This is a genomic window from Actinoplanes sp. NPDC048967, from assembly GCF_040649415.1.
In the GTDB taxonomy this organism is placed as follows: Bacteria; Actinomycetota; Actinomycetes; order Mycobacteriales; family Micromonosporaceae; genus Actinoplanes.
The window spans coordinates 290585-348009 of sequence record NZ_JBEZFL010000008.1 but is presented as its reverse complement, the minus strand read 5'-3'; the positions used below and the strand labels follow the sequence as shown (position 1 = coordinate 348009).

The 57425-nt window shown below is 72.8% G+C and carries 47 protein-coding genes (2 of these 47 running past the window's edge); 20 read left to right on the top strand and 27 right to left on the bottom strand.

All coding sequences use genetic code 11. The features are described 5' to 3' along the window. From AB0C12_RS32385 to AB0C12_RS32360, 6 genes are all read right to left on the bottom strand, one after another. Positions 1-86 carry the start of a protein kinase gene (locus AB0C12_RS32385; protein ID WP_360553663.1) on the bottom strand. 1363 nt of this gene lie to the left of the window's left edge, so the window shows 86 of its 1449 coding nt (coding positions 1-86); the start codon lies at positions 84-86; the stop codon falls past the left edge of the window. A 399-nt stretch (positions 87-485) separates the two neighbouring features. Then, positions 486-857, bottom strand: a complete 372-nt coding sequence (locus tag AB0C12_RS32380; RefSeq protein ID WP_360553662.1) for a DUF805 domain-containing protein — start codon at positions 855-857, stop codon at positions 486-488. Between the two features lie 126 nt (positions 858-983). After that, entirely contained in the window at positions 984-1607 is a 624-nt protein-coding gene (locus tag AB0C12_RS32375; protein WP_360553661.1) for a hypothetical protein, read from the bottom strand. Positions 1608-1737: 130 nt separating this feature from the next. Further along, positions 1738-3852, bottom strand: coding sequence for an iron ABC transporter permease (locus tag AB0C12_RS32370; RefSeq protein WP_360553660.1), 2115 nt, complete (start codon positions 3850-3852; stop codon positions 1738-1740). Between the two features lie 11 nt (positions 3853-3863). Continuing rightward, the gene (locus AB0C12_RS32365) at positions 3864-4853 is read right to left on the bottom strand and encodes an iron-siderophore ABC transporter substrate-binding protein (RefSeq protein WP_360553659.1); all 990 of its coding nucleotides are present in this window, start codon (positions 4851-4853) and stop codon (positions 3864-3866) included. A gap of 32 nt (positions 4854-4885) precedes the next feature. Beyond that, positions 4886-5710, bottom strand: a complete 825-nt coding sequence (locus AB0C12_RS32360) for an ABC transporter ATP-binding protein (RefSeq protein ID WP_360553658.1) — start codon at positions 5708-5710, stop codon at positions 4886-4888. Between the two features lie 63 nt (positions 5711-5773). On the opposite strand from AB0C12_RS32360, the gene AB0C12_RS32355 reads away from it, so the two are divergent. Together AB0C12_RS32355 and AB0C12_RS32350 are read left to right on the top strand one after the other, a co-directional pair. Beyond that, a complete protein-coding gene (locus AB0C12_RS32355) occupies positions 5774-6553 on the top strand; it encodes a siderophore-interacting protein (protein WP_360553657.1) in 780 nt (259 codons plus the stop codon). Positions 6554-6654: 101 nt separating this feature from the next. Further along, positions 6655-8082 (top strand): amino acid permease, encoded by a 1428-nt coding sequence (locus AB0C12_RS32350; protein WP_360553656.1) that lies wholly within the window; start codon positions 6655-6657, stop codon positions 8080-8082. Here the strand turns inward: AB0C12_RS32350 and AB0C12_RS32345 are convergent. Next, entirely contained in the window at positions 8066-8548 is a 483-nt protein-coding gene (locus AB0C12_RS32345) for a GrpB family protein (protein ID WP_360553655.1), read from the bottom strand. The genes AB0C12_RS32350 and AB0C12_RS32345 overlap by 17 nt on opposite strands. 84 nt (positions 8549-8632) lie before the next feature. On the opposite strand from AB0C12_RS32345, the gene pepN reads away from it, so the two are divergent. Then, positions 8633-11083, top strand: coding sequence for an aminopeptidase N (gene pepN / locus AB0C12_RS32340; RefSeq protein ID WP_360553654.1), 2451 nt, complete (start codon positions 8633-8635; stop codon positions 11081-11083). A gap of 78 nt (positions 11084-11161) precedes the next feature. Here the strand turns inward: pepN and AB0C12_RS32335 are convergent, their stop codons facing one another. The 4 genes from AB0C12_RS32335 to AB0C12_RS32320 form a co-directional block, all read right to left on the bottom strand. Further along, positions 11162-11557, bottom strand: a complete 396-nt coding sequence (locus AB0C12_RS32335; protein ID WP_360553653.1) for a hypothetical protein — start codon at positions 11555-11557, stop codon at positions 11162-11164. 159 nt (positions 11558-11716) lie between these two features. Next, a complete protein-coding gene (locus AB0C12_RS32330; RefSeq protein WP_360553652.1) occupies positions 11717-12559 on the bottom strand; it encodes a PHP domain-containing protein in 843 nt (280 codons plus the stop codon). A gap of 188 nt (positions 12560-12747) precedes the next feature. Next, entirely contained in the window at positions 12748-15201 is a 2454-nt protein-coding gene (locus tag AB0C12_RS32325; protein WP_360553651.1) for a glycoside hydrolase family 3 N-terminal domain-containing protein, read from the bottom strand. 41 nt (positions 15202-15242) lie between these two features. Continuing rightward, on the bottom strand, positions 15243-17561 hold the full coding sequence (locus AB0C12_RS32320; protein ID WP_360553650.1) for a glycoside hydrolase family 9 protein: 2319 nt from the start codon (positions 17559-17561) through the stop codon (positions 15243-15245). Between the two features lie 205 nt (positions 17562-17766). Between AB0C12_RS32320 and AB0C12_RS32315 the strand changes: the two genes are divergently transcribed. From AB0C12_RS32315 to AB0C12_RS32305, 3 genes are all read left to right on the top strand, one after another. Next, positions 17767-20154 carry a PEP/pyruvate-binding domain-containing protein gene (locus AB0C12_RS32315; protein ID WP_360553649.1) on the top strand — a complete coding sequence of 796 codons (2388 nt, stop codon included), beginning with the start codon at positions 17767-17769 and terminating at the stop codon, positions 20152-20154. Between the two features lie 109 nt (positions 20155-20263). Beyond that, on the top strand, positions 20264-21538 hold the full coding sequence (locus AB0C12_RS32310; RefSeq protein ID WP_360553648.1) for a lipase: 1275 nt from the start codon (positions 20264-20266) through the stop codon (positions 21536-21538). 139 nt (positions 21539-21677) lie between these two features. Beyond that, the gene (locus AB0C12_RS32305) at positions 21678-22514 is read left to right on the top strand and encodes a rhamnogalacturonan acetylesterase (RefSeq protein ID WP_360553647.1); all 837 of its coding nucleotides are present in this window, start codon (positions 21678-21680) and stop codon (positions 22512-22514) included. 10 nt (positions 22515-22524) lie between these two features. On the opposite strand, the gene AB0C12_RS32300 is transcribed toward AB0C12_RS32305, so the two are convergent. Then, on the bottom strand, positions 22525-23601 hold the full coding sequence (locus AB0C12_RS32300) for a hypothetical protein (protein ID WP_360553646.1): 1077 nt from the start codon (positions 23599-23601) through the stop codon (positions 22525-22527). Positions 23602-23647: 46 nt separating this feature from the next. Continuing rightward, entirely contained in the window at positions 23648-26803 is a 3156-nt protein-coding gene (locus AB0C12_RS32295; protein ID WP_360553645.1) for a glycoside hydrolase, read from the bottom strand. 196 nt (positions 26804-26999) lie between these two features. Between AB0C12_RS32295 and AB0C12_RS32290 the strand changes: the two genes are divergently transcribed. The 4 genes from AB0C12_RS32290 to AB0C12_RS32275 are packed head-to-tail and all read left to right on the top strand — an operon-like array spanning position 27000 to position 31429. Further along, positions 27000-28397, top strand: a complete 1398-nt coding sequence (locus AB0C12_RS32290; protein WP_360553644.1) for an extracellular solute-binding protein — start codon at positions 27000-27002, stop codon at positions 28395-28397. Then, positions 28397-29398, top strand: coding sequence for a sugar ABC transporter permease (locus AB0C12_RS32285; RefSeq protein ID WP_360553643.1), 1002 nt, complete (start codon positions 28397-28399; stop codon positions 29396-29398). Before AB0C12_RS32290 ends, AB0C12_RS32285 begins: the two co-directional genes overlap by 1 nt. Continuing rightward, entirely contained in the window at positions 29398-30264 is an 867-nt protein-coding gene (locus AB0C12_RS32280; protein WP_360553642.1) for a carbohydrate ABC transporter permease, read from the top strand. Before AB0C12_RS32285 ends, AB0C12_RS32280 begins: the two co-directional genes overlap by 1 nt. A 55-nt stretch (positions 30265-30319) precedes the next feature. Beyond that, positions 30320-31429: an AI-2E family transporter gene (locus tag AB0C12_RS32275; RefSeq protein ID WP_360553641.1), complete on the top strand. Its 1110-nt coding sequence runs from the start codon at positions 30320-30322 to the stop codon at positions 31427-31429. 4 nt (positions 31430-31433) lie between these two features. Here AB0C12_RS32275 and AB0C12_RS32270 read toward each other — a convergent pair whose 3' ends face one another. Beyond that, on the bottom strand, positions 31434-32318 hold the full coding sequence (locus AB0C12_RS32270) for a hypothetical protein (protein WP_360553640.1): 885 nt from the start codon (positions 32316-32318) through the stop codon (positions 31434-31436). Then, on the bottom strand, positions 32315-32797 hold the full coding sequence (locus AB0C12_RS32265) for a sigma factor-like helix-turn-helix DNA-binding protein (RefSeq protein ID WP_360553639.1): 483 nt from the start codon (positions 32795-32797) through the stop codon (positions 32315-32317). Before AB0C12_RS32265 ends, AB0C12_RS32270 begins: the two co-directional genes overlap by 4 nt. A 178-nt stretch (positions 32798-32975) precedes the next feature. Here AB0C12_RS32265 and AB0C12_RS32260 point away from each other — a divergent pair, with 178 nt between their 5' ends. From AB0C12_RS32260 to AB0C12_RS32245, 4 genes are all read left to right on the top strand, one after another. Beyond that, on the top strand, positions 32976-34313 hold the full coding sequence (locus AB0C12_RS32260) for an MFS transporter (protein WP_360553638.1): 1338 nt from the start codon (positions 32976-32978) through the stop codon (positions 34311-34313). Continuing rightward, complete coding sequence (locus AB0C12_RS32255) at positions 34310-35077, top strand: S16 family serine protease (protein WP_360553637.1); 768 nt, start codon at positions 34310-34312, stop codon at positions 35075-35077. Before AB0C12_RS32260 ends, AB0C12_RS32255 begins: the two co-directional genes overlap by 4 nt. A 196-nt stretch (positions 35078-35273) precedes the next feature. After that, on the top strand, positions 35274-35729 hold the full coding sequence (locus AB0C12_RS32250) for a hypothetical protein (RefSeq protein WP_360553636.1): 456 nt from the start codon (positions 35274-35276) through the stop codon (positions 35727-35729). Positions 35730-36016: 287 nt separating this feature from the next. Then, positions 36017-36295, top strand: coding sequence for a hypothetical protein (locus tag AB0C12_RS32245; RefSeq protein WP_360553635.1), 279 nt, complete (start codon positions 36017-36019; stop codon positions 36293-36295). Positions 36296-36314: 19 nt separating this feature from the next. On the opposite strand, the gene AB0C12_RS32240 is transcribed toward AB0C12_RS32245, so the two are convergent. The 7 genes from AB0C12_RS32240 to AB0C12_RS32210 all read right to left on the bottom strand — a co-directional run bounded on the left by AB0C12_RS32240 (position 36315) and on the right by AB0C12_RS32210 (position 44351). After that, a complete protein-coding gene (locus AB0C12_RS32240; protein WP_360553634.1) occupies positions 36315-36521 on the bottom strand; it encodes a hypothetical protein in 207 nt (68 codons plus the stop codon). Between the two features lie 58 nt (positions 36522-36579). Beyond that, positions 36580-37587, bottom strand: a complete 1008-nt coding sequence (locus AB0C12_RS32235; protein ID WP_360553633.1) for a LacI family DNA-binding transcriptional regulator — start codon at positions 37585-37587, stop codon at positions 36580-36582. A 61-nt stretch (positions 37588-37648) separates the two neighbouring features. After that, positions 37649-39349, bottom strand: coding sequence for a CBM35 domain-containing protein (locus AB0C12_RS32230; RefSeq protein ID WP_360553632.1), 1701 nt, complete (start codon positions 39347-39349; stop codon positions 37649-37651). Positions 39350-39386: 37 nt separating this feature from the next. Beyond that, positions 39387-41315, bottom strand: a complete 1929-nt coding sequence (locus tag AB0C12_RS32225) for a beta-L-arabinofuranosidase domain-containing protein (protein ID WP_360553631.1) — start codon at positions 41313-41315, stop codon at positions 39387-39389. 11 nt (positions 41316-41326) lie between these two features. Continuing rightward, complete coding sequence (locus AB0C12_RS32220) at positions 41327-42136, bottom strand: carbohydrate ABC transporter permease (RefSeq protein WP_360553630.1); 810 nt, start codon at positions 42134-42136, stop codon at positions 41327-41329. Beyond that, positions 42133-43089 (bottom strand): sugar ABC transporter permease, encoded by a 957-nt coding sequence (locus AB0C12_RS32215; RefSeq protein WP_360553629.1) that lies wholly within the window; start codon positions 43087-43089, stop codon positions 42133-42135. The genes AB0C12_RS32220 and AB0C12_RS32215 overlap by 4 nt, the downstream gene beginning before the upstream one ends. 2 nt (positions 43090-43091) lie before the next feature. Next, on the bottom strand, positions 43092-44351 hold the full coding sequence (locus AB0C12_RS32210) for an extracellular solute-binding protein (RefSeq protein ID WP_360553628.1): 1260 nt from the start codon (positions 44349-44351) through the stop codon (positions 43092-43094). Between the two features lie 95 nt (positions 44352-44446). Between AB0C12_RS32210 and AB0C12_RS32205 the strand changes: the two genes are divergently transcribed. Further along, the gene (locus AB0C12_RS32205; RefSeq protein ID WP_360553627.1) at positions 44447-45502 is read left to right on the top strand and encodes a LacI family DNA-binding transcriptional regulator; all 1056 of its coding nucleotides are present in this window, start codon (positions 44447-44449) and stop codon (positions 45500-45502) included. Positions 45503-45521: 19 nt separating this feature from the next. Here AB0C12_RS32205 and AB0C12_RS32200 read toward each other — a convergent pair whose 3' ends face one another. Both AB0C12_RS32200 and AB0C12_RS32195 read right to left on the bottom strand, forming a co-directional pair. Further along, the gene (locus AB0C12_RS32200) at positions 45522-46184 is read right to left on the bottom strand and encodes a response regulator transcription factor (protein WP_360553626.1); all 663 of its coding nucleotides are present in this window, start codon (positions 46182-46184) and stop codon (positions 45522-45524) included. Further along, positions 46181-47290 carry a histidine kinase gene (locus AB0C12_RS32195; protein WP_360553625.1) on the bottom strand — a complete coding sequence of 370 codons (1110 nt, stop codon included), beginning with the start codon at positions 47288-47290 and terminating at the stop codon, positions 46181-46183. The genes AB0C12_RS32200 and AB0C12_RS32195 overlap by 4 nt, the downstream gene beginning before the upstream one ends. A gap of 214 nt (positions 47291-47504) precedes the next feature. Between AB0C12_RS32195 and AB0C12_RS32190 the strand changes: the two genes are divergently transcribed. From AB0C12_RS32190 to AB0C12_RS32175, 4 genes are read left to right on the top strand one after another with little or no spacing between them, the layout of a single operon-like run. Beyond that, on the top strand, positions 47505-49682 hold the full coding sequence (locus tag AB0C12_RS32190; protein WP_360553624.1) for an MMPL family transporter: 2178 nt from the start codon (positions 47505-47507) through the stop codon (positions 49680-49682). A 23-nt stretch (positions 49683-49705) separates the two neighbouring features. Further along, positions 49706-50140, top strand: a complete 435-nt coding sequence (locus AB0C12_RS32185) for a DUF6220 domain-containing protein (RefSeq protein WP_360553623.1) — start codon at positions 49706-49708, stop codon at positions 50138-50140. Then, positions 50137-51939: a multicopper oxidase family protein gene (locus AB0C12_RS32180; protein ID WP_360553622.1), complete on the top strand. Its 1803-nt coding sequence runs from the start codon at positions 50137-50139 to the stop codon at positions 51937-51939. Before AB0C12_RS32185 ends, AB0C12_RS32180 begins: the two co-directional genes overlap by 4 nt. Before the next feature lie 27 nt (positions 51940-51966). After that, positions 51967-53139: a cytochrome P450 gene (locus AB0C12_RS32175; RefSeq protein ID WP_360553621.1), complete on the top strand. Its 1173-nt coding sequence runs from the start codon at positions 51967-51969 to the stop codon at positions 53137-53139. Between the two features lie 49 nt (positions 53140-53188). Here AB0C12_RS32175 and AB0C12_RS32170 read toward each other — a convergent pair whose 3' ends face one another. From AB0C12_RS32170 to AB0C12_RS32160, 3 genes are all read right to left on the bottom strand, one after another. Next, the gene (locus tag AB0C12_RS32170; RefSeq protein WP_360553620.1) at positions 53189-54349 is read right to left on the bottom strand and encodes an alkaline phosphatase PhoX; all 1161 of its coding nucleotides are present in this window, start codon (positions 54347-54349) and stop codon (positions 53189-53191) included. Positions 54350-54447: 98 nt separating this feature from the next. Then, positions 54448-55200, bottom strand: coding sequence for an SDR family oxidoreductase (locus AB0C12_RS32165; protein ID WP_360553619.1), 753 nt, complete (start codon positions 55198-55200; stop codon positions 54448-54450). A gap of 153 nt (positions 55201-55353) precedes the next feature. Then, positions 55354-56832, bottom strand: coding sequence for a GGDEF domain-containing protein (locus tag AB0C12_RS32160; protein WP_360553618.1), 1479 nt, complete (start codon positions 56830-56832; stop codon positions 55354-55356). 173 nt (positions 56833-57005) lie between these two features. On the opposite strand from AB0C12_RS32160, the gene AB0C12_RS32155 reads away from it, so the two are divergent. Beyond that, positions 57006-57425 carry the beginning of a pyridoxal-dependent decarboxylase gene (locus AB0C12_RS32155; RefSeq protein WP_360553617.1) on the top strand. Its footprint extends 1026 nt past the window's final position, so the window shows 420 of its 1446 coding nt (coding positions 1-420); the start codon lies at positions 57006-57008; the stop codon falls past the right edge of the window.

Below are 57425 nucleotides of genomic sequence, written 5' to 3'. Positions count from 1 at the left end.
GTGGCACTGTCCACACCGGCCAGCACGGTGCCCGCCGCGCCGTCGCCCAGCGGCACCAGCTCGCCGTCGGCCGGGTCGGTCGTCATCGTTGTGTCCTCTTCGCCGCCGTCCGTTCCCGCCGCCCGGGGTGCCTGACCGCATCGTAGAGCGGTGCGGTCTCCCCGGCCGATCAGGTGCCGTCGCCGGAGTACAGGGAGAATCCCTGCGTACCGGTGCCTTGGTGGTTGCCGGAGTCGTTCTTGGCCGGTGCGACCTGGACGACCGCGCCGGCCGGGCCGGTCTGCTGCACGGTGACGGTGAGCCCGTAGGCCAGCGCGAGGTTCCCCGTGCCGGTGATCGTCGCGTGCAGATCGCGCCGTCCCGCAGTGGCGCACTGGTCGCGGCGCTCGACCCGGAAGGGGTGGGAGCCGGACCGGCATCGCCGGCGCAGGCCGACGAGGCGAGGAGGACGGCCGGGGCGAGCAGTGTCAGGGCGCGCCCCCGGATCACACCGGCACCGCGGACAGGCGCCGGCCGGCCGGGGCGGGTCCGTGGCGGTTCGGCCCGGGTTCGCCGGGCAGGGCCATGAAGACCAGCAGCACGAGGAAGCCGAAGGGCAGCAGGTTGATCAGTTGCAGCCAGCCGGAGTGGCCGACGTCGTGCAGGCGCCGCGCCACCAGGGCGGTCACGGGTACGACCGTGGCGAAGTAGTAGGCGATCAGGACGTACATGAGCCAGTCGGCGACGGCCACGCTCAGCGTCGCCAGCGCGACCACGATGACGGCGTGCACGAGCACGAACATCCAGTACTCGGTGCGGCGGGCCCGGCCCCGGTAGTCGGCGTACCGGCGCAGTGCCGAGAGGTAGTAGCGGTGCATGGCGGCCTCCCCGGACGTGCTTCCGCCCGCTCGGGCGGCACCGGGAACGCTAGGGCCGGGCCGGCCGCCACCGGGGCCGGTGGCCGCATCCGGCCACCGGCCCGGTCGCCGCGGCCGGCCTCAGGGTCAGCCGACGCCCTGCTGGGCGCCCTTCTCCACGTGGACACCGGCGCCGAAGTCGACCATGGCGTCCTGGCTCAGCCCGATGCCGTCCCAGAACTGGATCAGCAGGTACGTGCCCGAGGGCTGCTCCACCCACAGCGTCCGGCCGTCGGAGTTGTCCGGTCCCTTGACCAGCACACCCTTGTGGTCACCGACCTTGACGGCCTTGCCCGCCGGCGCTTCCTTCTGGTCCTTGGACTGGAGCATCACAGCGATCTTGCCGACGAAGCTGCGCGGGTCCTGCAGGGGGTTGGCCGACGGATCGACCTTCGGCCCGCCGGCCGCGCTGCGCGGCGCGAGCACGATGCTGGAGGCGTCGTCGGCCTGCACGAACCAGCCGTCCGGCACCTTGTCCAGGCTGAAACCCTTGGGCTGCCTGCCGGTGTAGGACACGAGCTGGGTGGCCGCGGCGGCGACGGCGGGCCGGTCGGCCGGCTGCTGCGCCTGCCCGGCGGCGCCCGGGCCGCCGGCGAAGGAGAACGCGGCCACGATCGCGGCGACGGCGAAGGCGGAACCGCCGACGGCCAGCGCGGTGCGGCGGTGGCGCGGGCCCGTACCGGCGGGGTCGGACTGGGGGTGCAGATCCATGGTGAGGTCACTCCTGGAGGGAACGGCTGCGTGGACCGGGGCTGGTCCGCACAGGCGATCGAGTCGCACCCCCCAGACGGATGCGCGCACGGCGGGGTTGCATGCGCGGGCGACCGGTTCGGTGCGGGTCTCAGCGACTCCGCCAGAGCAGCCAGACGAAATACGGCGCGCCGATCAGGGCGGTGACCAGACCGGCGGCCAGCTGCGCCGGGGCGATCACGGTACGGCCCAGTGTGTCGGCCACGCTCACCAGCAGCGCACCGATCAGCACAGCCACCGGCAGGACCCGGGAGTGCCGGGCCCCGACCAGCGCCCGGGCGGCATGCGGTGCGACGAGACCGACGAACGCCAGCGCCCCGACCGCGCACGCCGCGGCCGCGGTGAGGACGGCCGCGAGGGTCAGGTAGGCCGGCCGGGCCCGGCTCAGCGGGATGCCGAGCACTCGCGGCACGTCCTCGTCGAGCGCGACCAGGTCGAGCGTCCGGGCCCCGGACAGCGTCAGCGGCAGGGCCACCAGCAGCGCCAGGGCCGCCGGCAGGAGCTGGTCGGCGTCGCGGCCGTAGGTGGAGCCCGCGAGCCACATCAGGGCCAGGTTGACGTTCCAGGGTGACACCAGCACGACCACCAGCGTGGTGATCGCCGCGGCGCCCGCGCTCACCCCGACGCCGATCAGCACGATCCGGTCCGACGACGGCCCGCGCCCGGCCGCGAGCCGGTAGACCAGGGCGAACGTGGCCAGCGCGGCCACCGTCGCGGCGCCCATGATCGGCCAGACACCGATGCCGGGCAGCACCAGCACGACCACGACGGCGCCGACGCTCGCGCCCGGGGTGACGCCGAGCAGGCTCGGCTCGGCCAGTGGGTTGCGGCACACCGCCTGCACGACCGTGCCCGCCAGGGCCAGAGCCGCGCCGCCGAGCAGCGCCGCGCCGGCGCGCGGCCAGCGCTGGTCGAGCACGAAGGACACCTCGCGGCCCGCGGTGCCACGCCACCAGTTCAGGACGTCGCCGAGCAGCACCAGCCGGTCACCGAGCAGCAGCGCGCCGATGGCCGCGGCGACCAGCGCGACCCCGAGCACGGTGCTGACGCCGATGACCCAGCGCGGCGACCGCGCGGTGCCGTGGGCGCCGCGCGCCTGCGTGGCGGCCGGTCCGCCGTCGCGCAACCGCCGGGCCAGCCAGACCAGCAGCACCGCTCCGGCCAGCGTGGTCACCACGCCGGTCGGCACGGAGATCGCCACGTCGGCGGCGACGAACGCCCGGATGAGCACGTCGGCGGCCACGATGACCAGGGCACCGACCGTTGCCGCCAGCGGCAGCAGCAGCAGGTGCCGGCCGAGACCCGGCACCCGCCGGGCCACCAGGCGGGCGATCACCGGCGCGGACAGGCCGACGAAGCCGATCGGCCCGGTGACCGTCACGGCGATCGCCGCGAGCAGCACCGCCAGCAGGACCGCGAACAGCCGGGTACGGCGCACGTCGACGCCCAGCACCCGCGCCGAGTCGTCGCCGAGCCCGAGCACGTCGAGGCGATGCGCCAGCAGCAGCGTGCCCAGCACCCCGGCCGCCACGACGGGCGCGGCCGTGGTGACCTGGTGCGCGCCCGACTGCACGGTGGTGCCGCTGCCCCAGGCGAACAGGCCGACGGTGTTCTGCTGGAACAGCATGAGCAGGACGGAGGTGAGCGCGTTGAGGGCGAGCGCGATCGCGGATCCGGCCAGGACCAGCCGCGCGGGCCCGCCGGCCCCGCCGCGCGACACGAGCAGCACCAGCCCGGCCGCGGCGAGACCGCCGAGGAACGCGACCAGCCCGCTGACCACGAACGGCAGCGAGACGCCGAACGCCGCGACCGCCACGACTGACACGTACGCGCCCGCGTTGACGCCGAGCGTGTCCGGGGCCGCGAGCGTGTTGCGGGCGACCGACTGCAGCGTGGCGCCGGCCATCCCGACCGCCGCTCCCGCCAGCAGTGCCGCCAGCAGTCGCGGAATCCGGCTGGCGAGCAGCACCGCCACGGCCTCGCCGCGGGTGCCGTCCTCGTGTGCCCAGGGCAGCACGGCGCGCAGGAGCTCCCCGATGCTCAGCTCGGCAGTGCCCTGCGTGAGGTGCACAGTGGACAGCACGAGCAGCAGCGCGCCGGCGAGAGCGAAGACGCCGGCCGCGCGGAACGGGGAGCGGGCGGGCGCGCCGCCCTCCGGTGCGGTGGTGACCGTGGGGGAGGGCGGCGCGTGCGTCGTGTCGGTCACGGCGTAACCGGTCAGGCGCCGGTCAGCGCGGTGATGAGCGCGTCGATGTAGGCCTGGGCGGACGGCGGCCCGCCGAACATCCAGATGCCGTCCGGGAGACGGTGCAGGTTGCTCTCCTTGACGAAGGGCAGCTGCTTCCATACGGCGTTGCCGGTGAGCGCGGCGACGAACTCGTCACCGCCGTCGGCCTTGTTGGCCACGTACACGAAGGAGGTGGCCGGGTCCTTGATCTTCGTCAGGCCCTCGATGTCGGTCTGCGCGAGACCGTAGTCCTTGTCACCGCCGGTGGTCCACTGGTTCTTCAGCCCGAGCTCGGCGGCGACCCCGCCGAAGAAGGACGTCGGCGTGAACAGTCGCAGGGAGACGGTGCCGGAGTCGATCCAGCCGTCGGCCATGGTGAACGGCGCACCGGCCTTGCCGGCCTGCGCGAGCTTCGCCTTGCCGGCGGCGACGTACGTGTCGAACTCCCGCAACAGCTGCGCGCCACGGCCCTGGGTGCCGGTGGCCTGGGCCAGCACGGTCACGGTACGCCGCATGTAGCCGATCGGGTCGGTGCCGTCGGAGCCGCGCAGGGTGAGCACGGGTGCCTGCTCGGCGATCTGCGCGATGACGTTCTCCGGCAGGTCGGTCGTGGTGACCACCAGGTCCGGGCGCAGCGCGGCGATGGCGTCGAGGCTCGGCTCACCGCGGGTGCCGACGTCGGGCGTCGACGCGTCGATCGGCGCGACGGTGTTGTAGTTGTTGTAGCCCTTGACGTCGGCCTGGCCGATCGGCTTGACGCCCAGGGCGACGAGGTTCTCCGACAGGCCCCACTCCAGCGACACGATGCTGCGGGCGGGCGCGTCGAGGTGCACCGGCCCGCGTTCGTCGGTGAGGTCCACCGGGCCGGACGAGATGGCCGGGCCGGGGCTGCCGGCGGCGTCGGCGGCGTCCTCCGTGGTGCCGCAGGCGGCGAGGAAAAGGGCGGTCATCGCGACAGCGAGTGCGCGGATGGCGGGCATGGTCGGTCCTTCTGATCGGGTGGGACGGTCGGTCAGTTCGGGCGGGCGGGGCGGTGGGTGTGCCGGCCGACGGGCTGGGTGCGGACCCGTCCGGCCGCGTCGACGTGCACGTCGACGCGCAGGCCGTAGACGTCGGTCAGCAGTTCCGTGGTGAGCACCTCGGCCGGGCGGCCCGCGGCCCGCACCACGCCGCCGTGCAGCAGCACGACGTGGTCGGCGACGGCGGCGGCCTGGTCGAGGTCGTGCAGCACGACACCGACGGCGACGCCGTGGTCGTCGGCGAGCTCGCGGACGATGTCGAGGATCTCCACCTGGTAGCGCAGGTCGAGGAACGTGGTGGGCTCGTCGAGCAGGACCACCCCGGTGTCCTGGGCCAGGCAGGTGGCCAGCCAGACCCGCTGCAGCTCGCCGCCGGACAGCTCGTCCACCGGGCGGTCCGCCATGGCCGCGACGCCGGTCAGGGCCATGGCCCGCGCGACGACGTCCGGCCCGTCGGCGTCCCCGGCACCGAAGCGACCCCGGTACGGGTGCCGCCCGTAGGCGACCACATCGCGCACCAGGACGCCGCCGGGAGTCGGGTGGGACTGGGTGAGCAGCGTGACGCGGCGGGCGAAGTCGCGGGGCCGCAGCGCGAGGGCGTCCTGCTCGGCGTCGAGCCGGACCGTGCCGCGGTCGGGCTTGTGCAGGCGGGCCAGGCAGCGCAGCAGCGTCGACTTGCCGGAGCCGTTCGGCCCGACCAGCGCGACCACCGTGCCGGCGCGCAGCTCGAGGCCCGCGTCGTGCACCACCGTCCGGCCGTCGTAGGCGAGGGTGAGCGCGGCGCCGGCCAGCACGGCGGACGGTGGGGAGCTCGTCATAAGGTTAGGCTAGCCTAACCGTGATCTTGAAGGAAAGCCGGACCCCCTGACGAAAGGCTGCTCATGCCCGCTGTCCTCCTGGCCGAAGTCGTGGCCGTCCGCCCGCTCAGCCCGCACGCCGTCGCCGTCACGTTCGACGGCCCGGAGCTGTCCCGCCTCGCCTACAGCGGCGCCGACCAGCGCATCAAGCTGTTGTTCGCCCGGGACGGCCGGCGGGCGCCGGTGCTGCCGGCGGCCGACGACTGGTACGGCTCGTATCAGGCCATGCCGGCGGAGGTGCGCCCGGTCATGCGCACGTACACCGTGCGGTCGCAGGATCCGCGCAGCGGCCGGGTCGACGTCGAGTTCATCCTGCACGGCGACACCGGGCCGGCCTCGGCATGGGCCTCGGCGGCCCGGCCCGGGGATCTGCTGGGCATCATCGCGGCCACCGCCGAGGACGACGGCGCCCAGGCCCGCCCGTACGCGCCCGGCGACGCGGACTGGCAGCTGCTGGTGGGGGACGCGACCGCGCTACCGGCCATCGCCTCCATCCTCGAGCAGTTGGACGCCGACGCCTGCGCCCGGGTGTTCGTCCAGGTGCCGTCGCCGCAGGACATCCGGGAGCTGGCCACGCCCGCCGCCGACGTGCGGATCACCTGGCTGACCGGCGTCGCGCCGGCCGAGGCGGTACGAGACGCCGAGCTGCCCACCGGCAGGCCGTACGCGTGGGTGGCGGGGGAGACCGCGATGGTGCGGGCGCTGCGCCGCCACCTCGTGGGCGAGCGGGGCCTGGACGCCCGGGCCCACTACTTCGGCGGCTACTGGCGGGCCGGAGTCGCCGAGGACGCCCGCGCCGAATGACATCTACCCCTGTGGATGCTTTTTGATCGCCGGCGTGGTACTCCGGTTCTAGAGGCGGCCCATCGGTGGGACGCCGTGGCGTACTCCACGAGGAGGTGGCCATGACAGCGACACCGGAGTTCGGCCGCGGATCGGGAATCTTCCGCCGCAAGCCGGTCGAAGAGATCGCCGACGAGGGAGAAACCGGCCTGTCCCGCACGCTCGGACTGTGGCAGCTGACCGCCATCGGGGTCGGCGGCATCATCGGCGCCGGCATCTTCGCGCTGGCCGGCGCGGTGGCCAACGAGACAGCCGGGCCCGCCGTGCTGATCTCGTTCCTGATAGCGGGCATCGCCAGCGCCGCCGCCGCGCTGTCCTACGCGGAGTTCGCCGGCATGATCCCGAAGGCGGGTTCGGCCTACACGTACGGCTACGTCGTGCTCGGCGAGATCGTCGGCTGGTTCATCGGCTGGGACCTGCTGCTGGAGTACATCGCGATCGTGGCGGTGGTGGCGATCGGCATCTCCGGCTACTTCGGGTTCCTGATGGGCGAGCTCGGCGTGGACCTGCCCGCGTGGATGCTGGGTGCGCCCGGCAGCGGCGACGGGCACGTGGTGGACCTGTTCGCCATGGTGTTGTGCCTGCTGATCGCCTTCCTGCTCAACCGCGGCATCAAGGCGGCGGCCCGGTTCGAGACCGCCGTGGTCGCACTCAAGATCGTCGTGGTGCTGCTGGTGGTCGTGGTCGGCTTCTTCTACGTCAGGTCCGAGAACTACCACCCGTTCTTCCCGTTCGGCGTCAGCGGCGCGATCACCGGCGCCGCCACCGTCTTCTTCGCCGTCTTCGGCTACGACGCGATGAGCACGGCCGCCGAGGAGTCCCGCGACGCCAAGAAGCACCTGCCCAAGGCGATCATCTACTCACTGGCCGTCTCGATGGTCCTGTACGTGCTGGCCACCCTGGTGCTCACCGGCATGCAGAACTACCGCGAGATCGACCCGGAGAGCGGCTTCTCCTCCGCGTTCGCCTCGGTCGGGCTGTCCGGGCTGGCCGACGTCATCGCGGTCGGCGCGATCATCGGCATCCTCACCGTCATGTTCACCTTCATGCTCGGCGTGACCCGCGTCTGGTACGCCATGAGCCGCGACGGCCTGCTGCCGGCCTGGTTCGCCAAGGTGCACCCGGTGCGCCGGGTGCCCAGCCGGGTCACCTGGATCGCCGGCGTGGCCTCGGCGATCATTGCCGGGCTGCTGCCCATCCGGGAGGCGGCGGAGCTGACCAACATCGGCATCCTGCTGGCCTTCGTCGTGGTCTGCGTGGCGGTGATCGTGCTGCGCTACCGGCGCCCGGAGCTGCCCCGCTCGTTCCGGCTGCCCGGCATGCCGGTGATCCCGGCGCTGGGCGTGATCTTCTCCATCTGGCTGATCACCTTCCTCACCCCGACCACCTGGTTGCGCTTCGCGGTGTGGTTCGTGATCGGCCTGATCGTCTACTTCGGCTACAGCCGCCGGCACTCCAGGCTCAACGATCGGGTCACCGAGGGTCCATGAACATGTCGAAGAAGGCGGACTTGCGCTGCTCGTACTTCTCGGGGCGGTCCCGGTGCCGCAGCTTCATGGCGTTGTAGGCGTCGACCAGAGCGGGATCCGCCGCGAGCAACTGCCACCCGCGGCGGAACCGGGTGTCGTGCTCGGAGCCGACCGGCGTCACCGCGACGCCGGTCGGCAACGGCGCGCCCGGGACCTCGAACGTCGCCAGCGACTCCTGCCAGATCTCCGGACGCACCACCACATAGATCTCCCGCAGGGCGGCGACGGCCGCGCCGAACCCCGCCGCGGGCACCCGCAGGTGCAGGTCCACGTCGCCCTTGGTCAGGGCGCCGGGTACGGAACTGCCGCCGACCAGGGCCAGCTCGTGCTCGCCCAGCAGAGCGGCCAGGCGGGCCTGCTCGTGGGCGAGGATCGCGCGGGCCGTAGTGATGACCTCGGCGGCCGGCCGCAATTCCGGTATCTCCATCACACCGATCCTGCCGTACCCCCTTGACGGGCGGAGGTTGCGGCGGGGTGCTCCTACCATCGGGGGGATCCTGGAGGAGGACCATTGCCGACCCGCAGCCTGACCCAGACCGAGGCCGAGACCCGCGCCGCCCTGCTCTCGGTCGACCGGTACGACATCGCCGTCGACCTGACCGACCTGCCGACCGGGCCGCACGTGCGGTCCGTGTCCACGGTGACCTTCACCTGCCGGGAGCCCGGCGCCCGGACCTTCGTCGACTGTGCCGCCGAGGTGGTGGGCGCCACGCTCAACGACCGGCCGCTCGGTCCGGCCGCCGACGGCCGGATCGAGCTGGACGGGCTCGCCGCCCGCAACGTCCTGCGGGTGGAAAGCGTGCAGGCCGACACCACCGAGGGTGAGGGCGTGCACAAGGCCGTCGACCCGGCCGACGGCGAGGTGTACGTCTGGATGTCGTTCGAGCCGGACGAGGCCCGGTACGTGTGGGCGTGTTTCGACCAGCCTGATCTCAAGGCGCCGCACGCGTTCACCGTCACCGCCCCGGCCGGCTGGACCGTGACCAGCAACTCCGGCTCCGGCAACGCCCGGGTACGGGAGGTGGGCGAAGCCCGCATCTGGACGTTCCCCGACACCCCGGCGCTCTCGCCCTACAACACCGTCATCAACGCCGGCCCGCTGTACGAGATCCGGCGCGAGGTCGACGGCCGTGACCTGGGCCTGTTCACCCGGCGATCGCTCGCCGCGGTGCTGGACCGCGATGCCGCCGAGATGTTCACGCTGACCAGTCAGGGCCTGGCCTTCTACGGCCGGGTCTTCGGGATGCCGTTCCCGCAGCGCACCTACGACCAGGTGTTCATGCCCGAGTTCGGCGGGGCGATGGAGAACTACGGCTGTGTCACCTGGTCGGACGTCTTCCTGCGGCGCAGCACGCCCACGCCGGCCGAGCGGGGGCTGCTCGCCCGGGTGCTGCTGCACGAGATGGCGCACATGTGGTTCGGCAACATCGTCACCATGCGCTGGTGGGACGACCTCTGGCTCAACGAGGCGTTCGCCGAGTTCGCGTGCCACTGGGCCGCGGTGAGCGCCACGGCGTACACGGATGCCTGGGCGGCGCATCTCGCGGCGGAGAAGCTCACCGCGTACGTCGCGGACCAGGGCCCGACCTCGCACCCGATCAGCCTGCCGATCCGCGACGTCGCGCAGGCGGCGTCGATCTTCGACGCGATCACCTATCCCAAAGGTGCCTCGGTTCTGCAGCAGCTCATGACCTACGTCGGCGAGGACAACTTCGCCGCCGGCATGACCGCCTACTTCGCGCAGCACGCCTGGGGCAACACCACCCTGCAGGACCTGATCGACGCGCTGGGCGCGGCCGGTGGGCGTGACCTGAACGCCTGGCGCCGCGGCTGGCTGGAGACGGCCGGGACCGACCGGCTCACCCTGGAGACGGACGGCGACGACGTGGTGCTCGTGGGCCGCGGTCCCGCGGGTGACCCGCGACCGCAGGTGGTGGGCGTGGGTGCGTACCGCCGCGACGGTGACCGGCTGGAGCGCACCGCGCTGGTCCGGGTCGAGGTGCAAGGTCCGCGTACGCCGGTGACAGTGCCCGCCGGAGCCGACTTCCTGCTGGCCAACGACGACGACCTGACGTTCGCGACCACCCGGCCGGCCGCCGGTGACACCGCCGGGCTGCTGGCCGCGGCGCCCGCGCTGCCGACCGCCGTCTCGCGTGGCGTGGCGGTGGCCACGGTCTACGACATGCTGATCGCGGGCGAGATCGCCGCCCGCGACGCGGCGCACTGCGTGCTGGACGTGCTGCGCGTGGAGACGTCGGACGCGGTGATCGAGCCCTATCTGACGATGGCCGGCACCATCGCGGAGATGTGGTCGCCGGAGGCCGAGCGGGCCGGGCTCACCGCCGCGGTCGCCGCCGTCTGCCGCGAGCTGGCCGGACAGGACGGCCGCCGCCAGGTGGCGCTGCGGGCGTTCGCCCGGTCGGCCGGCGACCTGGACGCCGTGGCGTGGCTGCAGGAGCAGGCCGGTGACGACGTGGACCTGCGGTGGCACGCGCTGGTGCGCAAGGCCGAACTGGGCGCGCCGACCGCCGGCGAGGTCGACGACCTGCTCAAGCGCGACCCGGACCCGGACGCGCAGCGGCGCGCCCTGGCCGTACGGGCCGCCGCCCCGGACCCGGGCGAGAAGGCGGCGGTGTGGCAGACGCTGGCCGTCGACCGTTCCGTGCCGGTCGGCTCGTTCGGCCCGGTCGCCGCGGCGTTCTGGGTTCCCGGCCAGGACGAACTGCTGGCGCCGTACGCGGAGAAGTACCTGGAGCTGCTGCCCGGCCTGGACCGGGGCGGCATGATCCTGGCGATGGCCTACACCGGCCGGCTGTTCCCCCGCTTCGGAGTCGACGAGGCGTTCCTCGACCGGGCGGAGGAGGCGGCCACGCGGGTCGCTCCGGTGGTCGGCAAGACGCTGCGGGAGCGCTCCGACCTGGTCCGCCGGATGCTGCGTTCCCGGGCGAACGGGAGCCGCTGACGGCGGCTGACAGCAGCGGGTCGCCCCGGGCCGGCACGGCGCCCGGGGCGATCCCAGTCCGCAGCCGGTTCGTCGATGTCATCGTTCGGGAGGCAGGGCGAAGACGTCCTCGGCACCAGTCACGCAGTTGTTCAAGAGCCCGGGGGACAGTGGCCAAGGATCGTTCGTCACCACCTCGGCCCGCCAGCCGCCTGTGTCCAGCCCGTCACCGCGGTATGTGGTCAACCGGTCGGCGATCGCGTCACCGATCAGGCCCGCGTGCTCGAGGACGACATAGAAGGCGTCAGCGGCACACGACACCATCGCCTCGGCGTCGTCAGCACTGGTACCCGGGTTCAGCTCCTGGTACATCCGGCGGGCGGCGACCAGGAGACGGCCGGCATCGGTGACGGTGAAGTCCCGCCGCAGGCGTATCGACAGGTTCATGCCGTCGACCAGCTGATCTCCCGCGCTGACATCATCGATCCCTGTCATCGCTGCAGAGTAGCGATGGTCCTGGCGCGTTCCTCGCCCCGACGTTCTGGTCTCATGGACGCATTCGGGTGTCTGCCGATGCGAGATGGAGGAGCGCGACCAACGGAGCTCACCGGCGTGATGGCCACCGACGCAGGGCCGGCGCCCACCGCTGTCAGGTCACCCCGGGTGGGTCCACCGGTCGTACGGGTGGCGGCCCGGCCGGAAACCGTGTGCCTCGACCATGTCGACCGCCGCGGAAAGGCCGGTGCCGACGGCTTCCGGAACGTGGGCGTCGCTGCCGAAGGTGACCACCTTGCCGCCCTCGTCGCGCCACCAGCGGACGATCTCCGCGGCCAGCGGGATGCGGGTGTTGACCTCCAGCGTCCGGTCCGTGGCGGCGAGGGTGCGCAGCGCGTGCCGGAACTCGTCCTCGAAGGCGTACAGGTCGAACGGCCCGGCGTCGGCCGGCCAGCCACGGACGGCATAATCCAGGTGGGCGAGGACCTCGAAAGCATCCGTACGGGCGATCAGCTCGGCGATCTCGGCCAGGTAGAGCCGCAGCACCTCAACGGCCGGGCGCTGCCGGTAGAGAGCGTTCGCCTCGACGAGGTCGCCGTCGACGGGCAGGGCGTGCAGCGAGCCGAGCACCCGTTCGTAGCGGCCGGTGCCGAGCAGTTCGGCGACCGGCACGGCGTTCCAGTGGGGTTCACCCAGCTCGACGCCGCTGATGACGCGCAGCGACGGGAAGGTCTCGCGGCACCGCTGGATCGAGGCGAGATAGCGCTCCTGGTCCAGCTCGGGCGGGACCAGCACGCCGTCGGGGCCGGTCAGCTCGCGGCGCACCGGTGAGCGCTCGAGGACGACCTCGTCGACCGTCCACCGGGAGTGGTCGACGTGCTCGGTGAACGCGACGGCCGGGAGACCGAGCCGCACCGCGCGGGCGCAGGTCCGTTCCATGGAACCAGCAGGGGCGTCCCAGGAGAATTCGCTGTGTACGTGGCCGTCCGCGGGCTGAATCACTCGACCCAGGGTAGCGATCATGGTGCCGGCGTCGCGGGGTGGGTGCGCCCTGCCCGTGCTGACACCCCGCCGCGCCGGTCGCTTCGGGCACCGGAGGTGGCAGCACTGTTCGTCGGCGATCGACCACGTGTGGGCCGGCCGGGTCCAGACCCGACCGGCCCCCGCGGTGAGGAAGCGCGCCTACCGCCTCAGACGACCGTGCACGTCGTGCCGTTGAGGGTGAACGACGCCGGGCGCGGGTTGGTGGACCCGCGGTTGGCGTTGAAACCGAAGGTCACCGTCGCCCCCGGGGCCAGCGACGGGCTCCAGCTCTCGCCCGTGGCAGTCACCACCGTGCCCACCTGTGCCACCCGGGCCGACCAGCCCTGGGTGACCACCTGGCCCGCGGTGTACGACCATTGCAGGCTCCAAGCGCTGACCGTCGCCGTACCCGTGTTGGTCACCGAGACCGACCCGGTGAAGCCGGCGCTCCAGTCGCTCGTGGAGTACGCCACCTTGCAGCTGCCGGCCGCAGGGGTGTCCCCGGTCGAAGTGGTCACCGCCAGCGCCGCCGAGCGGGCCGAGCGGTTGCCCGCCGCGTCCCGGGCCGCCACCGTGAACTCGTAGCGGGTCGCCGCGCTCAGGCCGGTCGCCGTATAGGAGTTCGTGGTGGGCGAGCCGATCAGGGTGCCGTCGCGGTAGACGTCGTAGCCGGCCAGGCCGCTGCCGCCGGTGTCGGTCGAGGCCGGCCACGTCAGCGTCAGGCCGGTGGCGGTCACCGCGGTCGCGGCCGGGGTGCCGGGCACGCTGGGCGCGGCCGTGTCGGCCGGGGTGCTGCTGTAGGTCAGGCCGTAGCCGTACGCGAACAGCGGCGTCTTGCCGTCCCCGTCGTTGATCGGTTGCTGGCTCGCCGACTGCATCCAGGTCATCGGGAGCTTGCCGGTCGGCGCGTAGTCGCCGAACAGGACGTCGGCCACGCCGGCGCCCTCGCTGCCGGGCAGCCAGGCGGCCACCAGGGCGTTCCAGTTCGGCAGCTCGGTGGCGATGTCGAGCGGGCGGCCCGAGACCAGGACCACGATCACCGGTATGCCCGTGGCCCGCAGCCGCGACAGCGTGGCCAGGTCGGTGGCGTCCAGGCTCATCGAGCCGACCCGGTCGCCCTCACCCTCGGCGTACGGGGTCTCGCCCACGACGGCGATCGCCGCCCGGTACGTGTTGTCGATGCCGGTGCCGTCGCGCTGGTAGGTCACCGTGGCGTTGCTGCCCACCGCGCTGCGGATGCCCTGCAGGATCGACGTGCCGGGGTAGGTCGACCCGCTCGCGCCCTGCCAGGTGGTGGTCCAGCCGCCGGCCTGGTTGCCCAGGTCGTCGGCGCTCTTGCCGGCGACGAAGATCTTGCCGCCGGACTTGGCCAGCGGCAGGACCCCGCCCGCGTTCTTCAGCAGCACCTGCGACTTGCGCACCGCCTCGCGGGCCAGCGCACGGTGGGCGGCACTGCCGATCGTGGACGCGTACGTGCGGTCGGCGTACGGCTTCTCGAAGAGTCCCAGCTCGAACTTCTTGGTCAGGATGCGCCGGTTGGCGTCGTCGATGCGGGCCATCGGGATCTGCCCGGCCTGCACCGCCGCGCGCAGGTAGCCGAGGAACTGCTGCCAGTCGTTCGGCACCATGATCATGTCGAGGCCGGCGTTGATCGAGGCGGCCACCTCGGCCTGGGTGAAGCCGACCTGGCCGTCGATCTGGTCGATGGCCGCCCAGTCCGAGACGGTGAAGCCGGTGAAGCCCAGCTCGCCCTTGAGCAGGTCGGTGATCAGGTACTTCGAGCCGTGCAGCTTGGTCCCGTTCCAGCTGCTGAACGAGATCATCACCGAGCCGACGCCCCGGTTCACCGCGGCGGCGAACGGCGGCAGGTGCACGGCCCGCAGTTCGGCCTCGGTGAGCTGGGTGTTGCCCTGGTCGGTGCCGCCGGTGGTGCCGCCGTCCCCGATGTAGTGCTTGGCCGTGGCCAGCACGGACGCCGGGCCGTTCAGGGCGGTGCCCTGCAACCCGTCGATGACGGTGGTCATCGCCGTGGCGATCTCCGGCTTCTCGCCGAACGACTCGTACGTGCGGCCCCACCGGTCGTTGCGGGCCACGCACACGCACGGGGCGAACGTCCAGTCCTGCCCGGCCCCGGTGACCTCCTCGGCGGTGGCCCGGCCGATCCGCGCGGCCAGGTCGGGGTCGCGGGTGGCGCCGAGGCCGATGTTGTGCGGGAAGATCGTCGAGCCGAGCACGTTGTTGTTGCCGTGCACGGCGTCGATGCCGTAGATCATCGGGATCTGCAGCGGGGTGGCCAGCGCGCCGCGTTGCAGGTTGTCGTACATGTCGGCCCAGGCCGCCGGGGTGTTCTGCGCCGGGCCGGAGCCGCCGCCGGACAGCACCGAGCCGACCCGGTACTGGGTGAGCTGGGCCGGGCTGATGACAGCCCGTTCGGCCTGGGTCATCTGGCCGATCTTGTCGTCCAGGGTCATCCGGGCGAGCAGGTCGGTCACCCGGGTCGCGACCGGCAGGGCCGGGTCCTGGTAGGGCAGGACCGCGGCGGACGCGGGCGGTGGCCCGAACGCCGTCAGGGCGGTCACGGTGGTCGCGGCACACAAGGCCGCGCGGAGGGCAGTTCGCATGGGGTCCTGTCTCTGCTGGTGGGAGGCGGGGGAACGGGGGCTCAGCCGACGGTGCAGGCGGCACCGTTGACGGCGAAGGCGGTGGGCCTCGGGTTGGCGCCGGTGTGGGTGCCGTTCATGCCGAAACTCACCGAAGCGCCCGCGGCCACCGCGCCGTTCCAGCTCGCGTTGGTGACGGTCACCTGCGTACCGGTCTGGGTGGCGGTGGCCGACCAGGCCTGGGTGATCTTCTGTCCGGCGGTGTAGACGTAGGTCAGCGACCAGCCGTTGAGCGGCGCGGTGCCGGTGTTGGTCACGGTGACGTTCGCCGTGAAGCCGGCACTCCAGTCGGTGGTGCTGTAGGCGACCCGGCACGGCGCGCTGGGCCCGGTGCTGGGCGTGACCGACGGCGTGGCCGACGGGGTCGCCGACGGGGTGGCCGACGGCGTGGCCGACGGGGTGGCCGACGGCGTGGCCGACGGGGTCGGGTCCGGCCCGGTGCCGGGCTCGTTGCCCCAGACCCGCGTGGAGCCCTCGTACAGCGGGACGCCGGTGTTCGCGCCGGCGGCCGCCTGGTACGACGGGTCGTCGGTGGGGTCCCACGTGCCGCCCTCGACCACACCGATCTTGAGCTGCACCTCCATCCGGTGGGCCGACTGCCCGGCCGGGGCGATGGTGTAGCCGGTGCAGTCCACCTCGACGTACCAGATGTCGCCGGCATACTGCTTGGCCCCGGTCGGGCCCGGGCACCCCTGGGTGTACGGCGTGCTGACGGTCAGCGCGGCGTCCCCGTCACGGGTGAAGTAGTAGCGGAACTTCGCGGCGGTCAGGGCGCGCGCCGGGAAGGCCGACTTGTTGTAGACGATCACCTTGACGCCGGTCGAGCGGGTCTCGTTCTGCATCACCGTGGTCTCGACGGACAGCTCCGCCAGGTCCGGCTTCTCGGCCTGCGGGAAGTTGACCGCCGGCGGGCCGCCGTACTCGCCGTAGAGCCGGGCCACCGCCGAGGTGAAGCCGGCGTTGTAGTCGGTGGCGACCTCGTTCATCACGTAGTCGCCGCGGCTGTCGGTGTACGCGTCGTTCGGCGCCGACGGCCCGCCCACGAGCGCGCCGTAGAGCACGTGCCGGGTCTGCTCGGGCACCGTCTGGCTGTCCCACCAGGACCCGTGCGCGGTGCGGTGGTGCGGGTTCTTCGGCGAGTTGGCCCCGAAGCCGATCACGTAACTCGACTTGCGCGGGTTGTCGCCCAGCGCATAGTCGATCTGCTTGACGGCGAAGTCGTGGTAGCGCGTCTTGCGGGCGGCGTCGGCCAGGTGGTCGCTGTGCACGAGCGCGACGAAGGCGGTGTTGGCGGCGTACCGCAGGGCGCCCCAGGTGTCCACGACGACCATGCCGCCGGGGGAGGTGCGGACCTTCTCGCCGTTGACCCCGACGGTGAACCAGTCCAGCCACCGGTTGGCGTCGTCGAGGTACTTCTGCTTGCCGGTCAGCTGGGCCAGCAGCACGTAGGTGCCGTACTGCTTGTTGTCCCAGGAGATCGTCCACTTGTACATCTTGGTGCTGGTCTGGTTCTCGTTGCCCTGCGCGTCGTACCCGGCCTCGGCCTTGGCCAGATAGGCGGCGTCGCCGGTGGCGCGGTGCAGCCAGATCGCGCCCCACACCAGCTCGTCGGCGTAGCCGCTCCAGGACTTGTAGTACGACGTCGCGTCGGTGATGCACTCGTGGTAGTTCTTCCGGACCGTGTCGGCGAAGGTGTAGAGCTGCTTGGCGTGGGTGAGCAGCGTGTCGGCGTACCCGGGATCGGTCGCGCGGAAGACCATCGAGCTGGCCGCCATGGCGGCCGCCGTCTCCGCGGCCAGCTCCGTGCCGCCGCAGCTGGCGTCGATCTTGTACGCGGGCCGCGCCATCGGCAGCACCTCGGCCGGTCCCCACCACTTGTGGTCGGCGTCGCCGTTGCCGACCTGCCCGTAGAGCACGTTCGGGGCGGGGTGGGCCTTGATGAAGTAGTCGTTGGGCACCCGCAGGTTGTTCAGCAGGTGGGTGAGCTGGCCGGAGGCGGCGTAGGCGTCGCGGTTCTCCACCGCGCCCCAGGCCAGCATGGTGGTGGTGAACGCCATCGGCAGGCCGAACTTGACGTGGTCACCGGCGTCGAACCAGCCGCCGGTCAGGTCCAGGCCGACGTCCGAGCCGTCGCGCAGGGCCGAGTCGCCGCGCCAGGAGACCCGGTTCCAGGCCGGTTTGCGCCCGGCGACCTGGGCCTCGTAGAAGAACAGGGACTTCTGCAGGGCCTCGCCGTAGCTGTAGGTGGGGGCGGCGGCCGCGCCGGAGGGCGCGGCCAGCGCGATTCCGGCGGAGGCGAGCAGCAGGCCGACGAAGGACATGAGGAGATAACGGCGTGAGGGGGACAACGGTGGGCTCCTGTCCGGGGTATGGGAGCGCTCCCATATCGCTGTGCCTCGATTTAACCCGCAGATGACGGATGTGTGAAGCCCTGATTTCAGAGCGGCACATTCTTTGCATTGCAGTTGTATTGCGAAACGGCTATGGTGGTCCCGTTGCAGTCGTATGGCGATAGCAGGGGGCGGGATGTCCGTGATCGCGTTGTCCGAGGTGCGGGCCGGGACGCAGGAGCTGGTCGGCGGCAAGGCGGCCGGGCTGGCCGAGCTGATCCGGCACGGCGAGCGGGTGCCGCCCGGCTTCTGCGTCACGACCGAGGCCCACCGGCGCGGGGTCGTCCCGGCGGCCGAGATCCTGGCCGCGTACGAGAAGCTCGGTACGGGCCCGGTGGCGGTGCGCTCCAGCGCGACCGCCGAGGACCTGCCCGACGCCAGCTTCGCCGGGCAGCACGACACCATCCTCGGCGTCACCGGCGCCGACGACCTGCTGGCCGCGGTCGAGGCGTGCTGGGCGTCGCTGCACAGCGTCCGGGCGGTCGCCTACCGCGAGGCCCACGGCATCGCCCAGGACACGGTCCGGATGGCGGTGGTCGTGCAGCGGATGGTCGACGCCGAGGTGTCCGGCGTGCTGTTCACCGCCAACCCGCTGACCGGGAACCGCACCGAGATGATGGTCGACGCCGCCCCCGGTCCCGGCACCACAGTGGTCGACGGCACCGCCCCGGTCGACCACTACGTGCTCGGTCCGGCCACGCCTGCGGCCGGCGGATGCGCGCCCCCCGCGCTGCTCGAGCGTCTGCGCTCGGTGGGGGAGCGGCTGCAGGCACGGGCCGGCGGGCCGCAGGACGTGGAGTGGTCGGTGGACCGCTCCGGCGCGCTGTGGCTGCTCCAGTCACGGCCGATCACCACCTTGTTCCCGCTGCCGCCCCGGACCGGCCCGGAGCCCCGGGTGTACGTCGAGTTCGGTCACGTGCAGGGCATGCTCCAGCCGGTGACGCCGATGGGTCTGTCCACCCTCAAGGCCCAGATCGCCGGCATGCTCGCGGCCCTCGGCGTCCGGGCGGAGATCGTCGACATCGGCGGGCGGCTCTACGGCGACCTCACCGACCAGGCCCGCCACCCGTCCGCCCGCAAACGCCTGGTCAAACTCATGGCGGTCGACTTCGGCCCCCGCGCCCAGGCGGCCATGGTGTACGTCCTCGGCGATCCCCGGTTCGCCCCGCGCAAGGGCGCCGCGCCCCGCGCCGCCACCCCGTCGCTGCGTACGGCCGTCCGCGCGGTCACCGGCATCGTCGGCGCCCTCGCCCGCCCCGAAGCTGCCCGCGCCCGGATGGGCCGGGCCGTCGAGCAGTTGCGGCTCGCCGCAGTCCCCACCGAGGAGCTGCACACCGCCGCTGACCGGTTGCGCTTCCTCCGCGACAACGGCTCGGGCGCCGGCGCCGACGCCATCACCTGGCCGATCGTGGCCGGCATGCTGGCCGCCACCCTGCCGCAGCGGCTGCTCAAGGACATCGCGACCGCGGACGAGATCCACGCCGTCCTGGCCGGCATGCCGCACAACGTCACCATCGAGATGGACCTCGCCCTCTGGCGGCTGGCCCAGGGTGCCCGGCAGCACCGCGAGCTCCTGCTCGGCACGCCGCCGGCCGAACTCGCCGCCCGCTACCAGGCGGGTGAGCTGCCGGAGCTCGGCCTGGCCGCGTTCCTCGACCGGTACGGCCACCGCGGCGTCGCGGAGGTCGACCTCGGCGTCCCTCGCTGGTCCGAGGAACCGGCGCCGGTCTTCGCCATGATCGCCAACTGTCTGCGGGTGACCGACCCCGAACAGGCCCCCGACCGCCGGTTCGCCCGGGCCGCCGCCACCGCCGAGACCGCCCTGACCGACCTCGTCGCGCGGGCCCGCCGGCGCCGGCCGGTGCGGGGCCGCCTCGCCGGTTTCCTGCTGCGCCGGGCCCGTTCGCTGGCCGGCCTGCGGGAGACGGGCAAGTTCGCCGGCCTGTACCCGCTGCGGGAGATGCGCCGGCAGTTGCTGCTGCTCGGCGCCGACCTGACCGCCGCCGGCCGCCTCGACCGGCCGGACGACATCATGTTCGTCACCCTCGACGAGGCCGGTACCGACGCCGACCTGCGCGAGGTCGCCGCCGCCCGCAAGCTGGTCCACCAGCGCGAGTCGCGGCGCCGGACCGTCCCGGTCGCGCTGCTGTCCGACGGCACCGACGTCGAGGCGGTGCTGCCCGCGCCGCCCGCCCGGGACGGCGCGTTGCAGGGCGTGGGCGCCTCGGCGGGCCGGGTCACCGGACCGGCCCGGGTCGTCCGTGACCCGGCCGCCGCCCGCATCGAGCCCGGCGACATCCTGGTCGCGGCGACCACGGATCCCGGCTGGACGCCGCTGTTCCTGACCGCCGCCGCGCTGGTCACGGAAACCGGCGCGATCATGGCGCACGGCCCGACGGTGGCCCGCGAGTACGGCATCCCCGCGGTGATCTCGGTCCCCGGTGCCACCGAGCGGCTCACCACCGGCCAGCTGATCACGGTGGACGGCGCCACCGGCACCGTCACTCCCGTCAAGGTCACCTGAGCGGCCTCTCAGCGGCTCAGCCGGCGCTCAGGAAACCCCGCGCAGTCTGTTCGTCGAGTGAGGACAGCGACGAACGAACGGGGAAGCCATGCGGTGCAACGGAAACCAGGTGAGTCGCCGGCTGGTGCTGGCCGGCGGGGTGGGCGTGACGGCGGCAGCGCTGTTGCCCACAGCCGCCACCGCGGCGGGCCGGAACGGCGGGAGCGGGCGTGCCACGGCCGCGACGGAGGCGAAGGTGCGGTTGCGCTTGCCGGGGCCGGGCGGGCCGTACCCGGTGGGCACCGTGGATCTGCACCTGGTGGACCGGTCCCGCCCGGATCCGTACGTCACCGGGCAGCCGTACCGGGAGCTCATGGTCAACCTCACCTATCCGGCCCGGCGGGCTGCCGGGCCGGTCGTGCCGTGGCTCACGCCGGGCTGGGCCGGAGCGGCCGACGAGATCTTCGCCTTCGCCGCCGCGCCGGAACCGGCCGGGCGGGTGGACTGGGCCGGCACCCGCTCGCACGCCCGGGCCGGCGTGGCCGCCCGCGGTACGGACGACGGCTGGCCGGTGCTGGTCTACCAGCTGGGCCACTGGGGCTCGCACAGCACCAACCGGTGCGAGATCGAGGACCTGGCCAGCCGGGGGTACGTGGTCGTGACGTTCGAACCGACCTACGAGACGCCGGTCGTGTTCCCCGGCGGACGGCTCGTCCCGCCGCACCCGGCGGCGGACCCGCCCAACTCCGACGTGCACAGTCCCGAATTCCTGGCCTACGTGCGTCACATCTACGCGAGCCGCACCGCCGACGCCCGCTTCGTGCTCGACCGGCTCACCGCGCTGGGCGCCCGGGCGCTGCCCGCCGGTCTGCGCGCCGGCCTCGACCTCGGGCGGATCGGCGCGTTCAGCGGCATCACGGGCGCCGGCCTGATGACGCTGACCCTGATGGCGGCCGACGAGCGGGTCCGGGCCGGCGCGATCGGGGACACCGACGTCGGCTTCCCGACCGCCGACGGCGGCTGGCTCCCGCTGGCGCCCGTGGTCGAGCAAGGACTGGCGGGCGCGGTGCTGGCGATCCGGCCGGGCAGCGCGTACGGCGCGGCGAACCCGATGTGGGACCGGCAGTGGTCGGCCCTGCGCGGCTGGCGGCGCGAGCTGGAGCTGGTCGGCGGCGGGATGGGCTGGTGCAGCGACCTGCAGGTGGTGCTGCCGCAGGTGCGGCGAGGGCTCGGGCTGCCGGCGGACGCGCACGCCGGGATGATCGGCACGGTGTCGCCGGTCGCGGCGGTGGCGGCGACGCGGGCGTACCAGGCGGCGTTCTTCGATCTGCACCTGAAGGGCCGCCGGACCCGGCTGTTCAGCCGGCCGGGTACGGCGCACCCGGCGGTCCGGCTGGTCCGCTGACCTGCCGCCACCGGCGGCCGCCGGCTGATGCCGGCCGCGGTCGGGGAGCCCGCCCCGAGAACCGGGGGGAAGGGGCGGGCTCTCTCCGACCGGTGGGTAAGCGCTTGCCTGGATCGACAAAGCTTGATCTGATGGCGGCATGGAGCTTGATCGCAGGATGTTGTTGCGAGCCGCGCTCGGCGGTGCCGTCGCCGGTGGACTGGGGATCGCCGGACCGGCCGGCGCCGCCGAGCGCCGCCCGCCCCGGCACACGGTTTTCGTCGCGGGGGACTCGACCGCGGCCACGTACGCCCTCGCGGACGCGCCCCGCGCGGGCTGGGGCCAGGCGCTGCCGCTGTTCCTGCGGCCGGAGATCGCGGTGGTCGACGAGGCGCTCTCCGGCGCCAGTTCCAAGAGCTTCGCGGACCTGGGCCGGCTCGACCGTATCCTGGCCGCGATCCGTCCCGGCGACGTGCTGCTGGTGTCCTTCGGCCACAACGACGAGAAGGTCGAGGACCCGGCCCGCGGCACCGAGCCCTGGACGACCTTCCAGGAGTACCTGCGCCGCTACCTGGACGGCGCGCGGGCCCGCCGGGCCCGGCCCGTGCTGGTCACCCCGGTCGAGCGGCGGCGGTTCACCGCCGAGGGCGTGCCCTACCTGTCGCACGGGGAGTATCCGGCGGCGATGCGGGCGCTGGCCGGGGACACCGGTACGCCGCTGATCGACCTGACCGCGTCGTCGTTCGCCCGCTGGGGCGCCCTGGGTCCGGAGGCGACCAAGACGCACTTCCTCTGGCTGGACCCGGGCGTCTCGCCGAACTATCCCGCCGGGGTAGCCGACAACACCCACTTCCAGGCGCACGGGGCGATCGAGGTGGCCCGGCTGGTGGTGGCGGCCGGGCGGATGCTGCCGGGCCGGGACCATCGGGCGCTGTGCGACCCCGCGATCCCGGACGACTCGCTCGTCTGGCCCCCGACCCGGCCGGCCGAGAGCTGACCGGCATTCGTCAGGGGGCCGGCAGCCGCCAGACGCTGACGTCCTCGCCGCGGGAGCCCATCGTCAGCCAGGTCCCGTCACCCAGCCCGATCGGGTGCGGGCCGGTCGCGACCGGATAGCGGATCGGGCCACGGACCTCCAGGGTCTCGACGTCGATGAGCCAGTGCCGCACGCCGGCGGCGCCGTACCCGTGCTCGCTGGTCTCCGCCACGAGCGTGCGGTCGTCGACCAGCCCGCACCGGAAACCCCAGCGGGCCGCGGGATCCGCCGGCTCCAGCCGGTCGGCCCAGAGGGTGCCCAGCATGACGTGGTCGGACGTGCGGTGCACGGTCAGCTCCTGACCCTGCTCGTGTCCGCGGGTCAGGAAGGTGCGCCCGCCCGGCCCGGCGGCGAGCAGGATCCGGTCGTCATCGGGGAGCCGCTCGACGTGCAGGACACCATCGGTGAGCCGTCCCCACAGCGCCGGTGATCCGTCCTGGCCCTCGCCGACGGCCAGGCCCATGACCGCCGGGTCCGGGTGCGGGACGTGGTGCGATCCGGCGGCGTACGTCTCGGTGCCGGCCCGCGCCACGACGGTGCCGTCGGTGGGGTCGATCACCAGCCATGTCTCGGCACTGGACTCACCACGCGGATCGTCGTCCTCGCCGAGCTCCCGTACGTGCGCCCACACCGTCCGGCCGTCGGCGCCGAAGCAGGCCGAGCCGCTGTCGGGATGCCTGTGGTCCGGGTCGGCGGTGTACTCGTCCGCCGTCTCGTGCCTCTCCTCGCACACCCAGCAGCCGTGCGGGATCTCCCACCTGGTCACGCCGTCCGGGGTCATCCCGCGCACCGCGTGCAGACCGGTGAAGACGGCCAGGTCGAGGCCGGGCGCCACGGCGTCGACGCCGCCGGCACCGCGCGGCCAGGGTGCCGGGAAAGCCACCAGCGGGGTGTGGTCGCCTGCGGCCAGGCGGTCGAGGTCGTGGACCGCCAGCGTGGCGTCGGTGCGGGTGGTCACCAGCCGCCGGTCCGGCACGCCCGGCGCCAGGGGGCCGTCGCACGCGGTGGGTAGCGACACCGCGGTGACCGGCTGTGCGTTGATCTCCATGCCGGAGATCATGGCCGATCGACGTGCGGTGCCGCTGCCCGGCGGCCTACCTCCGGAACATGATCGTGTAGCTGCGCGTCTGTGACCTGTCCTCGCTGGTGACCGTGACGGTCGCCGTACGGTCGCGGCCGGTCGGCCCGCGGACGTCCACGGTGGCGTACGGGTCGGCGGCCTCCGCCGTGACCACCGGCAGCTTGCCCCGGGACCGCACCGAGTACGACGTGCGCGCGGGATCGAAGCCGGCCAGGGCGGTGCCGTCGAGGGCGATGCTCGCCGCAGCCGCGTCCGGTGAGGTCCCGGGTGCGGCGGCGAAGACCTCGATCTCGCTGACGGTCATGTGCTGGTTCGGGCGCGCGGTCAGCCCGACCCGGATCGCGTCCGTCGTGGCCGTGGTGGCGACGTCCACCACCGGGGCGGTCGCGGTGCCGGTGGGGACGGTCACCGGGCGGCCGGCGTCGGTCCAGGCGCCTTGCGGGTCGCGTACCTGGACCTGCAGGGTGTCGGCGTAGCTGTCCGAGCCGTCGCGGTAGAAGTGCGTGACGACCCGGGTGACGGCCTGCCGTCCGGCCAGGTCCACGGTCAAGGTGTCGGCGGCGTTCTTCGGCCCCGACCTCCAGTTGGACCACGCCTTGTCGGTCAGCACGCCGTTGCGCAGGCCGTCGGGGGAGTAGCCGGGCTCGGTGAAGGTGGCGGAGACCCCGGTGGACGGTGCGTCCCGTTCGACCGGCCGGGTGACCTGCACGCGGACGGTGGCCGGCAGAGTCCGGCCGTCACCCGCGTCGGCCCGCCCGGTCACGGTCACCACCCCCACCGCGTCGAAGGTTCCGGATGGTGCGACCGGCCACGCCACCGGGCGCTCGACCCGCGCGCCGTGCCGGCCCAGGGCAGTGACGGTGGCCGGCAGCGCCGGCCGGCCGCCCGCGAAGGCCTTGGCCCGGGTCGGCACCGTCGAGACCAGCGTGTCGACCGCGACCGTGGCCAGGGCGCGGTGGGTCCGGCCGAGGGCGTCGGTGGCGACTCCTTGCACGGGTACGGTGCCCGCCCGCTTCCACGCCGCCGCCGACGGCGGCCTCCAGGTGACCGCCAGCGTCCCCCGGGCACCGTCGCGATAGCGCGGCACGACGGTCGCCGGCAGCGTGGGAGCGACCCCGGGCACGGTGAACGCCGCGGTGGGCTCGATCCCGAGCACCGTCTCGTCGATCACCCGCCAGCGCTGGTTGACCCCGGAGTTGGCCGGCCAGGTCGACACCGTGGCGCCGTCCTGGGTGGCCTGGCCGCCGACCTCCAGCAGGCGCCCGGTGGCCACGTTGACCAGCGTGTACGTGCCGTCGCCGGTGGTCGACAGGATCCACTGCGCTCCCGGGGCCGGCTGACGGGCAGCCGGCACCAGGGTCACGGCGCCGTCGACGACGGCGAGCTGCCGGTCCCCGGCGGCGGTGCCGAGCGCGTAGCGGGTGCGGTTGCCGACGCCGGGGGACAGCCTGGTGAGGCGCCAGAGCTGCTCGGGGCTGCGCGGATCATCGGTACGGATCACCGCACCGGTGCCGCCCGGCGTGAGCGACCGGCCACTCTGCACGCCCGGCAGGCGGTACACGTGGCCGTCCTGTACCAGGGCGGCGTCGGATGCCACTCCGGAGACGCCCCGGACCAGCAGGGTGGTCACCGACTCGGCCGGGACCTGGACCGACGCCGAGCGGTCGCGGACCGCGACCGGCGCGCCCCGGCGCAGGGCGCCACCCGCGCTGGTGACGATCGGGGTCACGGTGGCGTTGCGGGCCACGGTGCCGAAGGCGGAGAGATCCAGCCGTACGGTGCGCGCCTGCTTCGTGTCGTTGACGTGCACCACCGTGGCCCGTCCGCCGCTGGAGACGGCCGCGACGCTGGCGGTGTCGCCGACCTTGATCAGCCGGTCGCCGGGGCGGATGTGGTGGGTGAAGTTGCGGACCGTGTCGAACTTGGTGTTGGTGTAGATCGGGCAGGTCCGCAGGGTGTCGGCGGCCGTGCAGGTGAACGGCAGCTGGATGCTGCCCCAGTTGGCGCCCGCGGCGCTCTCCCCGCCGGGCTTCATGTTGTCGTAGTCCTCGACCGGCTGCCAGAACACCCAGGCCGAGGGCTCCAGTTCGCGCAGGTCGTCGACCATCTGCTGGGCCATCCCCAGGCCCGGCGCCATGCTGGTGAAGCTCTGCCCGTCGCCCCAGGAGCCCTCGACCTCGCTCATCCACAGCGGCTTGCGCTCGCCCTTGGCGATGTCCCGCACGGTGGTGCGCTGCCCGGTCCCGTACGTGTGCACGTTCAGCTGGGCGACCAGGTCCCGGACGTCCTGCGGGTAGGCGTTCCAGTTGGTCGCGAAGGTCCCGGGGTTGGTCTCGTCCATGGCCGAGATCCGGGTGTGGCTGCGGGTCGCGGACAGCTTCGCCGCCAGCGCCCGGATCACCTGCTGCTGCCGGGCGGGTCCGGCGTGCGCGCCCTCCTGGCGCCCGCCGACCGGGTTGCCGTCGGCGCCCAGCCGGGTGCCCCAGTACGGCGTGTTGGGTTCGTTGAGCGGGTCGATCGTGTCCACGGTGATGCCGTGCGCCCGCTCCAGTTCCGCGGTCACCCGGGTCAGGTACGTGGCGAAGTCGTCCACGGTGCCGGGGCGGATCTGGTCCTGGGTGGCGTCGAAGCCGCCGGAGACGTACCCGCTGACGGTCTGGAACCAGGGCGGCGAGTTGCTGAAAGTCTCCCAGTGGGTGATGTCCCGCTTGATCCGGTCGATCCACCAGCGCTGGGTCCGGTCGGCGTCGAGGTTCCAGTGCGCCGGATTCCCGGGTTCCCACCAGTCGACGTCGGTGCGGGTGGTGCCGGCGGGGGCCCGCCACCAGCCCTCGACGGCGCCGCCGGGGCGCAGATAGTCGGGCACGTCCGGGGCGTTGCCCCCGCCGATGTTGTAGCGGGCGATGTTGAGGTTGAGTCCCTGCTCGCCGAAGACCAGGTCGGCCAGCTTCTCGCGGACCTCGGCCGGATAGTCGCCGGTGGCGTTGGCGAACCAGACCAGGCTGGTGCCCCAGCCCTCGAACGCCTGACCCTGGTACGACGGATCGGGCCGCACGGTGACCGCGGGTCCGGCGGCGGCCGGCTCGGCGGCGCGGGCATCCCCGCAGGTCAGCGCGCTCAGGGTGAGGACGGTTGCCGTGCAGGCGGCAGCCAGACTCCGGAATCTCACGCGGGCAGGTCTCCTTCGCGGCGGCGATCGGCAATGTTTACGTAAACATCGAGTGCGGTGATGGTGTCAGCCGGCCTCACCGGCGTCAAGGTGTCCGATCTCGGCACTGCTGCTCCCAGCGGTTGCACCGAGGTCAAGTCCTTGATGTGATGCGTCGGTAACAAGTGACATCGATGCGTCACCGAGAGGAAATCTCGTGAAGATCGATCATGGACGGTTCTGGCGGCTGCCCGCGGCCGCGTTGCTCGTGACCGCGGCGCTGACCGGTTGCGGCGACGACGGCGGGGACGGCGACAGCGGCGGCACCCTGACCGTGTGGAGCCTGGAGAACCAGACCGACCGGGTGCAGGCGACCCAGGCCATCGCCGACAAGTTCTCCGCCGCGAGCGGTGTCAAGGTCAAGATCGTCGCGACGGACGAGAACCAGTTCAGCAGCCTGATCACCTCGGCCGCGGCCGCCGGCACACTGCCCGACGTGGTCGGTGCGCTGCCGCTGGGGGCGGTGGCGCAGATGTCCACCAACGACCTGCTCGACACCGAGGCCAGCAAGGCCGTCGTGGACGCGCTCGGCACCGGCACCTTCTCGCCCCGCGCGCTGGAGCTGACCGGTCAGGACGGCAAGCAGCTGGCCATCCCCTCCGACGGCTGGGCCCAGCTGCTCTTCTACCGCAAGGACCTCTTCGACAAGGCCGGCCTGGCCGCGCCCGACACCTACGACAAGATCCGGCAGGCGGCGCAGCAGCTCAACTCCAAGGACGTCGCCGGGATCAGCATGTCCACCATCGGCAACGATGCCTTCACCGAGCAGACCTTCGAGAACCTGGCCCTGGGCAACGGCTGCGAGCTGGTCGACGCGAACAAGACCGTCACCCTGGACTCGCCCCAGTGCGTGCAGACCTTCCAGCTGTACGGCGACCTCGTCCGGAACTTCTCGGTGCCCGGGGCGCAGGACGTGGACACCACCCGCGCGACGTACTTCTCCGGCAAGGCCGCCATGGTGGTCTGGTCCTCCTTCCTGCTCGACGAGATGGCCGGCCTGCGCAAGGACGCGCTGCCCACCTGCGCGCAGTGCAAGGCCGACCCGGCGTACCTGGCCAAGAACAGCGGCATCGTCACCGCGATCGCCGGGCCCGCGGGCAAGCCGGCACAGTTCGGCGAGATCACCAGCTGGACCATCACCAAGGACGGCGAGCGCACCGAGTCGGCCAAGAAGTTCGTCCAGTACATGATGAACGAGGGCTACACCGACTGGTTGGGCATCGCCCCGGAGGGCAAGTTCCCGGTCCGCAAGGGCACCCAGCAGGAGGCCACCAAGTTCACCACCGCGTGGAACGACCTGCCGGCCGGCGTGGACACCAAGAAGCCGCTCGGTGACGTCTACGCCAAGGACGTCATCACCGCGCTGCAGAGCAGCCCGGACACGTTCCAGCGCTGGGGTTTCCCGCAGAAACAGGGCGCCCTGGTCGGGGCGACACTGGGCGAGCTGCCCGTACCCAAGGCGGTCAACGCCCTGGCCGGCGGTGAGCTGGACGCGGCGGGAGCGGCCAAGCGGGCCGCCGACGACGTCAAGAGCATCCAGAAGTCGCTCGAGTAATGGTCGCGACCCGGCCGCCCGCGGCCGTCACCCCGGCGAAGGACAAGCCCGGGAAACGGCCGCTGACCCGGCGGCAGCAGGAGAACCGGGCCGGGCTGATCTACCTGTCGCCCACGCTGATCGTGGTGCTGGTCGTCGTGGTGCTGCCGATCCTGTGGACGGTCATGCTGGCCTTCCAGCGGATCCGGCTGATCAACCTGCGCCGGGCCGGCTTCTTCGGCGAGTACACCTGGGCCAACCTCGAGCTGGTGCTGACCTCGCCCGGCTTCTGGTCGTCGCTGTGGACCACTCTGGCGTACACGATCGGGGCGACCTTCTTCTCGATCCTGTTCGGTCTGATCGCCGCGCTGGCCCTGCGCGGGCGCTTCCGCGGCCGGACGATGGTCCGTGCCTCGGTGCTGCTGCCCTACGTGGCGCCGGTCGTGGCGGTGACCTTCGTCTGGGAGATCATGCTCAGCCCCCAGTTCGGCATCGCCAACAACTGGGGTACGCGCTTCCTGGGCTGGGATCGCCCGATCGCGTTCCTGAGCCAGCGCGAGTACGAGGCGTCGCTGTTCGGCTGGCACTTCGACGTCCCGCTGGCGCTGCTGACGGTCATCGCCTTCGAGGCGTGGCGGTATTTCCCGTTCGCCTTCCTGTTCCTGCTCGCCCGGTTGCAGGCCGTCCCGCGGGACCTGGAGGAGGCGGCGCTGGTCGACGGCGCCGCGCCCACCCAGATCTTCCGCCACATCCTGCTGCCCCAGCTGGGCCCGGTCATCGCCCTGCTGACCGTGCTGCGCTTCATCATGACGTTCAACAAGTTCGACGACGTCTACCTGCTGACCGGCGGCGGGGCCGGCACGGAAGTGGTCAGCGTCCGGGTCTACCAGTTCCTCACCGCGCGTTTCGACATCGGGGCCGCCTCGGCGCAGGCCCTGGTGCTGGCCGCCGGGCTCATCGTCCTGCTCGTCGTCTACCTGAAGTTCATGGCGCCACGAGTGGAAGGCGAGGAGGAGAACTGATGGACCGCGCTGCCGTCGAGACCCGGGTGTTCGGGGTCCTGCGCCGGGTCGTCATCGCCGTGCTCGTCGTGGTGACGCTGTTCCCGTTCCTCTACATGCTGCTGCTGTCGCTGCGCCCGATCGAGGAGGTGCTGCAGAATCCCGGCAAGCTCTGGGTCGGGCCGGCGGAGTGGACCACCTCGACGTACCGGGAGGTGCTGACCCCGGCCGGCCGCGGCGGCCAGGGCTTCCTGCGTTTCCTCACCAACTCGGCGCTGGTCTCGATCGCCGCCACGGCACTGACCCTGCTGGTCTCCATCCCGGGCGCGTACGCGGTCAGCCGCCTGCGTTTCGTCGGCCGGCGCCAGGTGCACTTCCTGTTCCTGTCGGTCTACCTGTTCCCGTCGATCCTGCTGGCGATCCCGCTGTTCGTGCTGTTCACCCGGCTCGGCCTGCGCGGCTCGCTGGCCGGCCTGACCATCGTCTACATCGCTCAGACCGTGCCCGTGTCGATCTACATGCTGCGCAACTACCTCTCGACGATCCCGGTGAGCCTGGAGGAGGCGGCGGCGGTCGACGGCTACTCACGCCTGCAGACCATCCGCAAGGTGATCCTGCCGCTGGCGGCCCCCGCGGTGATGGCCAACGCCCTGTACGTCTTCATGATCGCCTGGAACGAGTTCCTCTTCGCCCTGCTGTTCCTGGTCGAGGACCGCAACGACTGGACGGTGTCGCTGGGCCTGGCGCAGCTCTCCGGCGGCATCGAGGTGAGCAAGACCGTCCTGATGGCCGGGTCGGTGGTGCTGACCCTGCCCATCGTGGTGCTGTTCTTCGCCGCCGAACGGCTGCTGACCGAGGGCCTGACCGCCGGGGCCGACAAGGGCTGAACCCGGCGGGCGTTTCACCATGCGCCGGCGGGGGGTAGATCTCTAGGGTGATCGCATGCCGGCAACGTTGAGCTCCACGAAGACCCGGGCCGCCCTGAGCACGTCGGCCCGGATATCCCTGCAGGTGCTGGTGCTCCTGGTGATGACCGGGGTGGTGCTGTGGCTGCTGGGCAAGATGTGGTCGGTGATCTGGCCGCTGGTGGTGGCCCTGCTGCTGACCACGCTGACCTGGCCGCTGGCCCGGTTCCTGCGCCGGCACCGCTGGCATCCCGCGCTGGCCGCCACCACCGTGACCCTGGTGTCACTGCTGGTCGCCATCGGCGTCATCGTGCTGATCGTGGTGCCGGTCGCGTCGCAGTCCAGTGAGCTGGCCAAGGGTGTGGTCGACGGCATCCAGCAGATCCGCGAGTGGGCCGCCGGGCCACCGCTGAACATCGGCGACGACCAGGTCTCCACGGCCTTCGACGCCGGGATCGACCGGATCCAGAGCAGCGTCGGCAGCATCGTCACCGCGACGGTCACCGGCGTGAGCACCGTGGTCAACGGCATCGTCACCACCGTGCTGGCCATCTTCCTGATGTTCTTCTTCCTCAAGGACGGGCCGCGCTTCCTGCCCTGGCTGACCCGGCAGCTGCCCGGCCGCCTCGCCACCGACGTGCCCACGGTCGCCGCGCGCAGCTGGGACACCCTCGGCGCGTTCGTCCGGTCCCAGGCGTTCGTCGGCCTGCTCGACGCCGTGTTCATCGGGCTCGGCCTGTGGGTCGTCGGGGTGCCGCTCGTGCTCCCGCTCGCGGTGCTGACCTTCGTGACGGCGTTCGTGCCGATCGTCGGGGCCCTCTTCGCCGGTCTGGTCGCCGTGCTGATCGCGCTGGTCTTCAACGGGCCCACCGACGCGCTGATCGTGCTGGCCATCATCGTGGCGGTGCAGCAGCTCGAGGGCAACGTGTTCCAGCCGATGGTGCAGAGCCGCGGCCTCGGCCTGCACGCCGCGGTGGTGCTGCTCGCGGTGACGCTGGGCAGCGGCCTGGCCGGCATCGTGGGCGCGCTGCTGGCGGTGCCGGTCGCCGCGCTGATCGCCGTGTTCTGGAACTACCTGCGCGAGCAGCTCAGCGACCCGGAGCCGGTGCCGGACCCGGTGCCCGAACCGGACACGGTGGCGGAGTGACGCCTCAGAAGAAGTCGCCGCGCACCTTGAGGTCGGCGCCGTCCTCGACGGTCGCGGCGGTCACCGAGTAGCTGTCGTCACCGGCGTCCCGGCCGCCCTGGTTGTCGTAGCCGTACCTCGCGGTGAAGACGTACGTGCCCGCGCGCAGGGTGGCGCCGCCGGCCAGCGTGAAGTGGTAGACCAGCGCGTCCCGGTCGCGGATCACGGTGGTCTCGATCGTGGCGCCGGTGACGTCGTGCGTGCTGCCCTGGTCGGTGAGCCCGGCCGTCGGCGCCACCCGGACGGTGAGCTCCAGCGCGCGCACCGGCTCGCGGAGCTTGAGGGTGATGTCGCTGCGGCCGTCGGTGTCGTCGCTGTTCGGGTTGATCGAGCCATCGGCCCGGATCGCGTCCCGCCGCGCGGCGTCCTCGGCCGCCGATGATCGGGCGTTTCCCGATGCCCCGGGCGGCGATGCCCCGGGCGGCGATGCCCCGGGCGGCGATGCCCCGCGCGGCGATGCCCCGGGCGGCGATGCCCCGGGCGGCGATGCCCCGCGCGGCGATGCCCCGCGCGGCGATGCCCCGGCTGACGGGACCCCGGCTTGCGGCGTCGCGGCTTGCGGCGTCGCGGCCGACGGCGTCGCGGCCGGCACGGTAGTGACGGCGGGCTGCGGGCCGTCGGCCAGGGCCCACCGGGCCATCCCGCCGACCCCCAGAATGGTGGCCACGGCCAGCGCGGAACCGGCCAGCCGCACGGCCTGCCCGGCGGGCGGCCGCTCGGCGACCGGCGGACCGGCGCGGTGCCGCGCGACCCGGTGCAGGATGGCGGCGCGGTCCGGCTCGTGCGCGGCCGCCAGATCGCCCAACCGGGTACGCAGCTCGTGCTCCGAGAGCTCCGGGTAGCTCCTCATCGGGCCGCCTCCCGGCCGCCGGGACCGGTGCTCGCCAGCGAGTCACCGAGCAGCTCGGCCAACTGGCGCACACCTTTCACCGCCCGGCTGCGTACGGTCGCGGGGGAGATGCCGAGGGCGCGCGCCACCTCGTCGTCGGTGAGGCCGGACGCGTACCGCAGCACGACGCAGACCCGGCGCCGGTGCGGCAACCGGCGCAGCGCACCCGGCAGGTCCATCGCCCCGGCCGCGTCGCGCCGGCCCGGCCCGGGCCGCAGCAGTCGTCGTTCGCGGCCGCGGGCCAGCGTGGCCACCAGGCCCCGCGCGTGGGCCGCCGGGTCGTCGCCCAGCCGCGGCCAGGCCCGCCGCACCCGGCCGAGGGCGTCGGCGGCCAGGTCGTCGGCGCCGGCCGCGTCGCCGGTCAGCAGGTACGCCAGCCGGGACAGCTCGACGTGATGACGGTCGAAGAACGCGAGGAAGCCGGAGCCGTCGTCAGCCATCGGCACCGCCTCCCTCCGCACCGATTCACCCGGTCCGCCGCGATGACCGTAGAGGCCGGTGCCTCGCCCGGGCAATGCGATCGGGATCTCGAAGAAACTTTCGGGCGGCCAGCAACGTTTCCGCCGTCCCGGACCACCTTCCCGGGACTTCGGAAGGCTCCGGGGTAACGTGCAGATCATGGCAGGAGGATCCCGCCGCGCCGTGGCCGTGCTCTGCGGCATCCAGTTCGTCGATGTGCTCGGCGTGACCAGCGGCATCACCGCGCTGCCGGCGATGCTGTCGGGCGTGTCGGCGCCGCCCGCGGCCACTCCCGTCCTGGCGACCGTCTACGCGATGTTCTTCGGCGGCCTGCTGGTGCTGGGCGCCCGGCTGGGCGACCGGTACGGCCACCGCCGCGTCCTGCTGCTCGGCTGCGCGGCCTTCGCGCTGGTCAGCCTGGTCGGCGCGAGCGCGCAGGAGGTGGTGCAGCTCGTCACGGCCCGCGGGCTCCAGGGCGCGGCCGCAGCGATCAGCGTCCCGTCCGCGCTGCGGCTCCTGCTGGACGCGAGCCCCGAGCCGGACGACCGCCGCGGTGCGCTCGCGGCCTGGAGTGCCAGCGGGGCCGCCGCGGGCGCGCTCGGGCTGCTGGTCGGCGGCGTGCTCACGGACGTGTTCGACTGGCGGGCCGTCTTCTGGGTGAACCTGCCGGTCGGCCTCGTCCTGATCGTGGCGGTCCGGCTGACGATCCCGCGATCGCCGGGCGAACGCGAGCCGGTGCGCCTGGACCTGACCGGCGCGGCCCTGCTGACCGGCGCGGTGATGGCTCTCATCGTGGGGGCGTCCGCGCTGGAGAACCCGCACGCCCGCACGGCCGGCGCGCTGCTGATCGTCGCGGGCCTGGCCGCCGGGGCAGTGTTCGTCGTCCACCAGCGCCGGGTCAGCGCGCCGCTCGTGCCCCGGGCGGCGTTCGCCTCGGCGAACCTGCGTACGGGAACGGTGGTGTCCTTCGTCAACACCGCGACGACCAGCTCGACCGGCGTGCTCGCCACCCTGTCGCTGCAGCAGGAGCGGGGCATCTCAGCCGTGGGGGCGGGACTGGCGCTGGTCCCGTTCAGTCTGGGGGTCGTGGTCGGCTCGGCGCTGACCAAGCCGCTCGGCGCCCGGTTGTCCGTCCGCCGGCTGGCCGCTGCCGGCCTGGCCGGGATCGCCGCCGGCAACCTGCTGCTGGTGCTGACCTACGGCAGCGTCGCGGGCGTGGTGGCCGGGGTCGCGGTGGCCGGCATCGGTCTCGGGGTGGCCTCGGTCGCGGGCACGGCAATCGGCACCGACGTGGCCGACGACCTCAGCGGTACGGCCAGCGGTGTGCTCAACACCGGCGCGCAGCTGGGGACGGCCGTCGGGGTCGCGGCGCTCCTCCTGCTGGCCGCGACTGTCGGCGGGTCCGGCACCGCGGTGGCCTGGGCTGTGGCCGCGGGCCTGGCCGGTGTCACCGGCGTGATCCTGCTGACCCCGGCATCGTTACGCTCCCGGGCATGAGACGTCGTGGCGTAGCGCTCGTCGCGGGCGCGGTGGTCACCGTGCTGCTGGGCGCCGGGATCCGGTTCTGGCCGCTGCCGTACGTGGTGCTGGAGCCGGGGCCCACCGTGGACACGCTGGGCCGGCACGAGGGTGCGCAGGTCATCTCGGTGAGGGGCGGCCAGGCGTCCGACTCGGCGGGGCAGTTGCGGCTGACCACCGTCCTGGTGGACACCGAGGTCGGGCTGCGGGAAGCGGTGGAGGCCTGGTTCGACGGTGACCGGGCGGTGGCGCCGCGCAGCCGGGTCTACCCGGCGGGGCGGAGCGCCGAGCAGGTCGATCGGCGCAACGCCGAGCAGTTCGCCTCGTCGGTGCGTAACGCGGAGAAGGCCGCTCTGCGCGTGCTGGGCTCTTCGTCCGCGCAGGTCGAGGTTCAGATCGAGGTGGACGAGATCGGCGGCCCCAGCGCGGGGCTGATGCTGACCTTGGGCATCATCGACAAGCTGACGCCGGCCGACCTCACGGGCGGGCGGATCATCGCCGGCACCGGAACGGTCGACGAGGCGGGCGCGGTCGGGCCGATCAGCGGCATCCCGCAGAAGCTGCTCGGCGCCCGGGCGGCGGGGGCTGAGCTGTTCCTGGTGCCCCAGGCCAACTGCGCCGAGGCGGTCCGGAACGCGGTGCCGGGACTGGCCATGGCCAAGGTCGCGACGGTCGACGAGGCGCTGGCGGCGGTCCGGACGTTGGTGGCCGGGGGAGCCCCTCCGCCCTGCGCGGCCGCCTGAGCGCACTTCCTCGATCGGCCGGGCCGGCTCCGATCGCCGGCCGGGTTGCGACGCGACCTCTGCGTGCCGGCCCGGACGAAGATACGGCGACCTTGAGCCCCCGACAGGCCGACGGCCGTGCCCGACCCTGGCCGTGTCCGGTCGGAGAGCGTCATGGGCGGCAGGTGAAGAGGCTCGACCACGCGGCACGGTAGGGGTGGCCCCAGCTGAAGCCGGGTGCCACCAGGTTGGACGGTGCGGCGTCGAGGCCGAAGGATGGGGACCACGCGGGCTTGTCGTCTATTTCGTCGCGCTGGTCGGGTTGGCGCTGCACGGCTTGGCGCTGACCATCGCGTCGCTCATCATCGCGGCTGACCCGTCGCTGGTCGGCCTCACGTCGTTCGTTCCAGCGCGCGCGCTGACCTTCTATGTCACTTCGAACGCGTCACTGATCCTCTACACCGTCGTCCTGTTCGTGCCCATGGGGAAAAGGAAACGGTCCGCTGTCGCGCACAACGTCGTTTTCAACGTCTTGTCGCCGGCCTTTCTGCTGGGCTGGCATGCCATGGACATGAAGTCGACAGTGGGACTGGCGATCGACGCGATTCCCCCCGTTCTCATGGCCGCCTATTTCGTCACCTGCAGACAGGCCCGAACGACCCTTCGCAACTGACGTCGTCCCAATTTCAGGCCAGGTTCCTAGGATGCATTACAGGTTGTGCCGGCTGACGCACGAAACTCCGGCGTCGTGGAAGTGGTGAGCGTCGGAGCTTCCGGCGGGACTACGTGAGGGGCAGGTCGAGGTAGGAGCCGCTGCCGATGGTGACCGTGTCGTCCGGGGCGTTCTCGTCGTAGTACAGGGATCGACCGTGTCGACGACCAGGGTGAGGGAGTGGCCGGCCGGCAGGTCGAACGCGGTGGCCGGCAGGGGTCAGGTCCACGCTGCGGTCACTGCGGGAGGTGCTGCACGATCTGGTCGCCATGCGCCCGCTCGTCCTGCTCGCCCGGCGCTTCGATCCCGGTGCCCGGGACCGGTATCAGCAGCGGTTGCTGGCCGCCTTCGGCGAACCGTTGCGGCGGGCGCAGAGCCAGGGGTACGTGCGCAGCGACGTCACCCCGGCGGATCTGTTGCTGTTGCTGGCGATGGTGCAGGCTGTCGCCGAAAGCACCGAGGACCGGGCCACCGTGGACGGCTCGATCGAGCTGGTGCTCGACGGCGTCTTCAACGACCTGAGCTGATGGAAAGCGCCACCGCGGATCAGCGGCAGCGGCTGACGGGGTGGGTGGCGAGCTTGTGGGCCTCATCGGCCTCGGCCTTGAGCTGGTCGAGGCGTGCCAGCATCCCGCTGGCCCGGGCGTCCAGGAGGCCGCGCGCGCTGAGCGCCTCGATCAGGCTCTGCTGGGCCTCGACCAGGTCGCGGACGGCCCGGCAGAGCGAACTGAGGTCCGGCCCGACGTCGTCCATCCCTGCAATGTACAAGCATCTGGCCTGGTCAGGGACCCGGGGCGGAGATTGGGGCCGATCAGGAGGCCACCGTCGAGTCGCGGATCACCAGCTTGGCCGGGTGCGTGTGCACGCCGGGCCGGGCCACGCCGTCGATGGCTTCGAGCAGCAGGCCCGCCGCGGCCCGGCCCAGGCCCTCCAGGTCCATCTCGACGCTGGTGAGCGTGGGGCGGCTGGCCAGGGCCATGACGTCCCAGTTGTCGAAGCCGGTCAGGGCCACCTCGGCCGGGACGTGACGGCCGGCCTCGCGCAGGGCGTCACCGGCGCCGCGGGCGATCTGGTCGTTGCCGCCGATCACCGCGTCGAACTGCAGGCCTCGGGCCAGCAGGATGCCGGCCGCCTGGCGTCCCCAGGCCTCGCTCCACTCGCCGTACATCGGGGCGGTGACCAGGTCGATGCCGGCCTCGGTGAGGCGGGCGGTGGTCGCGTCGGCGCGTACCCGGGCCGAGTGGTGGTGTTCCGGGCCGGTGATGTGCACGAAGCGCCGGCGTCCGACGGTCAGCAGGTGGTCGACGGCCTGGCGGGCGCCGCCCGCCTCGTCCGGCACGATCGAGCAGTCGGCGGGGTCGGCCGAGGCCAGGAAGGCGTAGACGACCGGCACGCCGGCGGGCCCGCCGATCGGCGGGCGGGTCCCGGCCCGGCGGCCGGTCACGATGATGCCGTCGACCCGGCGGCCCAGCAGGACCTTGAGGTGGTGCTGCTCGCGGATCGGGTCGTCGCGGGCGTCGCACAGCAGGACGGAGATCTGCCCGCCGCCCAGGGTGTCCTCCGCGCCGATCAGCAGCGGGATGCTGAACCGGCCGATGGTGTCCGTGGTGATCATGCCGACCGTGTAGGTGCGGCCGGCGTGCAGGTCGCGGGCCGCCTGGCTGGGCCGGAAGTCGAGCCGGGCCGCGGCCTGGCGGACCCGGTCGACGGTGTCGGCGCGCAGCGAGCCGCGCCCGTTGAGAGCCTTGGAGGCGGTGCCCACCGAGACCCCGGCCAGGGCAGCCACGTCGCGGATGGTGACGGGACGCTGCCGGGGCATGCTGTGAACCTACCGTGCGCCGGTGCCGGGCCCGTCGCGGTGGACCCGGCACCGGCGCCGATCAGCTCAGCTGCACGTAGTCCAGCTCGGCGTAGCCGGTGCGGGCGCTGAGCTGCGGTGCGCCCTTGGCCAGCCGGATGACGTTGTAGCCGGCGCGCAGGGTGACGGTCGCGTTCACCGTCGCCCCGAAGGCACCCCAGGCGCCTGTCGGTGGATAGCTGACGGTGCTCCAGGCGCCGCCGTTGTAGGCCAGGCCGTGGGTGGCGGTCGCGCCGGTCCCGTTGGCGTAGCCGATGGTCATCGTGTACGCCCGGGCCGTCGGCACGTTCACGAGGAAGTCGACGAACGACTGGTCACGCGCGGTCGCCGAGCCGTCGATCTGCCCGACGTAGCCGCCGTTGGAGGCCGAGCCGGAGGAGAACCGGTTGGCGTTGACCACCGTGGCGTTCTCGGCCTCGTAGCGCTGCTGCCAGGTGGCGGCCCCGCTCGCCGGGGTGATGAGCAGCTGGTACGCCGCCAGCGCGTCCATCCCGTTGACGGGCACGCTGATGCTGCCGTTGGTGACGTTGTACGTCGTCGCGGAGACAGTGACCGGGGCGCTCTGGTTGGTGGCGCGCCCGGTGGTGTTGGTACGCGACAGCGTCACCCGTACCTGCGAGCCGAGCGCACCGAGCCCGTTGACCCGCACGGTGTTGTTACCGCTGTCGCCGCCGAGCACGACGTTGACGAAGCGACGCGTGGGGTCGTACGAGGCGACGCCGTCCAGCCACGAGCCCGGCACGGTCTGCACGACGTTCCCGGCCATGTCGCCGTACCACTTGTAGGCCCAGTAGGACGCGGTCGGCGCATTGTTGTGCAGCAGGCCGTTGACGGTGCCCGCCTCGTACCAGTAGGCGCGTTCGGCGGAGCGGATGCCGTGCCGTTCGAAGACCGCCATGTAGTGCACCGCGACGCTCGGGATGTCGACCTGGCTCGGCGAGGCGTACTCGTTGATCGAGATCGGCCGGGGCGGGATGCCCAGCGACCGCTCGACCGCCCGGTAGTCGGCGACGTGGGCCGCGACGTTCAGGTAGTCGTCGTTGCCGAGCTCGTGCCAGACGATCACGTCCGGCAGGGTGCCGGTGTCCCGGGCGTTGGTGAGGAACTCGACCATCCAGTTGTGGTTGTAGTACGAGTGACTGGGTCCGACGATCGGCGTGACGGTGTCCAGGGAACGGATCAGCCGGTGGGTGCGGGTCCAGCCGGCGGTGAACGGCCCGGCGGCGGTGGTGTTCCACGTCCAGTCCGGCTCGTTCCACAGCTCCCAGCCGTCGATGTTGGTGGTGCCGGTGGCGTTGAGCCGGGCCTGCACCATCGTGCGGGCCTTGGCCTCCCAGTCGGCCCAGCTGACCCAGCGGTACGGGAAGTTGGGGTAGATGTCGGGCATGCGCAGGAACTGCTGGGCGCCCGCGCTGGTCACCTTTCCGGCGACCAGCAGGCCGTCGCAGCACGGCTGGGTGGCGCCGTTGCCGAGCTGCTGAACGCCGGGTGGCGGCTGGGTCAGGTGGTTGAGCCGCAACGGATACAGCTGCTCCAGCGGCGGCTTGGTGCCGGTGTCCAGGGCGTAGAGACCGCCGGACGCCACGTGGGTGACGGGCCGGACGGTGGTGCCGACGTTGACGGTGAGGGTGTTGCCGGCCGCCTGGGCCGGCCCCGGGAGCGCGCCGACGGCGGCGAGCGTCAGGACGGTGAGGGCGGCGGCTGCGGTTCTTCGGTGTCGCACGGTGTGCACCTCGATCGTGGGGGAGGGGAGGAGCGGGTCATGCCTCCGGTGCGGCCGTGGGGATCCAGACCCGCATGGGTCCGGGGGCCCGGTTGGCCCACAGGAAGTAGGGGATGGCCGTGACGGTGCCGGCCGTGGTGGCCGGCGGCTCGTCCCGCGGCCCGGTGCGGTAGAGCGGGGCGGCTTCGGCGGGACGGGCCACGACCGGGGCCAGCAGGGTCACCGGGGCCAGGGCGTCCTCGCGGTGCACGACCTCGATCGGCCGGCCCGGGTCCAGGGCGAGGTCCTCGAGGACCACGCCGGGCAGGGACACGTCGGCGTGTTCGAGGCAGTAGACCAGCGGGCCGCGGGTGAGGGCCGCTGTGCCGCGTACCGCGTCGATCCGGGGGTGGGGCCGCACCAGCCGGGGCGGCATCGCCAGGGTGAGGACCACCTGGTCGCCGGTCCGCCAGGCCCGGGTCAGCCGCAGGTAGCCGTCCTCGGCGGCGGTCGCGTCGGGCTCACCGTTGACGGTCAGCCGCGCGTCGGCGCACCAGGACGGCACCCGCAGGGCCAGCGTCCAGGGCGTCGCTGCGTCCTCGGTGAGCGAGATGGTGATCTGCTCGTCCCACGGGTAGCGGGTGCTGACCTCGACCGGGCCGAACGTGCCGGTGGCGTACAGGTGCAGCTGCAGGCCGCTCTGGTCGCCGGTGGCCAGGTACGCGTGCAGCGACGCCATCAGCCGGGCCAGGTTCGGCGGGCAGCACGCGCAGGAGTACCAGCCCAGCCGTTGTGAGGGCGCGTCCTCGTGCGAGCCGTCGTGGCCGGTGCGCAGCTGCAGCGGGTTGGAGTAGAAGAACGAGGTGCCGTCGACCCCGGTGCTGCCGGCGATGCCGTTGTGCAGCAGCCGTTCCATCTCGTCGGCGTACCGGGCGCGGCCGGTGGCCAGCAGCAGCCGCCAGGCCCACTGGAAGCTGCCGATCGCCGCGCAGGTCTCGGCGTAGGCCCGGTCCGGCGGCAGCTCGTACGGGTCGCCGAACGACTCGTCGCGGTGCCGGGAGCCCTGCCCGCCGGTGAGGTAGGTCTTGCTGCCCAGTGCCGAGTCCCACAGCCGTTCGGCCGCCGTCAGCAGCTCGCTGTCGTGGGTCTCGACGGCCACGTCGACCGCGCCGGCCAGCAGGTAGAGCTGGCGCACGACGTGCCCGGTGACCTCGTCGGCCGTCCGGACCGGCTGGTGGTCCTGGTAATAGCGCGGGCCCAGCTTGTCCGGCTCGATCAGGCCGTGCCCGCGCCGGTCGACGAAGCGGGCCGCCAGATCGAGGTACGGCTCGTGGCCGGTGAGGCGGTACAGCTCCACGAGCGCCGTCTCGATCTCCGGGTGGCCGCAGATCGCCGCGGTGCCGTCCGGGCCGTACCGGCGTACCAGCAGGTCCGCGAAGCGGCGGGCGACCCCGACGAGCTGCTGGACGGCCGCCGCGTCGGTGCCCGGTGCCCGGGCGGCCGCGACGGCCGCCTGGATCAGGTGCCCGGCGCAGTACATCTCGTGGCTGAAGTGCAGCTCGGTCCACTGCCGGTCGCGGTGGTCGCTCTGGTAGTAGGAGTCCAGGTAGCCGTCGGGGTCCTGGGCCTTCTCCAGCAGCGACGCCGTGTCGGCCAGGAAGCCGGACAGCCGTGGGCTCAGGGTGCCGGTCCGGCCCAGCTCCCAGGCCGCCGCCTCCAGCGTCTTGTAGACGTCGGTGTCGGCGAACCACATGCCCGCGAAGGCGGTGGGCCCGTCGCCGACGACCCGGCGCAGGTTGGCCAGGTTTCCCGCCGTGTCGAGATTGTCGACGCAGTGCGGCAGGGTCGCGGCGGCGTTACGGGCCTGCCAGCCACCGAGCAGGCCGGTCGGCGAGAGCTGGACGGCGTCCGCCGGCAGCGGGTGCAGCGCGGCCACGGCCCGGGCGGTGGGCGCGACGGGACCGGCGGAACGGGTGGGTTCGGTCATGGAGATTGTCCTCAGTCCTTGACGGCGCCGGCCGTGACGCCGGCGGCCACGTAACGCTGGGCCAGGATGAGCAGCAGCGTCGCGGGGATGGAGGCGACCACGGCGGTGGCCATGATGGCGTTCCATTGCTGGTTGTTGTTGCCGATGTAGCGGTAGATGCCGAGCGTGATGGGCTGGTGGTCGGCCCCGCCGGCCAGCGTGGTGGCGAAGACGAAGTCCGACCAGGCCCACAGGAACGCGAACAGCGAGACGGTGACCACGGCGTTGCGGCTGACCGGCAGCACGACCGACCAGAACGTGCGCAGCGGGCCGGCCCCGTCCACGGTGGCCGCCGCGGTCAGCTCGTCCGGGATGCCGGACATGAACGCGGTGAAGATCAGCACGCCGAACGGGACGGCGATGGTCGAGTCGGCCAGGATCAGCCCGGCCGTGGTGTTGAGCACGCCGGCCTTGAGATAGATGGCGTAGAAGCCCATCGCCATGATGATCCCGGGGATCATCTGGGCGATCAGCAGCACGAAGCTCAGCGCGCCGCCGCCGCGCGGTCGCAGCTTGGCCAGCGAGTAGCCGGCCGGGGCGGACAGCACGACGGTGAGCAGGACGGTGCCGAGCCCGACGATCAGGCTGGTGCCCAGGTACGGCAGCTGCTGGTCGAGCACCGCGCGGTAGCCCTCAGCGGTGGCGTCGAACGGGAACACGTGCGGCGGGCTGGCCCGCATGTCGGTGTCCTTGGTGAACGACACGTTGATCATCCAGTAGACCGGGAACAGCATGATCGCCGTCAGCACGACCCCGATGCCGGTTTTCAGTGGCCGGGTCACGCTTGCCTCCGCTGGATCCGGATGTAGACGAGCCCGCAGATCAGGGCCATCACGATCAGCAGGTTGCCGACCGCGGCGCCGGGACCGAACTCCGGCAGCAGGTTGCCGAAGCTCAACCGGTACGACCAGGTGGCCAGCGTCGTGGACGAGTCGGTCGGCCCGCCCTTGGTCATGATCCAGATGATGTCGAAGACCTTGAGGGTGTAGACCAGCCCGAGCAGCAGGGTGATGGCCGAGACCGGCCGCAGCAGCGGGAACGTGACCCGCCAGAACGTCGACCAGCCGGACGCGCCGTCCAGCGCCGCCGCCTCGTAGATCTCGTCCGGGATCGCCCGCAGCCCGCTGTAGAGCACCACCAGGTTGAACGGCACGCCGATCCAGATGTTGGCGATGATCACCGAGACCAGCGACCACTGCGGCGAGGTGAGCCAGTTGACCGGGTCCACCCCGAGGACACCGAGCGCGGCGTTGACGATGCCGGAGTCGCTGTTGAGCATCCACGACCAGGTCGAGGCCGAGACGATCAACGGCAACAGCCACGGTACGAGGAACAGCGCCCGCAACGTCGCCGACAACCGGAAGTTCTGGGCGAAGAACACGGCCAGGGCCATCCCGATGGCGAACTGGAAGACCAGCGAGACACCGGTGAACACGACGGTGTGCAGCAACGCCGGCCCGAAGCTCGGATCGCCGAACACCGTGCGGTAGTTGTCCAGCCCGCTGAACGGGGCATCACCCCGCACGAACGAGCGCACGGTGTAGTGCCGCAGGCTCAGATCCAGGTTGCGGTAGAGGGGGTAGGCGTAGAAGGCCAGCAGGTACACCACGACCGGCGCGAGGAAACCCCAGGCCGCCAGCTGCCGTGTCCGCCGCGCGCGCCGGGCCGGCGAGGCCCCGGGCCGTACCGGGGCGGTGGTCGCCGTCCCGGTACGGATCGTCGTGTCGTGGGCCATGGCTACCGCGTCGCCGCCGCTGCCGTCGACTGGGCCGCCTTGAGCGCGTCCTGTGGCGACTTGGAGCCGCTCAGCGCGGCCTGGAACGCGGTCCACAGCGGCTGGGAGATCTTCGGGTACTTGGTGCCGAGGTCGTCGCTGGTGCGGCCCTTGGCCGCCTTGACCGCCTCGACCCAGACCTTGAGCTCCGGCGTGGCCGCGACCTGCTTGTCCTGCACGGCCGCGGTGGCCGCGACGTAGGACAGCGTGGTGTCGGTCGTCAGCGCGTTGTCGGCACTGGTCAGGCAGGCGATCAGCTGTTGCGAGACGGCGTAGCGGGCGGTGTCGGACTGCACCGGCGCGGTGACGAACTCGCCGCCGGTGGGCGCCGGGGCGGTGCCGCCGGCACTCGACGGGATCGCGATGATGCCGTAGTCGAAGCCGGTCTTCTTCGCGTTGGCCAGCTGCCAGGTGCCGTTCTCGCCGAACGCGTAGTCGCCGGTGGCGAACTCCTGCCAGCTCGTGGTCTGGGTGTTGTTGAGCACCGAGTTCGGCGCGTAGCCCTGCTTGAGCCAGCCGGTCCACAACGTCAGCGCCGACACGGCCTGCGGGGAGTCCAGCTGGGTCAGGTTCGCGCCGGAGCCCCAGAACCAGGGCAGGAACTGGAAGCTGCCCTCCTCCGTACCGATCGCCGAGAAGGTGATGCCCTTCTTGCCGGACTGCTTCACCTTGCCCAGGGCCGCGGTCAGCGCGGCCCAGTCCTTGATCTGGGCCGGGTCGACCCCGGCCTTGGTCAGCACGGCCTTGTTGTAGTAGAGCGCGAGCGTGTTGGCGCCGATCGGGATGCCGAAGGTCTTGCCGCCGCTCTGCCCGGCCGCCAGCAGGTTCGGCTCGACGCCGGTGGTGTCCAGCTTGGACTCCTCGGTGGTGGTCAGCGCGCCGGCCTCGGCCAGGGTGGAGACCACCGGGTTGTCGACGATGAGCACGTCGGGGGAGTTGTCCTGCTGGGCGGCGAGCAGCGCCTTGTTGGTCAGGTCGGTGGTGTCGTAACCGGTGCGCTTGACGGTGACCCCGGCGTCGGTGCCGCACTTGGTCAGCAGCTTCACCCAGTCGGAGGTGTCGTCGAACTGCGGGTACGGATCCCAGATCGTGTAGGTGCCGCTCGCCGCGCCGGAGGCGCTTGAACCGGAGTCGGAGGACGAGCAGGCGACGGTGAGGCAGGCGGTCAGGGTCAGTGCGGCAGCGGCGCCGAGCCGTCGGCGGTTGCCGGGGGAAAGTCTCATCAGATGCCCCTCGGGCCAGGGAGGAAGAAAACAAGGAAAACGATTGCCTTGAAGTTAGGGAGCACCTTGCGGCCGTGTCAAGGGCTGATTACCGTGTGGTTACGCCGACCACGAAAGCCCGGCCGGAAAACCTGGAGGAAACACTGACCACCATCGGACGGGCCGTCACCATCGCCGAGGTCGCCGCCCTCGCCGGGGTCTCCGTCGGCACCGCCTCCAAGGCCCTCAACGGCCGCGGCAGCCTGCGCCCGGAGACCCGGCAGCGGGTCCGGGAGGCCGCCGACCGGCTCGGTTTCGTGGCCAACGCGGCGGCGCGCAGCCTGCACTCGGGACGCACGTACACGGTCGGCATGATCACCACCGACAGCATCGGCCGGTTCAGCATCCCGCTGTTGATCGGCGCCGAGGACGCCCTGGGCGCCGGTCAGGTCTCGGTGTTCCTCTGCGACGCCCGCGACGACCCGATCCGCGAGCAGTACTACCTGCGGACGCTGCTGAGCCGCAATGTCGACGGCATCATCGTCACCGGCCGGCGCACCCAGGCCCGCGCCCCGATCGCCGCCGGCCTGCACGTGCCGGTGGTGTACGCGTTCATCAGCTCGGCCGACCCGCAGGACTGCTCGGTGGTCCCCGACGAGGCTGACGGCGCGCGCCGGGCGGTGCGGCACCTGCTGTCCACCGGCCGGCGCCGGATCGCGCACGTGACCGGCCCGGAGCACCACCACTCCGCGACGGTCCGGGCGGCCGCCACCGAGCAGACCCTGCGCGGCGAGGGCCTCGACCTCGCGGTGCCGGTGCTGTTCGGCGAGTGGAGCGAGGCCTGGGGCCGGCAGGCGGCGGGCCTGCTGCTGGCCGCCGGCGCGGACGTCGACGCGATCTTCTGCGGCAGCGACCAGATCGCCCGCGGCGTCGCCGAGGCGCTGCGCGAGGCCGGCCGGGCCATCCCCGGCGACGTCGCCCTGGTCGGCTTCGACAACTGGGACGTCATGGTCGACGGCTGCCGCCCGGCGCTGACCAGCATCGACATGGACCTGGAGGGCATCGGCCGCTCGGCCGCCGAGCTGCTGCTGGCGGCGATCAACGGCGATCCGGTACGCGGCAAGCGCACCCGGCCCTGCCGGCTGGTCCCGCGCGCCTCCACCGCCCGGTGACCCGCCGGCCGGAGCGGTATCAGCCGGTGCGCGGCGTGACCAGGCCGGACTCGTAGGCCAGGACCACGAGCTGGGCCCGGTCGCGGGCGTGCAGCTTGGCCATCGCCCGGTTGATGTGGGTCTTGGCGGTCAGCGGGCTGATCACCAGGCGCTCGGCGATCTGGTCGTTGGACAGCCCCTGCGCCACCAGGGCGACGGCCTCGCGTTCGCGGTTGGTCAGCTCCTTGAGCTGCGCGCCGGCGCCGGTGCGGCGCGGCTCGGTGACGTACCGGCTGATCAGCTTGCGGGTGATCGACGGCGCCAGCAGCGCGTCCCCGCGCGCGGCGACCCGGACGGCGTGCAGGAAGTCCTCCGGCACGATGTCCTTGACCAGGAACCCGGCGGCGCCGGCCCGCAGCGCGTCGAAGACGTACTCGTCCAGGCCGTAGTTGGTCAGGATGACCACGTGCACCCCGGCCAGGTCCGGGTCGGCGGCGATGCGCCGGGTCGTCTCGATGCCGTCCAGCACCGGCATCTGGATGTCGAGCAGGACGATGTCCGGCCGGTGCTCGCGGGCCAGGGCCAGGCCCTGCCGGCCGTCGGCGGCCTCGGCCACCACCTCGATGTCGTCCTCCACGTCGAGCAGCGCGCGGAAACCGCTGCGCAGCAACGGCTGGTCGTCGACCAGCAGGACCCGGATCACGCGGTCCGGTCCACGGGCAGCTCGGCCCGCACGGTGAAACCGCCGCCGGTGCGGGGCTCCGCGCGCAGGCGCCCGCCCAGGGCGGTGACCCGCTCGCGCATCCCGAGCAGCCCGACGCCGGGCGTCGGAGCGCTGCCCGGCGTGGCCCGGCCGTCGTCGTCGACCTGGATCGCCAGGCCGTCCGGGCGGTAGTGGATCCGGACCGACGCGGTCGCGGCGGCCGCGTGCCGGGCGATGTTGGTGAGCGACTCCTGCACGATCCGGTACGCGGTGCGGTCCACCGCCGCCGGCACGTCCTGCCGGGCTCCCTCGATCGTCAGCGTCGCGTCCAGCCCCGACGCCCGGGCCCGCTCCACCAGCTCCGGGACGTGCCCGACACCCTGCGGCGGGGCGGTGCCGTCGTCACGCAACGCCTCCAGGGTGGCCCGCAGCTCCCGGGTCGCCTCCCGGCCGGCCTCGCGGATGGCCAGCAGGGACTCCGGCACCTCCTCGCCCCGCTTGCGGGCCACGTGCACGGCGGCCTCGGCCTGCACCTTGATCACCGAGATCTGGTGGGTGAGCGAGTCGTGCAGCTCCCGCGCGATGTGCAGCCGTTCCTCGTCGGCCCGGCGCCGCGCGGTCTCCTCCCGGGTGCGTTCGGCCTCGTCCGCGCGCCGCTCGGCCTGCCGCAGCGCCTCACCGGCGGCGCCGGCCGCGATCAGCCAGGCCAGCTCCAGCGCGCTGCGGGCCCGGGTGAACGCCTCGCCCAGGTCGTGCAGCGACACCAGGGCCGCGAACGGCAGCGCGGCCAGCATGGCCACCGACACCACGATCGTGAGCCGGCGGTGTCCGGCCCGGACGGCGGCGTACACGGCGACCAGGTACGCCACGGCGGGCACGTCGAACCCGGCCGCCTGCCAGCCCACCGCGCACAGCCCGGTGACGACCAGCACCGCTACGGGAGCCTTCCGGCGCGCGGCCAGCGCCAGGCCGGCCGCGACCAGCAGCACGTAACCCAGCGGGCCGAGATCCGTGGCGGGCCGGCCGGACAGCCCGCCGGTCAGCAGCGCCCCCGCGATGCCGACGGCGATCGCCCAGTCGGTGACCGCGGCCCGTCTCCTGCTCATGGCCGCACCCTAGCCGCAAAGTCGCCGCGAGCGAGTCCTGCCCGGGGACGACCGGACGACTACCGCAGCCGCGGTACGTGCGCCGTTTCTGCTGCGTGCGCGGCAGCCGGCTGCGGCATCGGTGGCACCGCGAAGTGTCTGCGGCTGCCGGACGATCCGCGCCGCCGCCGGCGACAGGATCAGGCGACATCCGCCGAACCCGAGGAGAGCGCCGATGCCCACCGAGACCCCACCCGCGGACGGCGCCCTGGCCCGGCTGGCCCGCTTCTGCTACCGGCGCCGCCGCCTGGTCGTGCTGACCTGGATCCTCGGGGTGCTCGCCGTGTCGGTCCTGGGCTTCGGCTTCGGCGCGGACGCCGACAACGCGTACTCCGGCGGCGGGTCGGACTCGGCCAAGGCCCAGGCGCTGATCGAGCGGCACTTCCCGCAGCAACAAGGAGACACGCTCACCCTGGCCGTCCGGGCGGACCGGGGGATCGACGACCCGGCCACCCGGCAGCGGATCGAGCGGGTCCTCGCCGAGCTGGACGCCGCCGCGGTCACCGGGCCGGTGGTCTCGCCGTACGCGGACCCGGCACTGGTGACACCGGACCGCCGGATCGCCCGCACGACCATCCCGTTGACCGGCCGGGAACTGCCCAAGGCCGACGTCGTGCCGCTGGTCGACGCGGTCCGGGCGGCCTCCGGGGACGGTCTGACGCTGGGACTGGGCGGGGAGGCGGCGGAGAAGGCCGAGACACCCCCGCAGGGCCCGGCCGAGGGTGTGGGCCTGCTGGCCGCGGCGGTGATCCTGTTCATCGCGTTCGGGTCGCTGGTCGCGATGGGCCTGCCGATTGTCACCGGCCTGCTGGCCGTGATCGGCGGCGTCGCCCTGATGAAGATCGTGGGACACGTGGTGCCGGCCCCGGACTTCACCGTGCTCGTCGCCGTGCTGATCGGCCTCGGCGTCGGCATCGACTACGCGCTGTTCATCCTCACCCGCTACAAGGACAGCCTGCACGACGGCGACGATCCCGAGCACGCCACGGTCAAGGCCGTCACCACGGCCGGTCACGCGGTGCTGTTCGCCGGCACCACCGTCCTGATCGCGCTGCTGGGCCTGATCGCCATGGGACAGCGGATGATGACCGGCGTGGCCATCGGCGCCTCGGTGACCGTGCTGGTGACGATGGTCGCCGCGGTGACCCTGCTCCCGGCGTTCCTCGGCTTCACCGGCCACAAGATCAACTCTCTGCGGCTGCCGCGCCGGACGCTGCGCACCCGCCGGGCCGAGGGTGTCCCGCCGCGGGAACGCCGGGCCCCCGCCGAGCGCTGGGCCGGCGTGGTGCAGCGCCGGCCGGTCGTCGCCGCGCTGCTGGCCGGCGCGCTGCTGCTGGTGCTCGCGGTGCCCGCGTTGTCGATGCGGCTCAGCCTGCCCGACGCCAGCGTCCAGCCGCACGACCGCAGCAGCTACACCTCGTACGAGATCATCTCCGCGGGTTTCGGTCCCGGCTACGGCGCGCCCCTGATCTTCGCCACCCGGATCGGCTCGCCGGACACCGACCTGGGTCCCGTCGTGGCGGCCGTCCGCGCGACCGGCGGCATCGCCTACGCCACGCCGCCGCGGGTCAGCCAGGACGGGCAGGCCGCCACCTTCATGGCCTTCCCCCGGACCGGATACCAGGACGAGGCCACCACGGAGCTGGTGCACGAGCTCCGCGACGACGTCCTGCCCCGGGCCTCCGGTGGCGGCGAGGTCTACATCGGCGGTCCGAACGCCGCCACCATCGACTTCGCCGAGGAGGTGAGCTCGCGCCTGCCGTTGATGATCGGCGTCGTCATCGGGCTGTCCCTGCTGCTGCTGATCGCACTGGTCCGCTCGGTCACGATCGCCCTGCAGGCCGCGGTGATGAACCTGCTGTCGATCGGCGCCGCGTACGGCGTCCTGGTCGCGGTCGTGCAGTGGGGCTGGCTCGGCACCGCGCTCGGGTTCCCCACCGGCATGCCGATCACCACCTGGGTCCCGATGATGATGTTCCCGCTGCTGTTCGGCCTGTCGATGGACTACGAGGTCTTCCTGATCTCCCGGATCCGCGAGGAGTACGAGCGCACCGGCGACACCCGCCGGGCCGTCACCCGGGGCCTGGCCCGGACCGCCAAGGTCATCACGGCCGCGGCCGCCATCATGATCGCCGTCTTCACCACCGCCCTGCTCGGCCCGGACGTCTCCGTCAAGCAGATCGGCCTGGGCATGGCCGTCGCGGTGCTCATCGACGCCACCGTCGTCCGGATGGTCCTCGTCCCCGCGGTGATGGAGCTGTGCGGCAACGCCAACTGGTGGATGCCCGGGCGCCGGGCACCGCGCGCGGCCCCGCCGGCACCGGCCGGCATCCGGGAAGACGCCACCGTCTGACCGTCCTGACAGGAGTGATCCCGATGCGCAAGGTCTTCGTCGTCAGCAGCACGCTCGTCGTGATCGTCGTGCTGACCCAGTTCTACCTGGCCGGAGTCGGCGGGTTCAGCCGGCCGGCCACCACCGACTCGTGGACGGCTCACCGCGCCGGCGCTCTGGCCGTCATGGTGGTCGTGCTGATCGACATCGTCGTCGCGGCGCTGGCCCGGGCCGGCGGGCGGATCGTCGCGTTCGCCGCGCTGCCGCTCGGGCTGGTCGTCCTGCAGTTCGTCCTGGTCGCGCTCAGCAACGCGCTGGGCGGCAGCCAGGACGACCGCACCGGCCTCCCGCTGTACGTCGTCGCCCTGCACGTGCTCAACGGCCTGGCCATCCTCGGCGCCGCCGTCACCGGTCTGAGGAACGCGCGCCGCCTCGCCGCCGGTGCGGTCACCGGCTCTCCGCGGATCCACACGGCATGAGCGTGGTGCTGGTCCTCGACCTGCTCCTGATGGTCGTCTCCGCCGGGCTGTGGGTGGCGGCGTGGCCGTTGCGCGACACCCGGGCCGGCACCCCGGTGCTGATCGCGGCCGTGCTGGCCACCGTGGCGCGGGTCGCCGTGGTGGTCGTGCTCGGCCGGGCCGGCTGGTGGTTCCTGCCGGACCGGCTGGTGACCGCGGTCCCGCTGACCCTGGCGGCGGTGGTGGCCGGGATCGCGGTGACCCGCCGCCGGAAAGCCGCGGTGCCGGTGCTGATCATCGCGGCGTACCTGGCGGTCGCCGGCCTGGCGATGCAGCTGGTGGTCGGCTACCCGGTCACGGCGGGCGGCCTCGTGGCCGTCCTGGGGCCCGGCGCGGTGGCTCTGCTGGTCTGGCGGCTGCGGGCCCGGACGGCCCGGATCGCGGTAATGGCCGCCGCAGCCGTCGCGTTACTGGCGGCGGGCGTCACGGCCGCCGCCGGCAGCCGGTTGCCCGACCGGCTCGACCACCACGCCGGGCACGGCGTGTCCGTCGCCGACCTGCGGGGGCCGGACCGCCCGCCGACCCGCAGCTTCACACTCACCGCCCGCGCCGCAGTGGTCACCCTGCCCTCGGGAAAGACGGTCGACGCGTGGACCTTCAACGGCTCGCTGCCGGGCCCCGAACTGCGGGTGACCCGGGGTGACCTCGTCGAGGTGATCCTGCGCAACGAGCTGCCGGACACCGGGGTCACCCTGCACTGGCACGGCTACGACGTGCCGGCCGGCGAGGACGGCGTCGCCGGGGTCACACAGGACGCGGTCCCGCCGGGCGGCACGTTCACCTACCGGTTCGTGGCCGAGGACGCCGGCACCTACTGGTACCACTCGCACGAGCTGTCCAGCACGGCCGTCCGCAGAGGTCTCTACGGCACCCTGGTGGTGGACCCCGCCGGGGCCCGGCCGGCGGAGACGGATCTCGTCCTGCCCGTGCACCGCTTCGGCGGCGGCGTGACCGTTCTCGGCGGATCGGACCGGCGCGAGACCCGCGACGTGCCCGCGGGCCGGCCGGTCCGGCTGCGGCTGATCAACACCGGCAACAACGCGCACCGGGTGGCGGTCAGCGGGACGCCGTACACCGTGGGCGCGATCGACGGCCGGGACCTCAACGGTCCGACCCCGTTGACTGCCGAGACCACCCTGCGGCTGCCCGCCGGTGGCCGCTACGACGTGCTCTTCACCATGCCCGCGGGGGCCGTGCACGTCATGGTGGACGGGCGGGAGTCCGAGGGGCTGCTGTTGGGCGCCGGTGCGGCACCCCCGCACCCGGACGGGACCGAGCTGGACATCACCCGCTACGGCAGGCCCGCCCCCGGACCGTTCGGCCGCTACGACAAGGACTACACGCTGGTGCTGGACCGGCTGATCCGGTTCCTGGACGGGGTGCCCGGCTACGCGTACACGGTCAACGGCGACGTCTACCCGGACATCGCGCCGCTGATGGTCGACGAGGGTGACGCCGTACGCACCACCGTGGTCAACCGCGGCACCGACAGCCACCCCATGCACCTGCACGGCCACCACGTGCTGGTGCTGTCCCGCAACGGGCGCCCGGTGAGCGGCAGTCCGCTGTGGCTGGACACGTTCGACGTGCTGCCCGGCGAGGTGTGGCAGGTGGCGTTCCGGGCCGACAACCCCGGGATCTGGCTCGACCACTGCCACAACCTGCCGCACGCCCGGCAGGGGATGGTGCTGCACGTGGCGTACCGGGGAGTGACGTCACCGTTCGCCGTCGGCCGGCGCACGCCCAACCATCCCGAATGAGCCGTCCGGGACCGTTACGGTGCGGGGGTGGATGTCGACTTCACCGACCCCGGGTTCGTGCGCGACCCGTACCCGCGGCTCGCCCGGCTGCGCGAGCAGGCGCCGGTGAGCTGGCACGAGCCGACCGGCCGGTGGCTGGCCGCCGGGCACGCCGCCGTCGAGGCCGTGCTGCGCGACCGCCGCCTCGGCCGGTTCTGGCGCGACCGCGAGCCCGCCGCGGTCTACGAGCCGTTCAACCTGCTGCACCGCAACCAGATGATGGAGAACGAGCCGCCGGTGCACACCCGGTTGCGGTCGCTGGTCGCCCGGGCCTTCACCCGCGGGCACGTCGAACGGCTGGGCCCGGCCGTCGCCGCCGAGGCCACCGCCCTGCTGGAGACCACCGGCCCGGAGTTCGACCTGCTGGCCGAGGTCGCCGAGCCGCTCGCCGTCACGGTCATCGCCGAGCTGCTCGGGGTGCCGCCCGCCGACCGGCACCGGCTGCGGCCCTGGTCGGCGGCGATCGTGCGGATGTACGAGGTGTCGCCGAGCCCGCAGACCGAAGCGGCCGCCCTGACCGCGAGCCAGGAGTTCGCCGACTACCTGCGCGACCTGGCCGAACGCCGCCGGGCCGAGCCGCGCGACGACCTCGTCAGCCGGCTGGTGGCGGTCCGCGACGGCACCGACCGGCTCTCCGCCGACGAGCTGGTGGCCTCGGCGATCCTGCTGCTCAACGCCGGCCACGAGGCCTCGGTGAACGCGCTCGGCGGCGGCCTGGTGGCCCTGCTGCGGCACCCGGACCAGCTCGCGCGGCTGCGCGCCGACCGGGGACTGCTCCCGGCCGCGACCGAGGAGATGATCCGGTACGACCCGCCGCTGCACATGTTCGTCCGTACCGCCGCGGCCGACGTCGAGCTGGCCGGCGTCACCGTGCCCGCCGGCGCCGAGGTGGCCGCGCTGCTCGGCGCGGCCAACCGCGACCCGGCCGTGTTCACCGACCCGGACACGTTCGACGTGGGCCGCGACCCCAACCCGCACGTGGGCTTCGGCGCCGGCCTGCACTTCTGCCTCGGCGCGCCACTGGCCCGCCTCGAACTGCGGACGGCCGTGGCCGCCCTGCTCGACCACGCAGCCCGCCTGGAGCTGGCCGCCGAGCCGGTCCAGCGCCCGACTTTCGTCCTGCGCGGCTACACCGCCGTCCACCTGACGAAGCGGCCGTAGCCGCACCCGAAGAGAACCGTAAGCGCGCCCGGACGTGATGACACCGGCGTCAGCGGCGGAAGGGCCCGGTGACGCAGTAGGTGATGCCACCCGAGGACGATCCGCTGGTGCCGCGCTGCGAGGAGAAGTACAGCCGGTCGTCGGCCGGGGTGAAGGCCGGCCCGGTGATCTCGGAGCCGCTCTGGCCGGTGACCCGCAGGAACGGCGAGACCTTGTCGTCCGGCGTGATCAGGCAGATGTCCATGCTGCCGCCGTCCTCGGCGACGTACAGGTCACCGGCGGTGGTGCCGGTGATGTTGTCCACCCCGGACAGCGGTGCGGTGCCCGGGCCGACCAGGTTGTCGTCGTACGCGAGCTCGTAGGTGCCGGCCGCCAGGTCGACCTGCCAGACCCGGTTGTCGCCCTTGGTCGTGAACCAGACGGTGTCGTCGGCGTAGTGGCAGCCCTCGCCGCCGTTGAAGGACTTGGCCCCGGACACCTGGTAGCGGGTGGCGGTGGGGGAGCCGTCCGGGTCGGGCACGGTGGCCCAGGTGAAGGTGCCGGCGGTGGCGGTGCCGGCCCGGAACACCTGCAGCGTGCCGGTGGACAGGTCACCCCAGGTCGCGGGGACGAAGCGGTAGAACCTGCCGTCGGTCTCGTCCTCGGTGAGGTAGACGACCCGCCGTACCGGATCGGCCGCCGCGGCCTCGTGCTTGAACCGTCCCATGGCCGGGCGGAAGACGGCCGCGCCGCCCAGGGGGTACGTTTCGAAGACCCGGCCCAGGCTGACCTCCTCACAGGACAGCCAGGTGTGCCACGGCGTCTTGCCGCCCGCACAGTTCTGGTTGGTGCCGGACAGGATCCGTGACGCGCCGACGATCGCCCCGGCGGAGTTGAACAGGATCCGCGAGGCGCCGCCGCCGGAGGCGGAGCTGACCTCGGAGTTGGAGACGTAGACCCAGCCGGTGCCGTTGGGGATGACCGCGCCGCCGTCGGGGGCGTCGTGCCAGACGTAGGACGTGCCGTTGACGACCTGCCGGGACCGGGCCACGACCGTACTGGTGAACCCGGCCGGCAGCTGGATGCCCCGGGCGTCGGCGCTCTGCAGCGGGCCGTAGGGCCCGGTGGCGTTCTGTGCCGGTGCGCCGTACGCCGCGGACCACGCGGTGAAGGGCAGCGCCATCGCTCCCGCGCTCACCGCTGTCGCTCGCAGCATCGTTCGCCGATCCATGGAACCTCCTCGATGGGGTTCCTGGAGCCTGCGGGCGGTGCGTTGCCGGTCACGATGCGGCGCGTGAACCCGGGGTGGATTCTGGACCGCGACTTGGCTCAGCTGAACCGGGCGACCGCTCGCAGCGGCGCGTGGCGCATCACGAAGCCGACCGGCACCCACGGCCAGGCCGGCACCTTGGCCTGCGGGCGCTCGCGTTCGATGGCCCGCACCATGGCCCGCACGCCCCGCTCGGTGGAGACCATCATCGGCTTGGGCTTCGCCGCCGGGTTGGCCTCCGAGACGATGTAGCCGGGAAAGACCGTGGTGACCTTGACCGCGGTGCCCAGCAGGTCGGCACGGATGCCCTCGGCGAGCGCGGCGACCCCGGCCTTGGTGGCGGCGTAGGTGGTCATCCCGCGGGGCAGGCCACGCATCGCGCTCATCGAGGAGATCACCACGAGGTGGCCGTGGCCCTGGTCGCGGAAGATCTGCGTGGCGGCTTCGCACTGCGCGAGCGCGGCGACGAAGTTGGTCTGGGCGCTGTGCAGGTTGGTGTCGAAGCCACCGGTGCCGATCGACCGGCCCTTGCCGCCACCGGCGTTGACGATCACCCGGTCCAGCGTCCCGAACTCGGCCCGGACGGCGTCGAAGACCTTGAAGACCTGGGCGTGCTCGGTGACGTCGAGCTGCCGTACCGTGACGGTGATGCCCGGATGGGCGGCCAGCAGCTCGTCCCGCAGGGCCTCGAGCCGGTCCAGCCGGCGCGCGCAGAGCGCGAGATCGCGGCCGCGCGCGGCGAAATCGCGGGCCATCTGCTCGCCCAGCCCGGCACTCGCCCCGGTGATCAGGATGTTCTTCCGCACGCCCACGCGCCCGACCTTTCCTCGCCCTGGGTCCAGTCTCCAGCCTGCCGGATCTCCGCCGGCGGCCGGGGCGCGCGCACTGCTACCGCAGGTGATCTCGCGCGATATTCGCGGCGCTGGATCAATGCGGCACTGGACCCGCGTCAACGACTCACGACACTAGTGTCTGGCCGGCGTCGCGTCGTCGCGGTGCGGCCGGGCGTCGCGGCGGCGCGCGGCCTTGCCGGCGTACATGTCCGCGTCGGCCAGGCCGATCAGCAGGTCGCGGTCCACCGCCAGGCCCGGCCGGGCCTGTGCCAGGCCGATGGTCACGCCCACCGACACCACGCCGGCCGGCAGCGGGAACGGCGCCCGGACGGCCTCGATGATGCGGGCGGTGAGCTCGGCCGTCCCGGAACCGAGCGCGCCCCGGCAGAGGATGAGGAACTCGTCGCCACCGAGGCGCCCGACCAGGTCCTCCCGGCGGACGGCGGCGGTCAGCCGGGTGGCCACTGCCTTCAGCACGGCGTCGCCCGCCGGGTGCCCGTACCGGTCGTTGACGGGTTTGAAGCCGTCGAGGTCGCAGAGCAGGATCGCGACCTCATCGAGGGTGCCCCGGTCGACCTCGGCGAGGGCCCGGTCGATCTCGGCCGCGATGTGCCGGCGGTTGCACAGCCCGGTCAGCTCGTCGTGGGTCGCGTGGTAGGCCAGGGTCTGCTCGGCGTGGTCGCGCTGGCCGGACAGGTGCCGGATGCGCAGCAGCACCAGCGGGACGACCAGCAGCGTCCCGACCGGCAGCAGCAGGCTGGCCGACTCGGTGCCGCGCAGCACCTGCACCGCCGCGATCAGCGGATTGGCACTCAGCGCGGCGGCGAGCCAGCCGAGGCGCTGGTTCCCGGCGCCCGGCCCGGCGCTCAGCGGCAGGGTGATCGCCGGCGCGTCCGGATGCAGCGGCGCCGCCGCGAGCGTCAGGTACGCCGCCATCATCACCCCGGTGCTCCAGACGGTGCCCGAGCCGGTGGTCAGCGTGCCCGTGGCCGTGGCGGCCAGTGTCAGAAGCCCGGTGACCAGCAGATAGCCCAGGGTGCCGCGGCCGGGCCGGGCCATCATGCCGATCCGCAGCACGCAGCCGATGACGCCGCACAGCACCAGCAGGTCGGCCAGCAGCAGCACCTCACCGAAGGGCTGGGCCGCCGCGGGCAGGCGCGGCTGGATGATCCACTCCCAGACCGGTCCGCCCGCGCACAGCCCGAACAGGGTGGCGTCGATGATGCCGCCCGGATCGGCGCTGGCCCGCCGGCGCACGGCCGCGGCCACGCCGACCAGGAAGAACATGTGGGCGGTGGACTGCGTCAGGTCGAGCGCCGAGCCCTGCGCCCGGCCCAGGTGCGGCTCGTTGACCCAGCCGGGGAAGAGCAGCTGACCGGCGAAGAGCAGGATCAGGCCGACGACCGCGAGCAGCCAGGGCCGGCGGTCCGGCAGGTGCCCGCTGGCCAGGGCCGCGAGGAGGGTGAGGATCGGCAGCACCGAGACCAGGGTGTAGACCACCGGGCGCCCGTCCGGCCCGGCCAGGGCATACGCCACGCCGGCGCCCACCACGGCGGCCGCGGTCGCGGCGTGTACGGGCCAAGCCGGTGCTGTGGCTCGCGGCCAGCGCATCGGCAGGTCCCCCTCTCGACGTGTCGCCACCCTGATCGGTCTCACGCATGCGGATCTGAGCAGAACATGTCCCCGCGCGCCGGCGATACCCTTCGCGGGGGGATCTTCGGTCTGATCGGTCGGTTTCGCGTCGCTTGCTGTCGCCGGCCGGCGGGATGCGCGAGGCTGCCGGTATGGCTGATCCTCTGCTGGACCGTGACGCGGCGACCGCGGCGCTCGCCCAGGTCTCCGCGGCCGCCGGGCCCTACCTCGACTCCCTGGCCGAACGGCCGGTGCACGACCCCGCCGCCGCGAAACTGCTCGCCGGCCTGGCCGGTCCGCTGCCGGAGACCGGCGACGGCACCGCCGCGGCCGTCGAGCGGCTCCTCGAGATCGGCACGGCCACCGCCACGGCGTCGTCCGGGCCCCGGTTCTTCCACTTCGTCACCGGCGGCAGCACCCCGGCCGCGCTGGCCGCGGACTGGACCGCCGGGCTGCTCGACCAGAACGCGTTCGCCCGGGTGTCGTCGCCCTTCGCGCACGAGGTGGAGACGGTGGTCCTCGACTGGCTGCGGCAGTTGTTCGGGCTTCCGGCCGGCTGGGGCGGGGCGCTG

What these genes read in the sequence shown, in the direction of transcription:
- AB0C12_RS32195 (WP_360553625.1), bottom strand. Translation starts at nt 47,290, where the DNA reads ATGAGCAGGAGACGGGCCGCGGTCACCGACTGGGCGATCGCCGTCGGC.
- AB0C12_RS32160 (WP_360553618.1), bottom strand. Translation starts at nt 56,832, where the DNA reads ATGCGCTGGCCGCGAGCCACAGCACCGGCTTGGCCCGTACACGCCGCG.
- AB0C12_RS32300 (WP_360553646.1), bottom strand. Translation starts at nt 23,601, where the DNA reads ATGGAGATCAACGCACAGCCGGTCACCGCGGTGTCGCTACCCACCGCG.
- AB0C12_RS32360 (WP_360553658.1), bottom strand. Translation starts at nt 5,710, where the DNA reads ATGACGAGCTCCCCACCGTCCGCCGTGCTGGCCGGCGCCGCGCTCACC.
- AB0C12_RS32365 (WP_360553659.1), bottom strand. Translation starts at nt 4,853, where the DNA reads ATGCCCGCCATCCGCGCACTCGCTGTCGCGATGACCGCCCTTTTCCTC.
- AB0C12_RS32265 (WP_360553639.1), bottom strand. Translation starts at nt 32,797, where the DNA reads ATGGCTGACGACGGCTCCGGCTTCCTCGCGTTCTTCGACCGTCATCAC.
- AB0C12_RS32170 (WP_360553620.1), bottom strand. Translation starts at nt 54,349, where the DNA reads ATGGATCGGCGAACGATGCTGCGAGCGACAGCGGTGAGCGCGGGAGCG.
- AB0C12_RS32225 (WP_360553631.1), bottom strand. Translation starts at nt 41,315, where the DNA reads ATGACCGAACCCACCCGTTCCGCCGGTCCCGTCGCGCCCACCGCCCGG.
- AB0C12_RS32320 (WP_360553650.1), bottom strand. Translation starts at nt 17,561, where the DNA reads ATGTCCTTCGTCGGCCTGCTGCTCGCCTCCGCCGGAATCGCGCTGGCC.
- AB0C12_RS32355 (WP_360553657.1), top strand. Translation starts at nt 5,774, where the DNA reads ATGCCCGCTGTCCTCCTGGCCGAAGTCGTGGCCGTCCGCCCGCTCAGC.
- AB0C12_RS32255 (WP_360553637.1), top strand. Translation starts at nt 34,310, where the DNA reads ATGAGACGTCGTGGCGTAGCGCTCGTCGCGGGCGCGGTGGTCACCGTG.
- AB0C12_RS32210 (WP_360553628.1), bottom strand. Translation starts at nt 44,351, where the DNA reads ATGAGACTTTCCCCCGGCAACCGCCGACGGCTCGGCGCCGCTGCCGCA.
- AB0C12_RS32190 (WP_360553624.1), top strand. Translation starts at nt 47,505, where the DNA reads ATGCCCACCGAGACCCCACCCGCGGACGGCGCCCTGGCCCGGCTGGCC.
- AB0C12_RS32315 (WP_360553649.1), top strand. Translation starts at nt 17,767, where the DNA reads ATGTCCGTGATCGCGTTGTCCGAGGTGCGGGCCGGGACGCAGGAGCTG.
- AB0C12_RS32270 (WP_360553640.1), bottom strand. Translation starts at nt 32,318, where the DNA reads ATGAGGAGCTACCCGGAGCTCTCGGAGCACGAGCTGCGTACCCGGTTG.
- AB0C12_RS32280 (WP_360553642.1), top strand. Translation starts at nt 29,398, where the DNA reads ATGGACCGCGCTGCCGTCGAGACCCGGGTGTTCGGGGTCCTGCGCCGG.
- AB0C12_RS32185 (WP_360553623.1), top strand. Translation starts at nt 49,706, where the DNA reads ATGCGCAAGGTCTTCGTCGTCAGCAGCACGCTCGTCGTGATCGTCGTG.
- AB0C12_RS32335 (WP_360553653.1), bottom strand. Translation starts at nt 11,557, where the DNA reads ATGACAGGGATCGATGATGTCAGCGCGGGAGATCAGCTGGTCGACGGC.
- AB0C12_RS32215 (WP_360553629.1), bottom strand. Translation starts at nt 43,089, where the DNA reads ATGGCCCACGACACGACGATCCGTACCGGGACGGCGACCACCGCCCCG.
- AB0C12_RS32235 (WP_360553633.1), bottom strand. Translation starts at nt 37,587, where the DNA reads ATGCCCCGGCAGCGTCCCGTCACCATCCGCGACGTGGCTGCCCTGGCC.
- AB0C12_RS32180 (WP_360553622.1), top strand. Translation starts at nt 50,137, where the DNA reads ATGAGCGTGGTGCTGGTCCTCGACCTGCTCCTGATGGTCGTCTCCGCC.
- AB0C12_RS32345 (WP_360553655.1), bottom strand. Translation starts at nt 8,548, where the DNA reads ATGGAGATACCGGAATTGCGGCCGGCCGCCGAGGTCATCACTACGGCC.
- AB0C12_RS32380 (WP_360553662.1), bottom strand. Translation starts at nt 857, where the DNA reads ATGCACCGCTACTACCTCTCGGCACTGCGCCGGTACGCCGACTACCGG.
- AB0C12_RS32275 (WP_360553641.1), top strand. Translation starts at nt 30,320, where the DNA reads ATGCCGGCAACGTTGAGCTCCACGAAGACCCGGGCCGCCCTGAGCACG.
- AB0C12_RS32240 (WP_360553634.1), bottom strand. Translation starts at nt 36,521, where the DNA reads ATGGACGACGTCGGGCCGGACCTCAGTTCGCTCTGCCGGGCCGTCCGC.
- AB0C12_RS32350 (WP_360553656.1), top strand. Translation starts at nt 6,655, where the DNA reads ATGACAGCGACACCGGAGTTCGGCCGCGGATCGGGAATCTTCCGCCGC.
- AB0C12_RS32285 (WP_360553643.1), top strand. Translation starts at nt 28,397, where the DNA reads ATGGTCGCGACCCGGCCGCCCGCGGCCGTCACCCCGGCGAAGGACAAG.
- AB0C12_RS32305 (WP_360553647.1), top strand. Translation starts at nt 21,678, where the DNA reads ATGGAGCTTGATCGCAGGATGTTGTTGCGAGCCGCGCTCGGCGGTGCC.
- AB0C12_RS32325 (WP_360553651.1), bottom strand. Translation starts at nt 15,201, where the DNA reads ATGCGAACTGCCCTCCGCGCGGCCTTGTGTGCCGCGACCACCGTGACC.
- AB0C12_RS32375 (WP_360553661.1), bottom strand. Translation starts at nt 1,607, where the DNA reads ATGGATCTGCACCCCCAGTCCGACCCCGCCGGTACGGGCCCGCGCCAC.
- AB0C12_RS32260 (WP_360553638.1), top strand. Translation starts at nt 32,976, where the DNA reads ATGGCAGGAGGATCCCGCCGCGCCGTGGCCGTGCTCTGCGGCATCCAG.